Raw genomic sequence first — 57,317 nt, 5'->3', positions numbered from 1 at the left:
CCCAGGTCACCACGGCCGGGCCGGATGGTGGTGCCGGCCACGGTACGCAGCAGGCCCTGCGCCTCCTTGCGACCGGAGCGGGCCGGCAGACGGGTGAGCACTCCGGGCCCGGCCGGTTGCGGTGCGCCCCGCCAGCGTCGGGCCGGCACGGGAGCGCCGCCACCGGTGCCGATCACGGCGCCGATCCGGTTGCCACCGCGCACGGTCAGGTGGGTGATGGCAGCCGCCGCGGCGACCACCACCTCCCGCTTGAGCCACTGCCCGGTGCCGAAGTCCAGGCTGGCGGAGAGATCCAGCGCCAGCCAGGTCTCCAGCTCCCGGTCGGCCACCGTACGCCGCACGTGCGGAGTCGTGGTCCGTGCGGTGACCGGCCAGTCCATCCGGCGCACGTCGTCGCCGGGGCGGTACTCCCGGGACTCTCCCGCCTCGCTGCCCGGCCCGGGGAGCAGGCCGGCGTAGTCGCCCTGGAGCAGACCGTCGAGCTTGCGGGTGACCAGCAGTTGAAGCCGGGACAGCACGGCCTCGCTACGGTCGGCGAGGGGGGCGGGACGAGGGGTGGGTGAGGTCACGGGCGCTGCCCGGGCCAGTTGGCGCCCGGCGGCGGCGCGGTCGACGACGGGGTGGCCTGCTGCCGGGGTGCGACCGCCGGCAGGGGGATCGTCGACATCACCCGGTGCACGATGTGGTCGGCGGGCACGTCGTCGGCGAGCGCGTCGTAGCTGAGCACCAACCGGTGCCGCAGGATGTCCGGCGCGATGTCCTGCACGTCCTGCGGCAGCGCGTAGTCACGCCCCCGCAGCAGCGCCAGCGCGCGGGTGGCCCGGACCAGGCCCAGGGAGGCACGCGGGCTGGCACCGTACTGGATCAGTTGGGCGACGTCGGGCATGCCGTGCTCAGCCGGGGCGCGGGTGGCCAACACCAACCGCACCGCGTAGTCGACCAGGGCGTTGTGCACGAAGACCTGGTCCGCCTTGCGTTGCAGGGCGATCAACTCAGGGGTGTCGAAGACGGCGGTCGGCTCCGGCGGGGCCACGCCCATCCGGTAGACGATCTCCCGTTCCTCCGCGTCGGTCGGGTAACCCACCACGATCTTCATGAGGAACCGGTCGCGCTGTGCCTCCGGCAGCGGGTAGACGCCCTCCTGCTCGATCGGGTTCTGGGTGGCCATGACCAGGAACGGGTCGGGCACCCGGTGGCTCTCCCCGCCGATGGACACCTGCCGCTCGCTCATCACCTCCAGCAGCGCGGACTGCACCTTCGCCGGAGCCCGGTTGATCTCGTCGGCGAGCAGGAAGTTGACGAAGACCGGGCCCAGCTCGACGTCGAACTTCTCGCTCGACTGCCGGTAGATCCGGGTGCCCATGATGTCGGCCGGCACCAGGTCCGGAGTGAACTGCACCCGGGCGAAGGACCCGCCGACGACCTTGGCGAGGGTCTCCACCGCCAGCGTCTTGGCGACCCCCGGCACCCCTTCGAGCAGGCAGTGACCGCGGGCGAGCAGCGCGACGAACATCCGCTCCACCATCCGGTCCTGCCCGACGATCACGCGTTTGATCTCGAACAGCGCCTTCTCCAGCAGGCTGGCGTCCTGCGCGGGTGTGGTCACCGGCGCAGGCGTCTGCGGTGCCGCCCCGTTCGGCGTCGGGGCGTCGGGCATGGTCGGCTGGGCCACCGGTCCTCCACAGCATCAATCGGTCGTCGCGGCTGGTGCGGTATCAAGACTCGCATGCCTTGCTGAGTGTCGAGGTGGGGAGAAGCCGATTTTCGCCGCGCCGTCCCCTGCGGCCGAACCGCGCAACGTGGGTGTGCACGGATCGGCCTGCCGCGTGTACGATTCATCCCGTCGCCGGGCGGCTCCCCCCGTGGTCGCCCGGCGCTCAAACTTCCCGTCCCGCCGCCCTAGACTGGCCGGGATGAGCATCCCCTCCCCCGCCGACGAGGCCCTGGTCTGCTCCGCCCGGGGCTGCCGGGCCGGCGCCGTCTGGGCCCTCGAGTGGAACAACCCCCGGCTGCACGACGCCGATCGGCGCAAGACCTGGTTGGCCTGCGCCGAGCACCGGGGCAGCCTCGGCGACTTCCTGGACGCTCGTGGCTTCCTGCGTGCCGTCACTCCGGTGCCCGGATCGCCTACGCTCGACATGTGAGCGGCGACCCACCGGCTTCCACCGGCCCCACCTCCCCTTCCTGGCCGCCCACCCCGGCCTCGGCACCACCCGGCGTCGAACCGCCGCCCGGTGCGTTCCCGGCACCCGGCACGCTCGGCCCGGAGCCCGGCGCGCCCGACGTGTCGTCCCCCGCCCCGCTGCCACCGGGTGCGCTGCCGCCACCTGGTCACCGCCCGGCGCCCGCCGCCGACCAGCGCGCCCCCGACCTGCCCGCACCCGGGCTCCTGCCGCCCGACCCCGGGGCGCTGGCGACGGCCGCGCCCGGTGACCGGGGGCCACTGGAGCCCTGGCCGGACACGGTCAACTGGCAGCCGATCTCCACCGACCTGATCTGGGTGGAGCTGATCCGGCTGGCGATCGTGGTCGCCATCGGGCTGGCGGTGACCGGGGTCGGCTGGGCGCTCAGCGGCCACTGGCTGTTCGGGCTCGCCGTCGCCGTCGTCGTGCTGCTCGGCGTGTGGCGAGCCATCGCGATCGTTCGCGCCGTACGGGCCTGGGGGTACGCCGAGCGGGAGAACGACCTGCTGGTCCGGCACGGGCTCCTGGTGCGGCGGCTCTCCATCGTTCCGTATTCGCGAATGCAGTTCGTCGACGTCAGTGCCGGGCCGTTGGAGCGCGCCTTCGACCTGGCCACCGTGCAGTTGCACACGGCTGCGGCGGCGAGCGACGCGCGGGTGCCCGGGCTGCGGCCGACGGAGGCGTCGCGGCTGCGCGACCGGCTGACCGCACTCGGCGAGGACCGGGCGGAAGGGCTGTGAGCGCGAGGAGTGAGCCGGGCTTGCGAGCCCCGCAGTCGCGAACGAAGGGCGACCCGGTGAACACCCGAGCGGGCGTGCGAGGCGCCGACCCCGGATGTCGAGGGCCGGCCCGATGAGCGATGGCCCCGCCGAGCCGAGCACCGTGCCACCCGCCAGCCCGACACCGCACGAGCCGATGCCACCTGTCGCGTCCGCCGCGTGGCCGGCACCGGCGGGTGGTGGCGAGGGCGAGCCCCGACAGCGACTGCATCCGCTCAGCCCGGTCCTGCACGGCGCGAAGTCACTGGTCGTGGTGATCGCCGGGTTGTCCTGGTCGACGCTGTCCCGGGTGGGCTTCGGCTGGTTCGCCGCCATGGTGGCCGTGCTGGCGCTCGGCGCAACCGTGCTCTCGGTGGTGAGCTGGTACAACACCGGCTACCACGTGGTGGGCCGCGAGCTACGGGTGTACGAGGGGCTGCTCTGGCGGCGTACCCGGGCCATCCCGTTGGAGCGCCTGCAGGCCGTGGAGGTGGTCCGGCCGCTGCTCGCCCAGCTCACCGGCCTGGCCGAGCTGCGGCTGGAGGTGGTCGGTGGCGGCAAGACCGAGGCGCCCCTGGCGTACCTCGGGGTGGCCGACGCGTCCCGGCTGCGCGCCCGGCTGCTGGCACTGGCCGGGCGGGTGGCGCAGGTCCCCACACCGGAGCACGCGGCGTCCGCGGTGGTCCCGGGAGCGCCGGCGCCGACGGTGGCCGCGCAGGGCCGGCCACTGCACGCGGTACGCAACCAGAGCCTGCTGATCAGTCAACTGCTCACGCCGCAGGCGTTCCTGCTCCCGTTCGGTGTGGCGTTCGTCGTGATCCAGTTCCTCACGGCGGGGTCGTGGTCCTTCGTCGCGGTGGCGAGCACACTGACCGCGATGGCCGGCGTGCTGCTGCAACCGGTGCGCCGGGTGCTCGACGACTGGAACTTCCGACTGGCCCGCGACGGCGGCACGTTGCGGGTGCACAACGGCCTGCTGGAGACGCGGTCGCAGACCGTGCCGCTGGCACGGGTGCAGACCGTGCGGGCCACCTGGCCGCTGCTGTGGCGGGTCAACGGCTGGCTGCGGCTGCGCCTGGAGGTGGCCGGGTTCTCCGTCACGGAGGCGGACGACCGCAACCGGCCCGACCGGCTGCTGCCGGTCGGTGACCTGCCGACCGCGACGATGATCGTCGCCGAGGTGCTTCCGGGGGTACGCCTCGACACCCTGACGCTGAGCCCTCCGCCGGCCCGGACCCGGTGGCTGCATCCGCTGGGCCATCGCGCGTTCGGTGCGGGGCTGTTCGACGAGGTGTTCGCCACCCGCTCCGGGCGGCTCAGCCGCCAGCTGGTGATCGTGCCGTACGCCCGGATCCAGAGCGTGCGGGTGGTGCAGGGGCCGATCCAGCGCCGCCTCGGGTTGGCCTCCGTGCACGCGGACACCGCGGGCGGCTCCGGCGCCACGGCACAGGACCGCGACCTGGCCGAAGCCTGGGCCCTGGCCGCCGACCTGAATCTCCGAGCCCACAACGCCCGCCACCCCACCTGACCCCCACCCCACCCCCACCCGCGCCCCGTGCCGCCAACGCTTGTTGATCAAGAGGTTTGCGTCAGGAACCGGTGGCGCGGTGACGCAAACCTCTTGATCAACAGGGGCGAGGGGCCGGGAGCGGGGTGGGGTGGGCGGTTCTAGTGGTCGGCGGGGACCTGGGGGTGGTCGCTGGGGGTGGTCGGTGCGCGGGGTGACGGGGGCGCGCCGGTTGGTTTCTCGGGGCCGGCGAGGTGCTCGGTGGCCTGTTGCGTCCCGGCCTTCGGGTGGCGGGCCCGCCACGCGGCCCAGCCGCGCTCGGCCAGGCCGACCACCAGGAAGGTCAAGCCCACGTACGCCCACCCGACCAGCACGTCGATCACGTAGTGCTCACCCGAGTAGACCAGGGTGAAGGTCATCGCCAGCGGGTACGCGAGCAGCAGCGGCCACCAACGGCGGCGGGTGCTGGTGAGGAAGAACAGCACGACGAACAGCGCCCACGCGGTGTGCAGCGACGGCATCGCGGCGACCGGGTTGGAGGCGATCTGGCCGGCGTTGAGGACGTTGCCGGCACCGTGCATGCCGAACGCCTTCCAGCCCCGGGTGGAGATCCGGGCGACCTCGGTGAGCAGCCCGTTCTGGGCGGCCCACCAGGGCGGGGCGGCCGGGTAGACGAAGTAGGTGACCAACCCGGCGGCGCAGAGGAAGCCCCACCGCCGCATGTACGCGGCCCAGCGGTGCCGGTCGCGTAGCCAGAGCACGGCGGCGGCGGCGAGTGCCACCACGAAGTGGGAGAAGTACACCCAGCTCGCCGCGACGTCCCACCAGTGCACCTGCGGGTGGTAGAGGTGCTGCTGCAACCAGACGGTGGGCACCTCCCCGCCGGTGGCCCACCCGAACATGAACCGGTCGGCGACGATCAACTCCATCGCGTGCGGGGTGGCCCCGTTGTCGGCGAACCCGCGCGAGAGGTTGTAGATCACGAACAGCAGCACCACCGGCACCCAGTCCCGGGCGAAGCGCAGGTGACTGCGCCACGGCCGTTCGCTGTTCCAGGCGATGGTCGCCAGCCAGATCCAGACGAAGGCGTACGCCGGGTCGGTGGGCAGCCCGATGGCCAGCCACGCGGCGACGAAGGCGACCGCCCAGACGGTCATGGCGACGACGCGCCGACGACCCCCGTCCGGGGACGCGGGCGGGTCGGTCCGGGCGGGGGGCTGGGGGTCAGTCACGACGGCCATCGCCGTCAAGGTTAACGACGGGGACGGCATCGACCGACGGGGACCACCCGTTGGTGGTGGGGGTGGTCGCGCTGGGATCGTCGGGCGCGTGCTCAACGCGTCCAGCGAGCACCTAGGCTGACGACCATGCAGGAGCAGCCCGAGCCGGCCTTCGCGCCGGGTCTGACCGCCCAGGTCGAGTTGACCGTCACCGACGCGGACACCGCCCAGGCGGTGGGTTCGGGGGACGTACCGGTGCTGGGCACTCCCCGGGTGCTCGCGCTCGCCGAGGCGGCCACCGTCGCGGCGACGGCGACCGGGATGCCTCCCGGGTCGACGACCGTGGGCACCCGCATCGAGTTGGAGCACCTGGCGCCGACCGTGGTCGGCCGGACGGTTCGGGCGCAGGCACTGCTGGCGGCCGTCGACGGTCGTCGGCTGTCGTTCGAGGTCACGGTCAGCGACGGTGACCAGACGGTGGCCCGGGGTCGGGTCGACCGGATCATGGTGGATCGGCAACGCTTCGTCGACCGCGCCGGGCGCGCGTCGTGAACGTCGGTTTCGTCGAGGTCGCCGACCGGGTGCACGTGCTGCGCGAGCCGCTGCTGCGGGTCAACGTCACGCTGGTCGTGGGCGATGACGAGGCCCTGCTGGTGGACACGCTCTCGTCGGCCGCGCAGGCCGCCGACCTGGCCGCCGCGGTCCGGGCGGTCACCGACCGGCCGTTGACGCTCGTCAACACCCACCACCACTACGACCACTGCTTCGGCAACGCCGTCCTGGCCGGCGAACCACCCCGTCCGGTGTACGCGCACGAGCTGGCCGCCGCGGCCCTGCGCGACGACCCGGAGCGGCTGCGCCGGGAGGCGTACGAGGAGGTGCGGGCGGAGCACCCGGCCCTCGCCGCCGAGCTGGCCGACACTCCGCTGCTCGCCCCGACGCACACCGTGCAGACGGAGACGACGTTGGACCTGGGCGGCCGGCGGGTGCTGCTGCGGCACCCGGGTCGGGGGCACACCGACGCCGACCTGGTGGTGCACGTGCCGGACGCCGACGTGCTGGTGGCCGGGGACCTCGTGGAGCAGAGCGGCCCGCCCGCCTTCGAGGACTCGTACCCCCTGCGGTGGCCGGACGCGGTCGCGGACCTGTTGCGGCTGGCCACCGCGCGCACGGTGGTGGTGCCGGGTCACGGTGATCCGGTGGACGTCGACTTCGTCCGCGCCCAACACGCCGAGCTGGCCAGGTTGGCCTGGCTGATCCGGGCGGCGCACACCGGCAGCGCGCCGCCGGAGCGGGTGGCCGCCGAGGGGCCCTTCGGTGCGCGCGCCGCCCTGATCGCCGCCCGGCGCGGCTATCTGGAACTCGACGGCGAGGGCTGACCCTCGTCCCGCCCCGAGCGGCGGCGCGCCCCAACTCAGTCGTGCCTTCCGAAGCGACGTTGCACGTCGGCGCGCGTGGGCATGGCGGTGGCACCACCCGGGGACTCACAGACCAGGCCGGCGACCCGCAGCGCGAACGCGACCCGCTCGACCCACCCGTCCGGGGTCCCCGGCTCCCCGCCGACCAGCAGATCGGCGATCAGCGCGGCCATCACCGAGTCACCGGCGCCGGTGGCGTCGATCGCGTCGACCTTCGGGGCGGGCACCCGGACCGGGTCGCCGTCGGCGGCAGCCAGCACCGCACCGGCCGCGCCGATCGTCACCACCACCGTCGCGGCGCCCAACTCGCGCAGGTACGCCGCGACCCCCTCGACCGGTTCACCCGGATAGAGCAGTCCGGCGTCGGCGGCGCTCAGCTTGACCAGGTGCGCGCCGGCGGCGAACTCGGCCACCACCTCGCGCAGCCCTTCCAGCGCGGCCGGCCCGTTCAGCAGCCGGGGACGCACGTTCGGGTCGAAGACCCGCAGACCGGTGGCGAGCGACCAGGCGCGTCGGGCGGCGGCGAGCGTGCCGGGATGCAGCAGCACGATCGAGCCGCAGTAGAGCACGTCCGCGCCCTCGGTCAGGGCGAGATCCAGGTCGTCGGGGCCGAGCAGCCCGTAGGAGGCCGGTTCGCCGTAGAAGCGGAAGTCCGGTTCCGGGCCGTCGTACGTCACCACCGCGAGGGTGGTCGGTGCCGGTACCGTGACCGCACCGGCCACCCCGACGTCGACCGAGCTCAGGAAGGCGCGGATCCGGCCGCCCAGCACGTCGTCGCCGAGCGAGCCGACGAACTGCGCCGCGCCCCCGAGTCGGGCCACGCCGACGGCGACGTTGAGCGGCCCGCCGCCGATCGCCTGCCGGTAGACCCGCTCACCGTCGCGCTCGGTGTCGAGCAGGTCGACGAGCGCCTCGCCGAGCACCACCGCGTATCCCATGCCGGTCCTCTCGTCCTCGCCAACCACCGCCGACCGTCGTACGCCGAACCGATCGCCGTGGCACCAGGCTGGCACAGTGGGCCGCTCGGCGGGCGGCGAAGGCGCCGCATCCGCTACCCCGGCTGGTGGATCGGCCCGTCCAGCGCCGCCAGTGGACGGCCGGTGCCGCCCCAGCGGGCCGCGACGATCTGCGCGGCCACGCTCACCGCGGTCTCCTCCGGGGTACGCCCACCGAGGTCCAGCCCGATCGGGGAGGCGAGCCGGGCGAGCTGCGCCGCGCTGAGCCCCGCCTCACGCAGCAGCTTGAGCCGATCGTCGTGGGTGCGTCGCGAGCCCATCGCGCCGACGTACGCCAGCGGGTGGCGCAGCGCCAACTCCAGCAACGGCACGTCGAACCTCGGGTCGTGGGTGAGTACGCACACCACCGTCCGCTCGTCGACCCGATGGGCGTCCACCTCCGTCCGGAGGTAGCGGTGCGGCCACTGCACCACCACCTCGTCCGCCTCGGGGAAGCGTCGCGCGGTGGTGAAGACCGGCCGGGCGTCGCAGACGGTGACCCGGTAGCCGAGGAACACGCCGATCCGGGCCACGGCGGCGGCGAAGTCGATGGCCCCGAAGACGATCATCCGGGGCGGGGTGGCGTACACGGTCACGAAGAGGCTGACGCCGCAGCCGCGGCGCTGCCCGTGGTATCCGTACCGGAGCATTCCACTGTGCCCGGCGGCGAGCAGCCCGAGGGCGTCGGCGGCGGTGGCGGCGTCAAGTCGGTCGTCGCCGAGGGAGCCGGTCACCCGCTGGCCGGTCACCACGAGCCGCCGACCCAGCCGCCCGGCCGGGTCGGCCGGCACCGGGCCCGGCGGGTCAGCGGCATCCGCCGCCACGCAGGTGACCACCGCCGCCGGCTCGCCGCGTCCGCGAGCGGCGGCGACCGCGTCCAGCCCGGCCAGGGCGTGGGCGTCGACGCGCTCCACGAACACGTCGAGGATGCCGCCACAGGTCAGGCCCACGCTGTACGCGTCGTCGTCGCTGATCCCGTAGCGGGTCAGCTCGGGTACGCCGGTGTCGAGCACGCGGCGGGCCCGTTCGTAGAGGTCCGCCTCGACGCAGCCGCCGGAGACACTGCCGGTGACCGTGCCGTCGGCCGCCACCATCATCGTCGCGCCGGGTGGTTGCGGGGCGGAGTGCCAGGTGGCCACGACGGTGGCGAGGGCGACGGGCGCGCCGGCGCGACAACGGCGGTGCGCCTCGTCGAACACGTCCGGCACCGACCGCCACCTCTCGATTCCCCTGTCCCTAGGCAGGATATGGCGTTCATCGGCGGCCGGGGCGTCATTTGACGCATCGAGGAACGACTATTGCGCTCGGGTCGCGCGGCATGGTGGGATGACGCGTACCGGGCGGTGCGAGGGCTGCCGTGCCGCCGGTTGCCGGGTTCGTTTGGCGCGAGGGCACCGGTCCAGGGCTGGACCGACGATGGCGCGTGTCCACCGGCTGATTCTCCGCCGGGCACGTCGCCGTGATCGTCGCACCGCTCACCGCAGCGGGGCGATCAGGCCACATCCCACCCGATTGCGGCGAGGCGGCTCAGGCAGCGCGCCTCGCGAGTCAGGAGAACCCGTGAATCGTTCCCGTACGGCCGCGTTGCTCACCGCGGCCGTGACCCTCGCGCTGGGCGCTGTCGCCCTGGCGTCCAATCCGGAGCCGGCCGCCGCGCACGGCGCGGCGATGACGCCGGGCAGCCGCACCTACCTGTGCTGGCAGGACGGCCGCAGCCAGACCGGTGAGATCAGGCCGAACAACCCCGCGTGCTCCGCCGCCGTAGCGCAGAGCGGGGCGAACTCGCTGTACAACTGGTTCAGCGTGCTGCGCTCCGACGCGGGCGGCCGGACCACCGGCTTCATCCCGGACGGACAACTGTGCAGCGGCGGCGCAACCGGTTTCCGCGGTTACGACCTGCCCCGCACCGACTGGCCGCTGACCCACCTGACCGCCGGGGCGCGGTTGGACTTCAAGTACAGCAACTGGGCGCACCACCCGGGCACGTTCTACTTCTACGTGACGAAGAACAGCTGGAGCCCGACCCGGGCGCTGGCCTGGAGTGACCTGGAGGAGCCGTTCCTGACGGTGACCAACCCGCCGCAGCGCGGCTCGGTCGGCAGCAACGACGGGCACTACTACTTCAGTGGCAACCTGCCGTCGGGCAAGAGTGGCCGGCACATCATCTACTCCCGCTGGGTCCGCTCGGACTCGCAGGAGAACTTCTTCGGCTGCTCCGACGTGACCTTCGACGGCGGCAACGGCCAGGTCACCGGCGTGGGTCCGGGTGGCACGCCGACCGACCCGCCGACCGACCCGACCGATCCGCCGACCGACCCGACGGATCCGCCGACCGACCCGACCACCCCACCGCCGTCCGGCGGTGACTGCATGGCCGCCTACAAGGTGTCCAGCGCCTGGCAGGGCGGTTTCCAGGGCGAGGTCACGATCATGAACCACGGCAGTACGCCGTTCTCCGGTTGGACCGCGAGCTGGACCTGGCCCAACGGGCAGGCGATCAGTCAGATCTGGGGTGCCACCCAGACGTCGTCCGGCTCGTCGGTGACGGCGACAAATGTCGGCTACAACGGCACAGTCGCACCGAACGGCACCACAACGTTCGGCTTCCTGGCCAGTAGTTCAGGAACCAACGGACTCCCCACGGTCACCTGCGCCCGCCGCTGACCACCACCCTGAAATGATCAAGAGGTTTGCGTCACCGGAACCGCTCCGGATGACGCAAACCTCTTGATCAATAGGGTGAGGCAGGGTCAGCGGACCATGGAGCCGACCACCGGCTTCGTGAGCAGCGCGGACTGGTTGCGCTGGATACCCGGGTCGAGGGTCTTGGCCACGAAGATCGCGTGCCAGATGCAGAAGATCAACACCGTCCACACCTTGCGGGAGTGGTCGGCCTCCTCCCGCTTGTGCTCGTCGAGCAGCCGCAGCGCGTACGACAGGTCGAGCAGGTCACCCGCGCCCGAGGTGCTCAGCACGTGCCGGGCCCACTCGTACATCTCGCCGCGCAGCCAGACCCGGGTGGGGGTCGGGAAGCCCAGCTTCTTGCGGTTGACGATCGCCGGCGGCACGACACCCTGCAACGCCTGACGCATCGCGTACTTGGTGGCGTCGGAGCGCGGCGGCAGCTTCAGGTCGACCGGGATCTTCGCCGCGACGTCGAAGACCTCGCGGTCGAGGAACGGCACCCGCACCTCCAGCGAGTGCGACATCGAGATCCGGTCGGCCTTGACCAGGATGTCGCCGCGCAGCCAGGTGTAGAGGTCGACGTACTGCATCTTGGTGACGTCGTCCAGCTCGGTGCACTCGGCGTAGATCGGGGCGGTGACGTCGGTGTAGCGCACCGAGGGGTCGTAGCGCCGCATCAGCTGCTGCTTCTCCTCCTCGGTGAACATCCGCGCGTTGCCGTAGTAACGCTCCTCGATCGGGGTGGTGCCGCGCTCCAGGAAGCTCTTGCCCTTGACCCCCTGCGGGATCGCCTTGGAGACCGCGCGCAGCCCCTTCTGCACACCGCCGGGCAGACCGTTGACGGTGCCCAGCGACAGCGGCTCCCGGTAGATCGTGTAGCCGCCGAAGAACTCGTCCGCACCCTCACCGGAGAGCACCACCGTGACGTGCTCGGCGGCCTTCTTCGCCACGAAGTACAGCGGCACCAGCGCCGGGTCGGCCACCGGGTCGTCCAGGTGCCAGACGATCTTCGGCAACGCGTCGATCATGTCCTGCGGACCGATCTTGGTGGGGATCGTCGTGACGTCGAGGTGCCGGGCCGACTCCTGCGCGACGTCGATCTCCGAGTAACCCGGCACGTCGTAGCCGACGGTGAAGGTCAGGATGTTCGGGTTGAACTCGCGAGCGAGCGCCACCACCGCTGTGGAGTCGATGCCACTGGACAGGAACGAGCCGACCGGCACGTCGGAGCGCATGTGCATGCGCACGCTCTCCCGCAGCGTCTCCCGGATCTCGTGGTACAGCTTCTGCTCGTCGTCGACCGGCGCGGGCCGGAACACCGGCCGGTACCACCGGCGTACGTCGATCCGCCCGCCCGGGGTCCAGTTCAGGTACTCCCCCGAACCGATCCGGCTGATGCCCTTGTGCAGGGTGCCCGGCTCGGGGACGTACTGAAGGGTCAGGTAGTGGCTCAGGTTCGCCGTGTCGACACCCGCGTCGCCCTGGTAGTTGCTGTGCGCGAACGGCAGCAACGCCTTCTTCTCCGACGCCAGGTAGAGACCGTCGGCGGTCTCCAGGTAGTGCATCGGCTTGATGCCGAAGTAGTCGCGGGCACCGAAGGCGCGCCGCTCCTGCCGGTCCCAGATGACGAAGGCGAACATGCCCCGCAGCCGGGTGAGCACCTGCTCGCCCCAGAAGTGGTAGCCCGCCACGATCACCTCGCCGTCACCGGCCGTGGCGAACTGCGCGCCGAAGTTCCTGATCAACTCCTCGCGCAGCTCGATGTAGTTGTAGATCTCACCGTTGAAGGTGAGCAGGTAACGACCGTTCGCGTAGGGCAGTGGCTCGTGGCTCGACGCGACGTCGATGATGGCCAGCCGCTTGTGGGCGAACACGCCGTCCGCGTACCGGCCGGAAGCGTCGCCGACCACCTCGACCCCGGTCTCGTCGGGGCCGCGGTGGTGCAGGCATTCCAACGCTCCGGCGATGTGGTCGCGATGCGCGGCGGCGTTGCCGTTCGCGCTGAAGAAGGCCAGAAGTCCGCACATGGTGGCCATCTTTCCACGCGCGCTGTCGGCCCTTGCAGCCGTCCGTCGATCCACCCGACTCGCAGGGGGCGTTACCGCCAACCGGACGCGCGGTACCGTCGGGACCAGCAACGAAGCGGAGGGAGCGGCGCAATGACCGAGGGACAGACCGACGGTACGCCGACGGACGGTACGGAATCGCACGATCCGGACTTCCCGGAGGCGTTCCTGTCCTTCATGCGGCAGGGCTGGAGCGACACCGCGCTCCCCGTGACGCCCCGCCCGGAGACGCCCAACTACGCCAAGCGGCGGGCGGCCCTCTCGGCGGCCTTCCCCGGCGAGACGCTGGTGATCCCCACCGGCACCGAGAAGGTGCGGGCCAACGACACCGACTACCCGTTCCGGCCGGGCAGCGACTTCGCCTACCTGACCGGCGACCACGACGCGGACAGCGTGCTCGTGCTGCGCCCGAACGGCTCAGGACACGACGCGACGCTGTACATGCGGCCCCGGTCGTCCCGGGAGACCGACGAGTTCTTCCGCAGCCGCAACGGCGAGCTGTGGGTGGGCCGGCGGCACACGCTCGCCGAGAAGTCGACCGAGCTGGGCCTGCCCACCGCCGACCTGACCGGCCTGGAGGCGACGCTCGCCGACCTGGCGCCGGGGCGTACCCGGGTGCTGCGCGGTTTCGACGCCCAGGTGGACGCGGCCGTCCGCCCCTACGACGGCCCGCGCGCCGAGGGCCAGCCGGCCCGCGACCGGGAGCTGGCGATCGCCATCTCGGAGATGAAGCTGGTCAAGGACGAGTGGGAGATCAGCCAGCTCCAGGACGCGATCGACGCCACCGTCCGCGGCTTCGAGGACGTGGCCCGGATCCTTCCGGCGGACCGGGCGGTCTCGGAGCGGCTCCTGGAAGGTGTCTTCGCGCTGCGGGCCCGCCACGACGGCAACGACGTCGGGTACGGCTCGATCGTCGGCGCCGGCGAACACGCCACGATCCTGCACTGGGTGCACAACCACGGCGCCACCCGACCGGGTGACCTGCTGCTGATGGACATGGGGGTCGAGGGCCGCAACCTCTACACCGCCGACGTCACCCGGGTGCTGCCGGTGAGCGGCCGGTTCACCGCCCTGCAACGCCAGGTCCACGACATCGTGTACGCCTCGCAGCAGGCCGGCATCGAGGCCATCCGCCCCGGCGTGAAGTTCAAGGACGTCCACCTGACCTGCATGCGGGTCCTCGCCGAAGGGCTGTCTGACCTGGGTCTGCTGCCGGTGAGCGTGGACGAGGCGATGGACGAGAAGTCGACCGTCTACCGGCGGTGGACGCTGCACGGGTTCGGTCACATGCTCGGCATCGACGTGCACGACTGCTCGAATGCCCGCAAGGAGACGTACCGCGACGGTGCGCTGGGCGAGGGCTACGTGCTCACCGTCGAGCCGGGGCTGTACTTCCAGCCCGAGGACGAGCTGGTCCCCGCCGAACTGCGCGGCGTCGGCATCCGGATCGAGGACGACGTGCTGGTCACCGCGACCGGCGCGGCGAACCTCTCGGCCGGGTTGCCGCGCACCTCCGACGAGGTCGAGACCTGGCTGGCCGAGCAGCGCGAGGCGGGCCCCCGCCTGCCCGGCTAGGGCGCGTTTCACAAGGCGGTCGAGCCGAGGTGGAGTCCGGACGGCGATCCGGCAAGGCGCGGTCTCGTCCGGATACCGGTGTCGTATCCGGACGAAACCGCAACGCCGCCGTCGCCATCCGGGCCCGCCGCAGGCCGGCCCTGCCGCAGAGCCCGCCGCCGTCGCCCTGCCGCAGGCCCCGCCGCCGTCGCCCTGCCGCAGGCCCCGCCGCCGTCGCCCTCCGCAGGCCCCGCCGCCGTCGCCCTGCCGCAGGCCCCGCCGCAGGCCGGCCCTGCCGCGATGTCACAGCGTCCGACCTCGCCAATCTGTGGCCCAGCCCGGCCGACCCCCGCCATCCACGGTCCAGTGCGCTCCGGCGCAGGCACTGAGGGCTGGCGACCACGGCTCAGCCCGTGATCCACTCGGTTTCCTTGAAGTCGCGCTATCCCCGCCGCTCGGATACCGCGCTATTCAGGAAACCGAGTCGATCACGCTTGGAGGGCGAGCACCGTTCGGCATCCGAACACCCGACGGCCGCACTCGCGCACCGGCACCGGCACCGGCACCGGCACCGACACCGACACCGACACCGACACCGACGACTGCACACCACTCCCGCTCCTCCCGCCGGATCGACCCGCACACCAGCGCCGTCGACCAGACACCGAGGCACCCGACCCACACCAGCACCGTCGACCCAGACACCGACGCAGCCGACCCACACCAGCACCGTCGACCAGGCACCGGCGCAGCCGACCCACATCAGCACCGTCGACCAGACACCGGCACTGACTTCCGTACGGCGGCGGTAGTCCCCGGCCGGGTGGCGGCGACGTTTCGACTTGCCCAGCGGCGTCGTCCGTCGGTGTTTGTGCTGCTCGGGCCCTTCCTGCCGGCTCGGACCGGTTGCCCGCGCTCGCCTGGCCTGCGTCTAATGCGTGGTTATTTCGGATCCGTCCGCATCGCGAAGATGGTTCTCATACGGTGGGGATCAGAGGCTACAACCCATTTGTAGCTGGTCGTGGCGCCCCAGGCGGTGCGACCCCGTCTGGTAGCAGGAAAGGGCGGAAGGCTCTGATGTCCAACGACGTAACGAGTACCGACGGCGGGGCCTCGACAGCTCCGCCGACACGACGACGGCGGGCGCTCTGGGTCGCTGGCGTTGCCGGGCTGACCGGCGTGGTCGGGCTGGCAGCCCTCGGCGGCGTGGCCGCCCGGAACGACAAGCCCAAATCCGACCAGGTCTCGGACGCGCAGCCGTCGACCAACCGGGAGAACGTCAGCGACGCCGGCGGTGCGGACAAGGGTGGCGCGAAGACCGGCGGCCGGGACGACGAGTGGAGCGGCGACGACTGGAGCGGCTTCGACGACCGGTCCGGCAAGGACGACAAGCGCAACGAGAAGGACCGCACCAAGCAGATCCCGTGCGACACCGACAAGCTGATCCAGGCCATCACGTTCGCGAACAACGACGACGGCGGCGTACTGGAGCTGGCGAAGGGCTGCACCTACACCCTGACCCGCAACCAGGACGGCAACGGCCTACCGGTAATCACCCAGCCCATCACCCTCAAGGGTGAGCACACCACCATCGGCCGTGAGTCCACCGCGGACTACTTCCGCATCCTCAATGTCGGCCCCGGCGGGCACCTCACCCTCAAGGGCCTGAGCATCAAGGGTGGGCAGACCCTTCAGGCCGCGATGACCGCCGACCCGGCGACGGTCTGGGCACCGTACTCCGCCCTGGCCCGGTCGACGGCGGCCAGCCCGGCAGCCAAGCCAGCAGCGGAAGCGGCAGCCAAGCCAGCGGCAGCGGCAGCGGCAGCGGCAGCGGCCAAGCCAGCTGCAGCCAAGGCCACAGCAGCCAAGCCAGCGGCGACAGCCAAGGCCGCAGCAGCCAAACCGGCGACAGCGGCCAAGCCAGCGGCAGCAGCCAAGCCAGCGGCGACAGCCAAGACCGCAGCAGCCAAACCGGCGGCAGCAGCCAAGCCAACGGCGACAGCCAAGGCAGCGCCGGTAGCCGCGGCGGCCAAGCCGGCAGCGGCCGGGCCGGCGGTGACGCCGCTGGTCGAGCAGCCTGGGTTCAACGACGGTGCCGGGGTGCTGGTGCAGCCCGGTGGTCGCGCGGAGATCCTGGACAGCGAGTTGCTCTACAACCAGTCTGGCGGCAACGGCGGCGGGCTGGCCAACTTCGGCAGTACCAGGCTGAGCAAGACGACGGTGGCGCACAACACCGCCTTCTTCTTCGGCGGCGGCATCTTCAATGCCGGCGTACTCCAGGTCGACGAGTCGAAGGTGAAGGACAACACCGGGATCATCGGCGGCGGCGGCATCTCCAACGGCGCGGCCGAGATCTTCACCGAGGACGTCGACGGCGGCTCGGTCTGGGTCTACAAGAGCGAGGTCACCGACAACGAGACGCTCGGCTTCGGCGGTGGCGTCCTGGATGTCGGGGGCACCACGACCCTGCACGAGACGAAGGTCAGTGACAACACCGCGGTCATCGACGGTGGTGGCGTCGCGGTGGCCGACAGCCAGCTCACGCTCAAGCACGCGACGGTGGTCAAGAACAGCGCCGCTCGCGACGGTGGCGGCCTGGCGGTGACCTTCGACAGCGTCGCGACGGTCGAGAACAGCAGGATCAACGACAACACCGCGGGCTTCTCCGGCGCCGGCCTGTTCAACGATGACAGCGTCACCACGCTGCGCGACAGCGAGGTGGTGGGCAACCGGGCCGTCGGTCCGTTCGGCCGCGGCGGCGGCATCGTCAACACCGAGGGGAGCGAGGTCACGCTTCACCGGACGAAGGTGGCGCACAACTTCTCCACCCTCGAACCGGGAGGCATCTTCAACAGCCTCGGCGGCACCGTGACGCTGGACGACGAGTCCGCCGTCACTGCGAACCGCCCGACCAACTGCTTCAACGTCTTGGACTGCTTCGCCTGATCGGGTGGGGCCGAACCACATAGAGGGTGCGCCTCTTCGAGCCTGAACGGCTCGGAGGGGCGTACCCATTTGGGCAGGTCAGGCGCGTGCAGGCCGGCTTTGGTGGCCGCGTGCCAGTCCAGGCCCCGCTGGGGAAACATGAACCGAATGTGGGCTTATCTCGGATAAGCCCGCGAGGCGAGGAACATTCTCATACGGTGGTTTTGGGAGCTACAACCGATTTGTAGCAGGGGACGCCCGTCTGACGGCGGCGACCCTGTCTGGTACGAGGAGAGGGCAGAGAGCTCCGATGTCCAACTACCTAACGAACAACGAAGCCTCCGGGCGGGCGACGGCCAAGCGCCGCCGCAAGCTCTGGCTCGCCAGTGGCGTGGCCGGTTTGACGGGCGTGATCAGTCTCGCGGCGGTGGGCGTCGCGGGCAGCGCCGGAGCGGTCGGCCTGAACTGGAACACCGCGCAGGTCAGCAAGGATGGCGACCAGCGGGGTGACGAGGCGCGCGACTGGGACAAGAACGAGGACCGGGACAAGGACAAGGACAAGGACCGGGACAAGGACAAGGACCACGAGCGCGGGAAGGAGGTGCCCTGCGACACCGACAAGCTGATCCAGGCGATCGTCTTCGCGAACAGCAAGCACGGCGGTGTGCTGGAGCTGGCCAAGGGCTGCACCTACAACCTGACCCGCAACGACTACGAGGGCAACGGTCTGCCGGTGATCACCGAGCGGATCACGCTCAAGGGCGAGCACACCACGATCGCCCGGGACGCCACGGCGGACTACTTCCGGATCCTCAACGTCGGCAGCGGTGGGCACCTCACCATCAAGGGCCTGACCATCAAGGGTGGCCAGACCCTCGAACTGTTCAACGGTGTCGAGCCGGCGGCCGTCTGGGCGTCCTACTCGGACTCCGAGGCGATCGCGGCGCAGGTGAAGGCGGGCGTCCCGCTCGACCAGGCGCTCACCGCCCGGCAGGCCAACCCGAAGGCGGGCCTGACGGCCGCTCCGAAGGTCACGGCCAAGGCCGCGCCGACCGCCAAGGAGGGCGTCGTCACGCCGCTCGTCGAGTACCCGGAGTCCACCGACGGCGCCGGCATCCTGGTTCAGCCGGGTGGCACCGCCGAGATCCTGGAGTCCGAGGTCGTCCTGAACCAGTCGGGCGGCAACGGTGGTGGTGTGGCCAACTTCGGCACCACCAAGATCTGGCACAGCACCGTCACCCGTAACACCGCCTTCTTCTTCGGTGGCGGCGTGTTCAACGCCGGCCTGCTCAAGGTCGAGGAGTCGAAGATCAAGGACAACACGGCCATCATCGGTGGTGGCGGTATCTCGAACGGCGCCGCTCGGATCTTCGCCGACGACGTCGACGGCGGAACGGTCGAGCTCAAGAAGGCCGAGATCACCGACAACGAGACGCTGGGCTTCGGCGGTGGCTACCTCGACATCGAGGGCAACACCACGGCGTACGAGACCAAGTTCGTCTCGAACACCGCGGTTCTCGCCGGTGGTGGTATCGCCGCGGCAGACAGCCAGCTGAACCTGCACCACGTGACGGTTGAGAAGAACAGCACCGCCGGTGTCGGTGGCGGTGTGGCCATCGCCTTCGACAGCGTGGCCACGTTCGAGAAGAGCAGCATCAAGGACAACACCGCCGGCTTCTTCGGCGGCGGGCTCTTCAACGCCTTCAGCGTCACCACGCTGCGCGACAGCGAGGTCGTCGGCAACCGGGCCATCGGCCCGATCGGGGTCGGCGGCGGCATCTTCAACATCTTCGGCGAGGTCAACCTGTCGAAGACGAAGGTCGCCCACAACTTCTCCACCTTCGCTCCGGGCGGTGTCTTCAGCTTCTTCGGGGAGGTGAACGTGGACGACAAGTCCGCGATCACCGCGAACCGCCCGACGAACTGCCTGGCCATCCCGGGCGGCACCGTCGAGAACTGCTTCGCCTGACCGGTGACGTGCGGCCGGTGACGGCGGCACGATGACCGAAACGGGACCGGCCCCCTTCCGCACCACGCGGAAGGGGGCCGGTTCACGTCACTGCTTCTGGACGAACACCGCCACGCTGCGCGCCGGCACGGTGAACGTCCCGGCGGCCCGGTCGAACGAGGCCGTACGCAGCACCGGGTCGGCCGAGTCGACCAGCACCGGGTGCAGTGCCACGTCCGCCCCGCGCAGACCGGTCAGCGTCTGCGTGGCCGTCTTCGGGGTGGCGTTGAAGACGACGGTCACCGACGTCCACTGCCCGCCCAGCCCGCGAGCGTCCAGCGTCATGGTCAGCACGCCCGGCGTCTCCTGCGCCCCGGACAGCGGGAACGCCACCCGCCGCTGCACCTGCTCGGCGGTGGCCAGCCCGAACACCGGCGACGACGCCCGGATGCGCAGCAGCTCGGCGTACCGGGCGTCGGTGGTGTTGATCGCCGCGCAGTCGGGCACCAGCGCCGGGTCCGCGAGCAGCGGCTTCGCGTACGGCCACTTGTCCTCGTTGTCCTGCGCGGGCGGCAGGCCGGCGCCGAATCCGTTGCCCCGTTCGCAGCCCCACCGGATCTGGTTGAACCAGTCACCGGAGTTGTAGGAGTTGCGGTCCAGCGATTTCGACCGCAACCGTTCGGTGCCTGCGGTGACGAACCCGGTGCCCTGACCCAGCACCACTGCGCCGAGCGCCAGCACCTGCATCCGGGAGCGGTCCGCCGCCGAGGTGGCCTGCGGCAGTTTGTACGCCAGCGCGTCGTACAGGATCTCGTTGTCGTGGGCGTCGACGTAGGTGACGGCCTCCCCCGGCGCGGCGGTGTAGCCGGCCGGGGAGCCGTTGTAGTCCACCTGCTCCCCGGTGACCTGCCGTCCGGTGGTGTCGGTGAAGCGGTACCCGCGCAGGTTGCCGACCAGACCCACCTTGATCAGGTCGTGGGCGCGCAGCAGGCGCGCCTTCTGCTCGGCCGCCGATCCGTTGACCTCGTCGCCGTTCGGGTCGGTGTAGAGCCCGGACGCGAAGCCCTGGGCCCGGGGGTTGGGGTCGAACGGTCCGCCGCCGCGCACCGCGTCGCGCAGCCGGTCGTTGAAGGTGCCGATGCCGGTGCCGGCCATGTTGGCCTGGGTGGCCTGGACGAAACGGGCGTCGCCCGCGACCTCGCCGAAGTTCCAGCCCTCGCCGTAGAGCATGATCGCCTTGCCGTCGACACCGTCGCGGGCGACGGTCAGCCGGTCCAGGGCTCGGCGTACGGCCAGGATGTTCGCCTTCGGGTGGTGACCCATCAGGTCGAACCGGAAACCGTCCACCTTGTACTGCTTCGCCCAGGTGACCAGCGAGTCGACGACCAGCTTGCCCATCATGGCGTGCTCGGGCGCGGTGTTGGCGCAGCAGGTGGAGTTGGCCACCGTCCCGTCCTCCAACAACCGGTGGTAGTAGCCGGGCACCACCTGGTCGAGCACCGACCTGTCGTCGACGCCGGCAGCCGAGGTGTGGTTGTAGACCACGTCCATGACCACCCGGAGCCCGGCGTCGTTCACCCCGGCGACCATCCGCCGGAACTCGGTGGTCCGCGCCGCGCCGGCCGGGTCGACGGCGTAGCCGCCCTCGGGCACGGTGTAGTGCAGTGGGTCGTACCCCCAGTTGTAGCCGTCGGTTTCGGCGACCGCCGCCACGCACTTCTGCTGCTCCGCGGAGTCCGGCGGGAGCGCCGCCAGGTCGCAGGCGGGCTGACGCTGGTCGGCCCGCTTCTCCGGGATCGTCGCGAAGTCGAACGCCGGCAGCAGGTGCAGATGGGTGACACCGGCGTCACCGAGGGCGCGCAGGTGGGTCATCCCCGCGGTCTTCGGGTCGGTGAAGGCGAGGAACGTGCCCCGCCGCTCGGCCGGCACGGTCTCGTCGGCGATGGAGAAGTCCCGCACCGACAGTTCGGAGATCTGCGCCTTCGCCGGTGGCACCGGCGAAGGTTTGCGCAGCGTCCGCCAACCCGCCGGGGCCAGTGCCGCGTCGTTCAGGTCGACCAGCAGGCTGTGCGTGGAGTCCGCGGCGAGGGCCACCGAGTACGGGTCGGTCACCGACGCGGTGACCATCTTCTGCGCCGCCGGCTGCCACGCCCGCACCTGGTACCGGTAGTACCTGCCGGTCCAGCTGTGGTCGCCGCGCGCCGACCAGACGCCGGTGCGGTCGTCGCGGCGCATCGGCACGGCCCTCGGCGCGGCGGTCGGCGAGTCGAACAACTGCAACGTCACCGTCCGCGCGGTCGGCGCCCACACCGCGAGGCTCGGCGTCCGACCGGCGAAGGTCGGCCCGAGGGTGGCCTGGGTGGCGCGGGAGTACACGTCGTCGAGCACGCCGGGGATCTGCACGCCGGTCGCCGCGAGCAGGGCGCCCGCCGCGTCGCGCTCGGTCACCAGCACCTGCCCCCGCAGCGCCGCCGGGACCTTGGCCAGGTCGCCCCGGTCCAGCGCGAAGCTACGGTACGACCACAGGTGCGGAAACCTGTCGCGGTGGGCCTCGGTGAGCCCGTTGCGCTGCGCCCGCAACGGCAACGTGGTGTACGTCCCGGTCAGCTCCCCGTCGACCACAGCGACCCCGCCCTCCGGTGCGAGGACCAGCGCGTACGTCTTGCCGTCGGTCGGCGGGGTCTGCCACGCCACGGTGGACCTGTCGATCCAGTGCGCCTTCTGTCTGGTGATGTCGGTGTCCCCGCTGGCGCTGGTCGCCGTCGGCGGCAGCAACCGGCCCGGCGTGGCGGCGAGCAGCCACACCTCCCGGCCGACGCTTCCGAAGTCGAGCCGCTGGTCGTCGGGCAGGTCCTTGGTGTCGCCCTGGTGGATGATGTAGTTCAGCCCGGTCGCGCCGGCCGCCAGCGGCACCCGGAACACCGCGCCGAACGCGTCAGTCCTGGTGGGCTTCAGCGGCGCGGACCACTCGGTCGGGTCGGCCGCACCGTCCCACACGTGCAGGCCCCAGCCGTCGTAGTTGCCGTCGGCCCGCCGGTAGTGGATCACCGCGGTGCCCTCCTCGACCGGCGGGTCCGGTTCACCGGTGGCCGCCTGCCGACTCGGGTAGACCACCGGGTCGCCCTGCTTGAGCCAGACCTCCCCGGTGGCGGTGACGTCGATGCTGCGGTCCTGGGCGACGTCCTTGTCGCCGTTCTTGTCGACCACCACGAAACCGACGGACTTCGCGCCCGGCTTGAGCTTCACCCAGGCGAACCGGCCGTAGGAGTCCTCCCCGGCGAACGGCTGCCCCTTGGGCCACTCGGTGACGTACGCCGGGTCGATGTCCCCCCAGGCGTACAAACCCCAGTCGTCGTACCCACCGGCGGGGCGCTGGTAGTGCACCACCGCCCACTCCCGGGACTTGCCCTGCGCCGGCGTACCCACGATGGCCGTGGACCGGGCGGTCGCGGTGCGGCCCCGACCGTCGCGGACCACCGCCTTGTACTCGATCCGGGTGCCGCCGGCCAGGCCGGTCAGGTCGTGCTGCACCGTGTACGGCGCGCGGTCGGCGCTGCCCAGCAACGTCCACCGGCCGCCGGCGACCCGGGCGGCGACGGTGACGGTGGCGAGCGGGTCACCGGTCACCTGGGCGGTGACAGCGGCCCGGGTGGCGACCAGCGCGTCCGGAGCCGGGGTGGTGATGGTGATGCGCGGCGCGGCGGTCGGGCGCGCGACGGGCGTGCCGGCCCGGTGCACCACCGCCGACAGCGGCGGCACGGTGAGGGTCAGCCTGCCGTCGGCGCTGGCGGTGGCGGTCTGGCTGCCGCCGTAGATGCCGGTGAAGGTGGCGCCGGCCGACCAGGTGTCCACGGTGACAGTCTGCGCGGTGTCGGCGTTGTTCACCGCCACCACGTACTCGGTCCGATCGGCGGGAGCGATCCGGGAGGCGGCGAAGACGCCGGGGCCGTCGGCGGCGTAACGGGTGACCTGCACACCGTCGCGCAGCGCCGGGTGCGCCTGGCGCAGCCGACCCAGCTCGGCGATGGTCCGGTACAGCGGGTGACCGGTGTCGAACTGGTCGCTGGCGTGGGTGCGGTCGGTGCCGAGCAGGTCGTCGTCGAGATAGTCGGGCACCTTCGAGGCGAACATGTCCTGCCGGGCGTCCTTGTCGCCGCCGGGCCCGGTGAAGCCCTGCTCGTCACCGGAGTAGATCACCGGTTGTCCGCGGGTCAGGAACATCAACTGGTGCGCGAGTTGGTCACGGCGCAGATGACTTGCCGGGTCGGTGCCACCGCCGGCGACGAACGACCCGATCCGGCCCATGTCGTGGTTGCCGAGGAAGGTGGTCAGCCGGCCCGCGTCGGTGTTCCGGGCGGCGTAGAGGTCGTCGCGCGCGTACACGTCGGCGAGCGCCCTGGCCGAGCCCGCACCGGCGGTGTAACCGCGCGCGGCTTCCTGGAACGCGAAGTCGAGAGTCGCCGGCAAACCACCCTGCCGGACGTAGCTGGAGCTGATCTCCGGATCGGCGCTGTACACCTCGCCGAACATGAAGAAGTCCTTCTTGCCGGCCTTCTCGGCGGCCCGCTCGATGCCCTGGCTGAACTGCGGCCAGAAGTCCATGTTGACGTGCTTCACGGTGTCCAGTCGGAACCCGTCGACGCCGGTGGCGCCGATCCAGTCCCCGTACGCCTTGGTCATCCCCCGGACCACCTCGGGCCGCTCGGTCCACAGGTCGTCGAGACCGAAGAAGTCGCCGTACTCGCTGTTCTCGCCCGCGAAGGTGGAGTCGCCCCGGTTGTGGTACATGGTGACGTCGTTCAGCCAGGCCGGGACCTTGACGGTCGAGTCCGTCGGCTCCAGGAACTTCGGGGTGTACGGAAACGACTCCTCGTCGACCGGCGGGAACGCCCGGCTGCCGTCGGCGTAGTTCCGGTCCTCGAACGCCCGCCCCTGCGCGTCGGTGTACGGCGAGGCCGCCTTGTCCACGTACGCGTAGGAGCCCTCGGCGTACTTGATGACGTCGGCGGTGTGATTGACGATCACGTCGAGGTAGACCTTGATGCCGCGCTGATGGGCGAGCTTGACCAGCCTCTTCATGTCCTCCTTGGTGCCGAAGTGCGGGTCCACCTCGGTGAAGTCGGTGATCCAGTAACCGTGGTATCCGGCGGAGATGTCGCTGCCGGAACCCTGTACCGGCCGGTTCTTGAAGATCGGGGCGAGCCAGATGGCGGTGGTGCCCATCCCCTGGATGTAGTCCAACCTGTCGATGACACCCTTGAGGTCACCGCCGTGGTAGAAGCCCTTGTCGGTCGGGTCGAGCCCGGTCCGCAGCCGGTCACCGGCGAGGCCACCCCGGTCGTTGCGGGGGTCGCCGTTGGCGAACCGGTCCGGCAGGACGAAGTAGAACTGTTCGGCCCGTGCGGAGTTGCCGCCGGCCTTCAACAGCGCCTCGGCGGTGGGTTCGTTGCCCCACTGGGCGCCGCCGCCGACGGTGACCGGGGCAGCGCCGGTCGGGCGAGGGCCCGCAGCGGCAGCCGGCGGCACGGCAACCGAGGTGCCGACGAGCGTCAGGGTGAGCAGGGAGACGAGGGCCAGGGTGGTGTGCGGTATCGGCGAGGGTTTCATCGACGCCTTCCTCTGGTCGTTGATGGCCGCACGCTAACGCTCGCCGAAACATTCTGCAATGACTTGCAAACATGGTCGAAACAGAGCAGCTTCCTTGCGGAAGCGCCATCAGAAGCCGGCGCAGCGCACCCCGTCGACAGTGCACAACCTCGGCGTACTGGACGCCCACTCCATGTGGAACCGCAACGACACCGACCCGCCGGGGCGCACGTCCACCCCACTGACGTACGTGAAGCCGCTGCCGGACTGCCGGACCGTCCCCTGTGGAACGCCCTCCACCCAGGCGGTCACGAGCCGCCCACCGGAGAACTCCAACCGCACCGTCCAACCACGGCTCTGGGCCGACACGTTGACCATCGACACCTCGCCGATGAAACCCCCGTCGAAGCTCTGCACCACCCGGTACCGCCCGCTGACCGCCGGCTGCCCCTGCGGAGCACGACTCGGCGACCGCGTCGCCGCCGGCCCACCGGTCGGACTGACGGGCGGGGCGACCGACGGCGACCGCGAACCGGCCACGGCACTCGGCGGCAACCCGCTCGCGCGCCCGGACAACCCCGGCAACAACGGCGACGGCGACGCCACCGGCGCGGATCGACTCGGTGCCGCCTCCGCCGACGGCAACGGCAACGGCAACGCCGGTGGCGCCGACGCCCCGTCCGGCGCCGGACTACGTCCCCGGTACGTGCCCAGGACCATGAAGAGCAGGACCACCATCACGACGACACCAGCGCCCACCACGACCCAGGGCGACGACACGATCGCGACCGGACCGGGCGACAGTCGCGGGGCGCGACGAATGCCGGACATGAACCTCCCTCAGCGGACCGTCCGGGCAGCGTAGCGATCAGCGGCCGGACCGGAAAGCGCCGACACCGCCCAACTCCCGCTCAGCCAAGCCGACAGTCGACCCCGTTGATGGTGCATCGACGCGGCCGTTCCGCCGACTCACCCCACCCGACGCGCAACCGCACCGTCCGCGAAGCACCCGGCTCCAGCGAACGAGTCCCCCGCAACACGAACTCGCCGTTCCCGCGCCCGCGCATCGAGATTCCCGAGTCGTCGGCGAGGCGCAGGGCCCAGAGGTCGTCGTCGAACGTCAACTCCACCGACCAGTCGACCGACCGGCTCGACTCGTTCGCGATCGACAACACCGCCGCGTCCCCGTCCCAGCCGTTCGTGCCGACCTGGTACCTGGCGGTGACCGTGGCACCCGCCGACGGCGTCGACACCAGCGGGGCACCCGTCAGTGCCGGCGTCGGAGAGCCGGTCACAGTGGCCCGTGGCGACGGCGCCCGACTGCTTCGCGACGGCCGAGGCGACACCGAACGCCGCTCCACGCCGGCCGGAGTCGGCCCACCCGTCGCCGACGCGGCAGCCGGCACCGTCGGCAGGAACACCGGAGGGGCCGCCCGCGGTACGGACTCCCGCTCCCTCGTCCGGAACGACAACAGAGCGACCACCAGCAGCACCACCAGCGCACACACACCGAGCAGCACCACGATCCACGGCACCGATGCCAACATTCGAGCCGCCCGCGACCCTGCCGCACCATCCGGCCGCACCGCCATCAGGTCTCCCCTCGTCCCCACCGACGCGACAGCGTAGCCAGCACTGTCCCGCTCGGAAATCGGACGGGTACCGATCGAGCCGACCAGCCGACGCGCTACGGAAAACGGCCCGACCTGGCGGACGGTCCCGCTCGATCAGCCCGTCCGGACGACGGTGCAGATGACCGGCCCCTCGTCCGACATCCGCAGCAGGTAACGATACCGCTCCCCCGGCACCGCCTGCCCCTGGCTGTCCAGGAACTCCCACTCCACCGCGACCATCCTCAACAGCGCGGACACCGGCTGCACATCCTCGATCCGGGCGTGCGCCGCGATCAGCTCCCGGTCCTGGTAGTCCGGTGCGGCACCCACGAAGGACAACGCCACCGCCGCCGGCGACGTGAACGAGAAGCTGTAGGTGTCGGCCACCACCAAACCCGGGAGGGCGTAGCAGCCCGCGATGGCCGGCAGGTCGCCGGAGGTCAGCGCCACGCCGTACCGGTCGAAGAAGTCGGCCAGCGTGTCGAGATCCGTGGAGGCGTTCACGGCCACAGCAATTGCCGGTCACCACCCAGGTCAAACCTCAGCGCGGCGGCACCCGTACCTCGATCTCCGAGCCCAGCCGGGCATCGGCGGCCAGACCCAGGTCGTCCCCGCTCCAGAACCGCCCCGGGTCGTACCAGTTGGGACGCCGGCCCGCCGGCAGCAACCCCATCGCCTCGTAGGTCACCGCGACCACCTCGGCGCAGTACGCCGTCTCCAGCGCCCGGTCCCGCTCCCCCGCTGACCCGGCCGGGCTGGAAGGGGTGGCCGGGACTGGCCGAGGCGCTGGCCGGCCGGGCCGCGGCAGCGCCGGCACCCGACCACGCACCCAGCGCCACGCCAACTGCGCGGTCGACGGGAACGGGGTGCCGTCCAACCGCGCGATCGTCCGCAGCACCGCCTGCTCCATCTCCCCGTCGGCCGGCGGGTCGAGCTGCCGCAACCAGGCCCGCTGCCCGTACCGGTTGGCCCAGACGCAGACCGCGTCCCGCAGGTCGTGCAACTGGACGCCACGCTGGTGGGTGCCCGACCACAGATCCGGCAACGACCTGCCCAACTCCGCATGCCACATCAACGGCGGCATGTCGTCCAGCACCACCGCCATCCCCACATGGTTGACGGGGCTGTTGGTGGTGAACTGGATCGCCCGGTCCGGCACGCTGCGACCCCGGAACACCCACACGTCACCGGTGCGGGTCAACTCGACGGCCTCATCCAGGCTGATGCTCATGAGGGTCTAGCCTAGGCCGATGGCGCAACGAATGCGGTGGTGGAAGGTTCTCGGGCTGGCCGGCCTCGCCGGCGTCGCAGCCTCCGGCGTGGTCATCGCACGGGCCGAACGGCGCCGACGCGCGTACACCCCGGATGAGATTCGGCAGCGGCTGCTGGAGCGGCACGCCCAGGCCGGCGACACCGCCAAGCCGACCGACCCCGCCTGACCGACCGTCCCCTGTGCAGCGCAGGCGGGTCAGCCGGGCAGGTTGATGATCGACACGACGAGGGCATGACGACGCCTGGAGCTGCTCGCCGTCGGCTGACCCGCCCCGCCCGCCGAATACCCCTCCGCGCGCGGATGAACAGGCTTCCGTCGGTGCCGCACCAGATTGGGCATCTCTCGCACCCGACGATCGCCGTCGTACGACGATCGTCAGAGAGCCGATCGACGGTGGGGGTAAAGAGGTGGGCAGCAGACGTCGGGGTGCCCGACCGGCGGAGAGTGCGCTGCACGAGGGCCGGGAGGCCTACGAACGGCTTCGCACCTACCTCATCCTCGCGGTGCAGGCGGGTGTGGCCGCCGGGTTGGCCTGGTTCGTCGCCAGCGACGTGCTGCACAATCCGCAGCCGCTGTTCGCACCCGCCGCCGCGGTCGGCACGATCGCGGCGGCCGTCGGCAATCGGGCCCGTCGCACTCTGGAACTTCTCGCCGGGGTGATCCTGGGGGTTCTGGTCGGAAACGGGCTCATACGGTTCATCGGGTCGGGACCGATACAGACCGGCGTGGTCGTGGCACTGGCCATTTCGGCGGCAGCCGTCTTTCGAGGCACCGGAGCCGTCATGGTCCAGGCGGGGAGCACCGCCGTCCTGCTCGGCACCGTGTCTCCGGAACGGCCGGATCTGGCCGTGCCGCGGACGGCGAACGCGCTGGTAGGGGTGCTGGTGGCCATCGTGGTGGCCTTGCTGATCCTGCCGCTCAACCCGGTGCGGATCGTGCACCGCGCCGCTGGCCCGGCAGTCGATGCCATCGCCCGGGAGATGACCGCCACCGCCAACGCGCTGGCTCATTGCGACGTGCGGCAGGCCGAGGAGGCCCTACAGCGACTGCGTGCGGCAGAGGCGGCCCGACGCAACATGGGCGACGTGGTCGCCGCAGCATGTGAAGTCGCGATCCTCTCACCGTGGCGGAGGAGACGGCTGGGCATCATGCGTCGGTACGCGCGGGCGGCCGAGCACCTTGAACTCGCCTACACCAGCAGCCGCGAGATGGTGCAGTGGGCGGTGTCGGCTCTGCACGCCCGGGAGACGCTGCCGGCCGGCCTTTCCACAGCGATCGAGCACTTCGGCCAGGCGTTCAGGCTGCTGCATCGTGACTTCCTGGCCGGACGGGAGCCGGACCGTGCGCGGGAGCGAGCGCTACAGGTGATCACCGACATCGACGAGGCATGCGCCGCGGGTGTCGGGTCGTCCGGGTCCGTCGTCGTCTCGCAACTGCGCGTTGTCGTCAGTCAACTGCTCCAGATCTCCGGGCTCCCCCAGACAGAGGCGAACAGGCAGGCCGGTTTGCACGCCGACGTGTGAGCGTTCAGGGCCGCGGGCCGTCGGTTTCCGAAGTCAGGCTGAGGCGATCCCGGATCAGCGTGATCACCGTGTCGGTGGTCCGGTCGAGGTGGCTGCGGCCATCGGGCAAGCGGGCCTCCGGGGCGATGTAGCTGCGGGTACCGATGTGCGTGGCCGGGTCGAGCCGGTGCACGGTGATCTTCCCTTCGCGGTCGGCCCGGTTCCATCCGCTCCAGCGGAACAGCCGCCACCGCTGCGGAAAGATCCAGGTGCCGACCCGCTCGATCCAGTCGCCGGCACTGGTGAGCTGGTAGAGGTGCTGGGCATGGGTGATGTCGTTGGCACCGTTGTGGAACCCGCCGAGAGTGATCAGCCAGAGCGGGGCGCGCAGCTCGGACCACAGTTCGTTCACCGCACCGCTGGCGACCTGGGCGCCACCGCTGTAGCTGAGCAACACCACGGGTATACCGCTGTCCGGCCGGTAACCGGCGACCCGAAGCTCGGTGGCGATCTGCGCGCCGACGGCCCGGTTGTACAGGGGGCGGTAGCGGCGGTCGGCGGCGACGAAGATCTGCATCACGTTGTGCAGGAACAACAGCAGCCCGATGCGGCGGCGCACCCAGTTCCAGACCGGCCGGTCGGCGAGCGGCACGGCCAGCGGGGAGTAGGGCTGCACCTGGCCCAGCACCCTGAGCTCCGGTGCTCGGTTGATCAGGGCCTTGACCAGTCGGCCGCCATCGCGGGTGTCGTGGAAACGCCGTTTCCCGATGCCGTCCAGATAGACCAGGTACGCGTCCGGAGGGCGGTCCGGATCAGCCCCACGGGCGTAGGACATGCCCTCGGGGCGGGAGATGGTGGGTGTGCGCCAGCCCGCGGCGTAGACCAGCACCTCGTAGCGGGCGAGCAGGGCCTCGGCGATCAGCACCAGCCCGAGCCCCCCGAGCAGCAGCAGGAGCGCCAGTCCGATCACGCGACCGGCTCCGGTGCTCGTCTGGTGTTGAGCTTCACGACGAGGCGGCGGACGGCCTCGACGGAGACGCCGAGCCCGACACCCGCGACCGCTACGCAGCCGGCGGCCTCCCACCAGCCGACTCCGGCCGTGGTGGCGAGCGCACCGGCGAGGCCGGCCCCCACTCCCACCATGAGCAACAGGTGCAACAGTGGCCCGAGCAGTGGGAATGCGAGAACCCCAGCAAGCACCAGCGGTGCGGCCAGCCCCGGTGTCCAGACCAGTGCGGCATCGTCGGACGCCGCCGTGGGCAGCACCAGACCGGCAACCGCCCACGCGGACAGCGGCCAGAGCGCGAACACCGCGCCGTCGACGATCGCGCCCGCCAGCAACAGGCTGACCACTCTCACGTGCGACACGCCGGACAGGCGTGCCACCACCGGCAGGAGACGCCCGGCGGCCTCGGACAGCCCGGCGACCAGCAGCAGGATGGCGACGACGGCAGACATCGATCAGCCCTGCGGTGGCAGGTTGGCGGAGCCCGGCTGCGTGACCGAGCCGGTCTGCTGCACGAAGCGCTCCAGTACGTCGGCAGCACGCGCATAGCCGCCCGCCTGACGCTGGGCGACCTGCAGGGTGCTCGCGGCGGCCCGGAATCGAGGCTCGTCGAGCAGGCGCTGAGCGAGAGCCCGCACGGCCTCCACCGTGACGTCCTCGGTGCGGATCGACAGACCGGCATCGAGCTCGACGATGCGGGAAGCCACCAACACTTGGTCGGCGCCCTGCGGCACCACCAGCATCGGGGTGCCGGCGTACAGGGCCTCGTTGACGCTGTTCACCCCGCCGTGGGTGATGAACAGCGCTGCGCGGGCCAGCACCTCCAACTGCGGCACGGAACGGTGGGCGAGCACGTTGCCCGGTAGCGGGCCGAGCGCGGCGGGCTCGGTGTGTCCGGTGGAGATGATCACGGTGCCAGCCAGCGGGGCGAGCGCGTCGGCGAAGGTGCGCAGCAGCTGCGGGGCGTCGAACACCGTGCCCATCGAGGCGTACACCACCGGGTCCCGCAGTCGATCGATTGGGAACGACGAGTCTGCGGGGCGGGCACCGATGCTCGGCCCGACGAACTGGTAGGACTGGTCGAAACTGTCCGCCTCGGGGTGGAACGCGCGCGAGGTGTAGACCAGGTTGAGCGGCTGACGGATGTTGGCCAGGTCGATCAGGGGCAACCTGCGGGTGTCGTACCGGCGGCGCAGTTCCCAGCGGGACCTCAGGTACCCCGCGGTGGGACGAGGAAGGGCCGCCGCGGCGCTGAGCAGCTTCCAGGAGCCGCGGGTCGGGCTGGGCACCTGCCGGTTGAAGGCGAACGTGGTGAACGACGATGCCGGCGGCACGCCGAGTTCCCGGGCGGTCACCGGCCCCCACGGGCAGAGGGAGTCGTGCACGATCAGATCGGGTCGGGTGCCCCGCAGGTCGGTGAGGACGGCGGGCAGCACGCGCACGGCGGTACGGGCAAGCTGCTCCATCACCGTGACGGGCGTCGGCGGCCCGGAGAGCGGTAGGTCGTCCCCGGGGTAGAGGAGCACTCGCGCCCCGGTGGCCGCGATCTGCTCGGCGTAGGCCGGCGACGTGTGGTAGGTGACGGAGTGGCCACGACGAACAAGCTCGCCCACGACAGGCAATGTCGGGTTGATGTGCCCGTGCATGGCGATGTTCAGGAATGCCACTGCGCTCATCGGTCGACCCCGGGCGAGGAAGGAGCCAGAGCCCGGCAAAATGCAGCGTCCATGATCCACCCTTCTCGGTCAGAGCCTAGATGTTGCCTGGGGGCATCGCGCCGGGGACCAGGTACTCGACCCGTAAGCGGCCGACTCGTACCGTCTGGCACCTGATCAGCCTCCCCATGCCGTCAGTGCCGAATGTCCGGTTTCGGCCCGGCCGGACTGCGTCGTTCGGCCGGTCATGGGGCCGCTGTCGGGTGGTCGGGGCCACCCTCAGCGTGGAATCGGGGGCCGGGCGGGGTCGTTATACCTGGCATGCCACCGCGACTCTCCGGGTCGTGGGGTACGGCAGCCGGCGGGAACATCCGCCAGGCCGCCCCGGTTACATCCCCCGCGACGCCCGAGCAGGTCCCCCGGATCGCCGGCGTTGCCGCGAACCTCCCCGCACCACCACGCACCCCTGAGGTGGTGTGGGCACCCCCGAAATGCAGAGGAGCACGCCATCATGCGTACCGATCTGATCCGTAAGACCGCCCTGACCGCCGCCGGGCTCGCCTTCACCGGCGGCGCCATCGCCGGCCCCGTCACCGCCGCCTACGCCGCCTCCGACGCCAAGCCCACGTCGCAGACCCAGACCGACCGCAAGGGTCACGGTGAGCGTGAGCTCGGTGTGCGCTACGAAGCCCAGCCGAACTTCTACTACTGCGGTCCTGCCGCGACTCGTAACGCCCTGAGTGTGCAGGGCAAGAACATCAACGTCGACGACATGGCCAAGGAGATGGGTACCACCGAGGCCGGCACGAACTCGATCAACGACATCACCCCGGTGTTGAACAAGGAGACCGGTAAGAACGACGCCTACCGGTCCGTGGAGATCAGCACCCCCGACGCCGACGGCAAGCAGACCGACACCCTGCGCGCCGACATCGTCCGCACCGTCGACGACGGCCGCGCCGTGGTCGCCAACATCGCCGGTACCAGCACCGACACCGACGGCGCCACCCACTCCTACGAGGGCGGGCACTACATCAGCGTCGTCGGCTACCGCGACAACGGCGACACCGTGAAGATCGCCGACTCCGCCGACCCGAACACCGCCTCCTACTGGATCAGCACCGAGCACCTCGCGGACTGGATCGCCACCCGCGGCTACGCCACCAGCTGACCCACCCACCGAACGAACCGAAGGGCCGGACCCCACCACGGGGCCCGGCCCTTCGGCATGTCCAGGGGTCAGTGCTCGTTGCCCGCGCGGACCGGTTCGACGTCGGGGGCCACCGCAGCCGACTGACCGCCGGAGGCCGACTCCATGCCAGCGACCTCGGCCGACTCGACGCGGTGCGCGCGGCGGCGCAGCCACCAGGTGCTGCCGAGCCCGGCGAGCACCGCGAGGACCAACCCGGCCCAGGAGATGTCCTTCAGCCAGTGTTCGGCCGCCCGGCCGACCGAGTAGAGCAGGTACGTCGTGCCGAAGGCCCAGACCAACCCACCGGCCGCGTTGGCCAGCAGGAATCGGCGGTACGGCACGTGCAGCGCCCCGGCGAGCGGCCCGGCCAGGATCCTCAGCAGTGCCACGAACCGACCGAAGAAGACCGCCCAGACGCCGTGGCGCGCGAAGCTCTGCTCGGCACGGGCGAGTTGCGCCGGGCCCAGGTGCTTGGGGAACCGTCTGCCCAGCCGGGCGAGCAGTGGGCGACCGCCGCGTCGGCCGATGGCGTACCCGACGGAGTCGCCGACGATGGCGCCGAACGCCGCCGCGCTGGCCACCCACTCCGGCTCCACCACCCCGGTGGCGGCGAGCAGGGCGGAGCTGACCAGGACGATCTCGCCGGGCAGCGGGACGCCCATGCTCTCCACGCCGATCACCCCGGCGACGAGCAGGTAGACCGTGATCGGTGGCAACGACACGAGCCAGTGCTGGACATCGAACACGGTTGACCCCTTCCCCGGCCGGCCCCGAACCCTACCCGGGCGAGTTGTCCGGCAGGTGCGACCGCAGCGCGGGCCCGGCTCCGGCGGCCGGCCCACCGGCAGCGCACACGCCGTACCCGTCCTAGGAGGCTAGGGATAATCGTGGGGCACGGGGCGGGCAGGCCAGGTTGCGTAACTAGCAAGACGGACGTACGGTTTTGTTGAGCGCGGAATCGGCGGTAAGTGTCACCTAACCTCGGCGGCACCCCGACCGGTGCGACAGACTGCTCAGGACTACTCACGGTCGCTGGTGTGAAGGAGTACGACGTGGCGAGCCTCGACACCTTCGGTGCGAAGACCCAGCTACGCGTCGGAGACGCGAGCTACGAGATTTTCAAGATCGACAAGGTGGACGGCCACGCTCGGCTGCCGTACAGCCTGAAGATCCTGCTGGAAAACCTGCTGCGGACCGAGGACGGCGCGAACATCACCGCCGACCACATCCGCCAGCTCGGCGGGTGGGACTCCACCGCCGCCCCGAGCGTGGAGATCCAGTTCACCCCGGCGCGGGTCCTGATGCAGGACTTCACCGGCGTGCCCTGCGTGGTCGACCTGGCCACCATGCGTGAGGCCGTACGCGACCTGGGCGGCGACGCCAGCAAGGTCAACCCCCTCGCCCCGGCCGAGCTGGTCATCGACCACTCGGTCATCGCCGACCTGTTCGGCCGCGAGGACGCGTTCGCCCGCAACGTCGAGCTGGAGTACGAGCGCAACAAGGAGCGCTACCAGTTCCTGCGCTGGGGTCAGACCGCGTTCAACGAGTTCAAGGTCGTCCCGCCGGGCACCGGCATCGTGCACCAGGTCAACATCGAGTACCTGGCCCGCACCATCATGGAGCGGGGCGGTCAGGCGTACCCGGACACCGTGGTCGGCACCGACTCGCACACCACGATGGTCAACGGCCTGGGCGTGCTGGGCTGGGGCGTCGGCGGCATCGAGGCCGAGGCCGCGATGCTCGGCCAGCCGGTCAGCATGCTGATCCCCCGCGTGGTGGGCTTCAAGCTCTCCGGCGAGATGCCGGCCGGCACCACCGCCACCGACCTGGTGCTGACCATCACCGAGATGCTGCGCAAGCACGGTGTGGTCGGCAAGTTCGTCGAGTTCTACGGCCCTGGCGTGAGCGCCGTACCGCTGGCCAACCGGGCCACCATCGGCAACATGTCCCCGGAGTACGGCTCCACAGTGGCGATCTTCCCGATCGACGCGGAGACGATTCGCTACCTGGAGCTGACCGGCCGCGACGCCGCGCAGGTCGCGCTCGTCGAGGCGTACGCCAAGGAGCAGGGTCTCTGGCACGACCCGAACCACGAGCCGGAGTACTCGGAGCGCCTGGAGCTGGACCTCGGCACCATCGAGCCGTCGCTCGCCGGCCCGAAGCGCCCGCAGGACCGGGTGCCGCTGGGCAGCGCCAAGACGCTGTTCCGCTCCGCGCTGACCGACTACGTCGCCGACGACTCGGTCGGCGAGCGCGACCTCAAGCCCAGCGTGGCCCGGGAGGAGCTGCCGCGCGGCGCGAACGGCCCTGCCGACGAGGCCAGCGCGGAGTCCTTCCCGGCCAGCGACCCGCCGGCCAACGAGTTCAGCGACCCGGCCGACGAGCCGCGCGACCTGGAGACGGCGGCGGCCGGCTCCGGCGGTCGGGCCAGCAACCCGGTCCGGGTCACCGGCACCGACGGCGTCGAGTACGAGCTGGACCACGGCGCCGTGGTGATCGCCGCGATCACCTCCTGCACCAACACGTCCAACCCGCAGGTGATGATCGGTGCCGCGCTGCTGGCCCGGAACGCCGTCGACAAGGGCCTGACCCGCAAGCCGTGGGTGAAGACCACCCTGGCACCGGGCTCGAAGGTCGTCATGGACTACTACGAGCGGGCCGGCCTCACGCCGTACCTGGACAAGCTCGGTTTCAACCTGGTCGGCTACGGCTGCACCACCTGCATCGGCAACTCGGGTCCGCTGCCCGAGGAGGTGTCCGCCGCGGTCAACGAGCACGACCTGTCGGTCGTGTCGGTGCTGTCGGGCAACCGGAACTTCGAAGGCCGGATCAACCCGGACGTCAAGATGAACTACCTGGCGTCCCCGCCGCTGGTGGTCGCCTACGCCCTGGCCGGCACGATGGACATCGACCTGGCCAACGAGCCGATCGGTGAGGACACCGAGGGCAACCCGGTCTACCTGCGCGAGATCTGGCCGAACAGCGCCGAGATCCAGGACGTCATCGCGCAGGCGATCGGCGCCACCGGGTTCAGCGCCGCGTACGCCGACGTCTTCGCCGGCGACGAGCGGTGGCAGTCGCTGCCCACCCCGACCGGTGACACCTTCGCCTGGGAGAACGACTCCACCTACGTGCGGAAGCCCCCGTACTTCGAGGGCATGCAGCAGGAGCCGAGCCCGGTCGTGGACATCGCGGGCGCGCGGGTGCTGGCCAAGCTGGGTGACTCGGTGACCACCGACCACATCTCGCCGGCCGGCGCGATCAAGGCCGACTCACCGGCCGGCACGTACCTGGCCGAGCACGGCGTGCCGCGCCACGAGTTCAACTCGTACGGCTCCCGGCGGGGTAACCACGAGGTGATGATCCGGGGCACCTTCGCCAACATCCGGCTGCGCAACCAGCTGGTGCCCGGGGTGGAGGGTGGCTTCACCGTCAACCACCTCACCGGCGAGCAGACCTCGATCTACGACGCCTCGGTGGCCTACCAGGAGGCCGGCATCCCGCTGGTCGTGCTGGCCGGCAAGGAGTACGGCTCGGGCTCGTCGCGGGACTGGGCGGCCAAGGGCACGATGCTGCTGGGTGTGCGGGCGGTCATCGCCGAGTCGTACGAGCGGATCCACCGCTCCAACCTGATCGGCATGGGGGTGCTGCCGTTGCAGTTCCCGGTGGACGTCACCGCCGAGTCGCTCGGTCTCACCGGCACGGAGACGTTCACCATCACCGGGGTGACCGCGCTCAACGACGGGGACACCCCGCGCACCGTGCAGGTCAGCACCGACACCGGTGTGGAGTTCGACGCGGTGGTGCGGATCGACACCCCGGGTGAGGCGGACTACTACCGGCACGGCGGCATCCTGCAGTACGTGCTGCGCCGCATGATCGCCAACTGATCGCGTACGGCTGGTCGAGGGCCGCTCCCGCTCCGGCGGGGGCGGCCTTCGCCGTCCGGCACGGGTGGGGTGTCAGCTGGTCACGCCTGTCCGCTCCGGGTGTCCGGGAGCGCGAGGGCAGCCAGCCGTTGGTCTATCGCCGCATCCACCTGCCGCATCTCGTAGCCACGTAACCGCCGTTGCAGGCTGGCCGCCCGCAGCGCGTCTCGCGCGGCAGCCCGTGACGCAGCGCTGTCAGTAGCCAGAGCCCCGTCGACCTCGGCAAAGAGGCGTTCGACCTGACGCATGTCATAACCGCGCAGAGCAAGTTCGAACGGCAATTTCATGCGGCCACCATATCGGTCGCCGGCAACGCCGACCGGGGTGCGCGACAGCGGTGAACGCTCAGCGCAGCCGCAATGCGACCGCGCGGGCCTCCTCGTCGGTGAGCGGTAGGAACCAGAGGAAGCGGCGAACGATGGCGACCGGGTCGGGTCCGCCCGGCTGGCCGCGCAGGTCCCGGATCGCCCGGCGGGTGATCCGGGAGAACTCGGGGATCAGGGTTGCCCGGCGGGCGAAGTCCGTCGGGGTCCCTCGCATCGTCGGGCAGGGCCAGTCCCGACCACAGGCGTCGCATGTCCACAGCGGGCCGTCGGCGGTGTGCGCGGCCGGCGGGCCGCACCGGGACGGCCAGCGTGCTTCGGGTACGACGTTCGCCGCGCGACCCGGGCCACGGTACGGAGGGTGCCGTGGCCCGGTCGGGCCGACGACGTTCGCACGGGGCGAGGCCGCCTGGCCCGGTCGGTTGCCCGGCCGATGTGGGCGGTTGCAGGACCTGTCCTCGGGCATCCGGTACTCCCTCGTCGATGCTGTCTACACAGCACCCTGCCGAGGGTTGCCAAGCGATCACACCGCGTAGAAGTATTTCCTTCCGACGTCTGGAACGTTCTGGAGGGGCTGGAGATGAATCGAGCTGTACAGGCGGCGATGGTCGAGAGGGGCCACACAGCTGACAGTCTCGCTGCTCAGATCGGCGTCGATCCGAAGACGGCGGCGAAGTGGGCGAGCACGGGACGAATTCCCCAGACGCGTCATCGCGCGCGCGTGGCCGAGCTGCTCGGTCGGAACGTTGACGAGCTGTGGCCCGACGCGCTGAAGCGCCGGACGCCTGCCTGGTTCCGCCCCTGGGCCGAGATCGAGCGCGAGGCGCTGTCGCTACGGTGGTTCGAGCTCACGTGGATACCTGGTCTATTTCAGACCAAGGCGTACGCGCTGGCGACGCTGGTCGGCGAGGCGCTGACGCCGGCCGAGGCCGACAACCTCGCCGAGGCGCGACTGAGTCGACAGGCCATCCTGCGCCGGGAACGCCCGCCGCTGCTCGTCGCGGTCCTCGACGAGGGAATCCTGCGGCGCACCCTCGACGGCGACCGGGCCATGATGCGGGAGCAGTGCGAGCGGCTGGCCGAGCAGGCCGCCCTGCCGAACGTGTCGCTCTTCGTCGTGCCCGCCGACGTCGGCATGTATCCGGGCCTCGGTGGACCGTTCACCATCGCCGAGATGCCGGACGGCGCGCGGGTCGCGCACGTCGACAGCCAGGCGCAAGCGCAGCTCATCGACAAGGTTGCCGACGTTGCTACGCTCGACCGACGGTGGGAACGCATTCGCGACGGCGCCCTGTCGCGGGCGCAGTCCCTCAATCTCCTCAGAGAAGCGGCAGCCTCATGGACCTGACCGGCGCTCGGTGGCGCAAGAGCACCAAGAGTGGCAACAACGGCGGAAACTGCGTCGAGGTCGCCGACAACCTCGCGGGCGTCATCGGCGTACGCGACTCCAAGGACCCGGCCGGTCCGGCGCTCGCCTTCGACCCGGCGGCCTGGACCCGGTTCCTGGTGTTGGCCAAGCACGGCTGACCCCTCCCAGCGGTCGAGCATGCGGCCCTACGGTGCAAGTCAGCACCGTTGCTGTGGCCGACGGGTCAACCCGTGCTGAATAACGGGACTCCTGGTAGATCAGCGTGTGTCGAGCGAGAAGATCGCGCCGATCTTGCAGTTTCGGTCGTCGACATGGGCGGGATGCCCCTTGTGTCGGGACAGAAAATGCAAGATCGCGGAGTGGGGACAGACCCGGCCCGTCGACCATGGAGTTGTGGTGCCTGGTTTGGCAGTTCACGGGGGCTTCGTTGCCCACCACAACTCCATGATCGGCGAGGCGGTGCCGGTCCAGATGACCGACGTACCGCTCCTGATGGCGTGCGGCCGCTCCGCTAGCGGGCGAGTTCGGCGGCCCGGTCGAGCAGCGCGCGCCGCTCGACGGTCGAGCCGACCGCTGCCGCCGCTTCCCGGAACAGCGCGGCGGCCCGACGTCGGTCACCCTGGCGGGCCACCAGGTCGGCCTGCACCGCCAGTGCGAGCGGATAGCCGTCCAACCCGCCCCCGGCACGCGCCGCGTCGAGCAGGGCCAACCCGACGGCCGGCCCGTACGCATACCCGTGCGCGACTGCGCGGTTGAGCGCGACCACCGGGGAGGGCCGGATGTCGGCCAGCGCGTCGTAGGCCCGCGCGATCGTCGGCCAGTCGGTACCGTCGGCCGAGGCGGCGGTGGCGTGGCAGGCGGCGATCCGGGCCTGCCAGGCGTACGGGCCGTCGTGGCGTACCCGAGAAAGGGCGTCCAGGCCCTCGGCGATGGCCGCACGGTCCCACCGCGAGCGATCCTGCCGCTCCAGGGTGAGCAGGCTGCCGGCGGCGTCGCGGCGGGCGTCCCGACGGGAGTGTTGGAACAGGACCAGCGCCAGCAGCGCGGCGACCTCGGACTGCTCGGGCATCAGCCGGTCGAGCAGCCGGGCCAGCCGGACCGCCTCGTCGGCGAAGGCCGGCTCGCCGTCGGCGACGTAGCCCCGGGTGAACAGCAGGTACAGCACGGCGAGGACGCCGGGCAGCCGCTCGGTCAGCGCCGGCCCGCTCGGCACCCGGTAGGGGATGCCGGCCTGCGCGATACGGGTGCGCGCCCGGGTCAGCCGCCGGGTCATCGTCGACTCGCTGACCAGCAGGAGGCGGGCGATGTCAGCGGTAGGCACGCCACAGACCGTGCGCAGCGTCAACGCCACCCGGGCCTCGAGCGCGAGCGCCGGATGGCAGCAGGTGAAGACGAGCCGCAGCCGGTCGTCCACCACGTCCTGGCCCACCTCCGGCTCGGGCGCCGCGTCGTCCGGCGTGAGCAACGCCAGATCGTGCAGCTTGCGCCGCTCCACGGTGGCCCGGCGCAGCACGTCGATCGCCCGGTTGCGCGCCACCGTCGTCAGCCAACCGCCCGGGTTGGCCGGCACACCGTCGGTGGGCCAACGCTCCAGCGCGACGGCCAGGGCCTCCTGGGCGCAGTCCTCGGCCAATGCCCAGTCGCCGGTCACCCGGATCAGGGTCGCGACGATCCGGGGGTACGCCTCGACGCTGGCGGCCGCGACGGCCTCCGCCGCCACCGCGCCGGCCGGTGCCGGGGTGCGCACCGGCCGGCGCTGCGAGGTGGACAACTCCGTCAGTCGGGCAGGTTCGCGAACGGACGCAGTTCCAGTCGCCCTTCGCGGGCCATCGGGTGAGTGCGGGCCACCTCGATCGCCTCGTCCAGATCGGTGCACTCGATCAGGTCGAAGCCCACGATCACCTCGGAGGTCTCCGCGAACGGCCCCTCGGAGACGAGCAGCTCACCGTCACGAACGCGGACGGTGGTGGCCGCGCTGGTCGGCGCCAGCGCGTCGCCGGTCAGGCGGCGGCCACGAGAGTCGTTCTCCGCCACCCACTTGTGGATGTCGGGTAGTTCGGTGGGGTCGGTGTCCGGCTCGCTGTCGCTGCAAACGAACATCATGTACTTCATCTGGGCGCTCCCTGGTCTCTCGGGGTTTCGCCAGCATGACGATCGGCCGACAGTATTCCGGACACCCTCCCCCGAAAAACTTTGGTCAGTCTCCGCTGGCGGCGCGGCGGCGGGCCTCGCGGGTCTTCATGGCGTGCTCCATCAGCGTGACGAGCACCTCCTTGCTGGACTCGCGCTGCCGGGCGTCGCAGAGCAGCACCGGCACCCCCGGGTCCAGGTTCAGCGCGGCCTGCACCTCGTCGAGCCGGTACTGCCGGGCGTCGGCGAAGCAGTTCACCGCGACCACGAACGGGGTGCCCCGGCCCTCGAAGTAGTCGATCGACGGGAAACAGTCGGCGAGCCGACGGGTGTCGGCCAGCACCACCGCACCTATCGCACCCAACGCCAACTCGTCCCAGACGAACCAGAACCGGTCCTGGCCGGGCGTGCCGAACAGGTACAACACCAGGTCGTCGCTGATGGTGATCCGGCCGAAGTCCATGGCCACGGTGGTCGTGGACTTGCCCTCCACACCGGACAGGTCGTCGATGCCGACACCGGACTCGGTCAGCACCTCCTCGGTGCGCAGGGGCCGGGTCTCGCTGACCGCACCGACCATGGTCGTCTTGCCCACACCGAAGCCGCCGGCGACCAGGATCTTTATCGCGGTGGGCAGAGGCGTCGCTCCCGCCGGCCGGTCAGAGTGCCCGTAGTCCATTGATTACCGCCTCGAAGATGCTGTTGTCGGGAAGACCGGCCGTGGTCTGCGGCTCGCGGACCCGCACCAGGCTGCGGGCCGCCAGGTCACCGAGGAGCACCCGGATGGTGCCCACCGGCAGGTCGAGATGGGCGGCGATCTCGGCGACGGACTGTATGCGCTGGCACAGCCCGACGATCGCCACGTGCTCCGGACCGAGACCGACCTCCGGCGTGACCTCGGCTTGGGTCGCGGTGACCAGGGAGATCAGGTCGAAGGTGCCGGTGACCGGGCGGGCTCGCCCGCGCGTCACCGCGTACGGGCGCACGACCGGACCCGCGTGGTCATCCACCCACTGATGGTCTGCGGACTCCCCCTGCACCGTCATCGCCGCTACCTCTCGTCGACCGACTGCTCAGTGGCACGGGACGGAGACGCGACGTACTTGCCGACGCGGGTGACCAGCATCGCCATCTCGTAGGCGATCAGGCCCACATCGGCGTCCTCACTGGCCAGGACTGCCAGGCAGGCGTTGCGTCCGGCCGCGGTGACGAACAGGAACGACGACTGCATCTCGATGATGGTCTGCTGCACCTGCCCGCCACCGAAGCGCTTCCCCGCACCTCGGGCCAGGCTCTGGATGCCGGCCGCCATCGCCGCCAGGTGCTCGCCGTCGTCCCGGCTCAACCCCTGGGAGGAGGCCATCAACAGCCCGTCGCTGGAGAGCGCGACCGCATGCTCGGCCTGCTTCACCCGGCCCACCAGATCATCCAGCAACCACGTCAGGTCGGCACTCGAAGCCGTCTTCTGCGCCACTTCGTCGTCCTCTTCTCGCCCGGCTGTTGCGCCGTGTTCGTCTAGGGCTGACCGTCACGCCGTGCGGGGATTCCCGCACTTCGACGGTCGGTCAGGGGGCTTGCGGGTCCTCGTCGCTCGACTCGGGCGTCGCCGCCGGCGAGGCGCCGGACGCACCACCGAGCAGCCGCGCCGCGTCGGTTCGGCCGCGACGGGTGCCGGTCTGGTAGGAGCTCATCATCCGGCGTACCTGCTCCGGTGGACGCACCACATCCTCGTCGTCACTCTCCGACTCCGCGGGGTCGTCCCGTAGCTCGGGAACGATGTTCGCCTGTCGAACCCGGACGGGCAGACCCGAGTCGGTGTGTGCCGGCTCGGCCTGGCCGGGCGTCGGGCCACTGTCGCCGGTCGCGACCGCAGGGGCGTCGTCGGCCACGATCGCAGCGTCGACCCGGTCCGCCCCTCGGGTGCGGTCGACCGCAGGCAGGCCGGTGGGCACCGTGGGGGCCTCCAGCGCCGGCTGGCTCGGGCCACGCCGGGCCCGGGTGGGCAATTCGGGCGCACCGGTGGCCGGGGTCGTCCGCTGCCGGGTGGGCAGGGCGGTGTCGGCCTCGCCGGCCGACGTCGTCGGGTCGGTGCCGTCCGACGTGGGCGCTGCCGGGACAACCGTTTCCGGTACGTCCGAGGCGGTTGCCGTCGTTGCGGCCAGCGCGACCGGTGCGAGGGTGGTCGAACGGCCGGTGTCGCCGGTACCCACCGACGGCGTCGGGGTGGCCGAGCCGGTCCGCATCGCGCCGGAGTCGTCCGGGCCGGGACCATCCTCGGTGACCAGGTCGAGCGGGATCAGCACGACCGCGGTGGTGCCGCCGTACGCCGACTCCTTCAACCGCACCCGCACGCCGTGCCGCTCGGTCAGCCGGCTCACCACGTAGAGACCGAGGCGGGCGGCGTTGGCGAGGTTCAGCTCGGACTGGTCGACGATCCGGTGGTTCGCCGCGGCCAGGTCCTCCTCGCTCATGCCGAGACCCCGGTCCTCGATCTCGATGGCGAACCCGTTGGCCACCAACTGCCCACGTACCTCGACGGTGGTGTGCGGCGGAGAGAAGGACAGGCCGTTCTCGATGAGCTCGGCGAGCAGGTGGATCACGTCGCCGACCGCGCGCCCGGCGAGGGAGACCTGGCCGAGCGGCAGCACGTTGACGCGGGTGTAGTCCTCCACCTCGGCCACGGCGCCGCGCACCACGTCGACCATCGGGACGTTGCGCCGCCAGGCCCGACCGGGGGTGGAGCCGGAGAGAACGATCAGGTTTTCCGCGTTGCGCCGCATCCGGGTGGCCAGGTGGTCGACCCGGAACAGGTCCTCCAGCTCCTCGGCGTCGTGTTCCCGGCGCTCCATCGCGTCCAGCAGGGTGAGCTGGCGATGTACGAGTGCCTGGGTGCGGCGGGCCAGGCTGAGGAAGACCTCGCGGACGTTGCGACGCAGGTCGGCCTGCTCGACAGCGGTACGCAGGGCGGTTTCCTGGACGGCGTTGAACGCCTTACCGACCTGGCCGATCTCGTCGGTGCCGAATTCCAGCGGCGGCGCCTCGGTGGCCACGTCGACCTCCTCGCCGCGGCCGAGCCGATCCACCACGCGCGGCAGCCGCTCGTCGGCGAGCTGCCAGGCGGCCTCTCGCAGCCGGCCCAGCTGGCGCAGCAGGGCGCGAGCAGTGGTGATCGAGACGACGACGGAGGCGATGACGGCGAGCAGACCCAGACCGGCGGCGAGCACCAGCCGGATGACCACCCAGACCGCCACCGGGGTGGCGCGCTTCACCAGAGCGTCACCACCGGCCAGGACGACGGCTTCCTGCTCCTGCAGGGCGGGATCGATCGCGGCCTGCCAGGCGTCGGCCTCGACCGGCGGCGGCGCGTTGGGGCGACCGCCGGTGACCATCCGATCTTCGAGGGCGCGGAGGCGGGTGAAGGCCTGCCCCTCGGTCATCTGGACGTAGCGCTCACGGTCGGCGTCCGGCAGCTCGGCCAACGCCTCGGCGACCAGGAACCGCTGCGCGCCGACCAGATGGGCGAACTGGGTGTACTCCGGGGTGCTGACCCGACCGGCGGCGGCCATGCCGGCGAAGAGGGCGTCCTCTTGCGACATCAGCTCCCGCACCCGGACGAGCCGGGTGAGGTTGACGGTGTCCTGGGCGATCTGCTCGTCGTCGAGTTGGCCCATGGCCGCGTACACCCGGAACAACGAGTCGAGGACCCCGGTGTACGCCGCGGCCGCGCCGGACCGGTCCACGGAGCCGGAGACCACGGCCTCACGCATCTCGCCGAGTCCGTCCAGTCGGGCGACCATCTCGTCGATCCGCCCGATCAGTTCGTCACTCGACGCGAACCGGGCCCGCCAGCTGCGGGCCGACTCGGCGAAGGCGGTCGCCCTCTCCTCGCTGCGCTCGTGCTGCACCTGCAACTGCTGTGCCAGGCCCTGGTCGCGGCGGCCGAGGTAGGCCACCGACATCCGACGCTCCCGTTGGAGCTCGGTGAGCAGCGACTCACTTGGTTGCGCGACCTGCGCGTCGAGCGTCTGCGCACCGAGCACGTTGAAACCGTCGCGCAGGGTCACCCAGGCCGCGAACGCCCAGAGCGCGGCGAGCGAGACCAGCAGGGCCACAATCTTGGTGCGCAAACTTGCACTGCGGGAAGCCATCCCACCCGTCCCTCGACCGTTTCGATTGGCTGAATGAGCCCAGCCCCCGGCCCGGCGCACGCTAGCAGTGTCCGGAATTTCCCTCAAGCGGTGCAGACCAACGGCTATCTGGGATATGGGCGGAACCGCTGAGCCGCGCCGCAGCCGACGCTCGGGCGGCCGCCACCGCCGCTCGGACTATCACCGCCGGATGATAGAGATCCTTGTCGTGCCACAGTGGAGTGTCGGTGGCCTCGTCCTGCATTGTGGACAGGCGGTGAGCTGCGGCGACCCCTGCGGCCTGGATCGTGGGTGATGGCGGCGCTGCCAGCAACACGAGTAGTCCGTAGGCGGTCTCCTCCGGCGTGCCACGCCACCGCCCCCAGGAACCGTCGGCCCGCTGGCTGTCGAGCACCCAGGTGACGGCCCGCTGCACCGCCGGGTGGGCCGACGGGCCGCCGTACTCCCGAAGCGCCAGCACGACGCAGTAGGTGGCGTAGTACGGCGAGGCGTGCCACCGGTCCGACCATCGACCGTCGAGTTGTTGCCGGTCGAGCAGCCAGCCGGTGAGCCGGCGCAGCACCGGGGCCGCGGCGGGGTCGTCACCGCCGAGGCACCGACCGAACGCCTCCAACACGTGCGCGTTCGTGGTCACCGACGAGCCATCCTCGCCCTGCCAGGTGCCGAAGTGCTCCCCGGTGTCGAAGCGGCTCAGGCACGTCGGATCGGTGGCGTGGCCCAGGAGGGCCAGCGTGTACAGCGTCACCGCCGTCGTGTCGGCGTCGGTGGGCAGCCCCGGCCCGGTGGCCGCCCCGTCCGGTCCCAGCGCCTCGCGCAGCGCGGCGGCCAGCTCCGGTGGCACCGCCGGGAGCACACCGGCGCGCGCCAGGGTACTCAGCGCCCACCCGCGTTCGAACACGGTGATCGGAGTGGCACAGGGAACCGCTCCATCGTGCTCACCGAGCACCCGAATCAGGTAGTCCAGCGGGGCGGATTGAGTACCGTCGGGGTTACCGAGCCAGGCTGCGGTGGCGGCCGGCGAGGCGCCGACCGGGCCGGCGGCGGTGGCGGTGACACCTTCCGCTCTCCGGGCGGCCGGTCCGAGGATCTCCAACGCGTGCAGCAGCTTGGGCGGAATCGGCCGGCCGGATCCGACCAGCAGGCGAACCCGGTTCAGCCGCTGCCGGTCCAGCCCGGCGGGCATCGGCGGCGCGCCGACGCCCCGCCACTGCGCCAACCGGGTCGGCGGGTCGTCGAGTTGGTCGGCGATCCGGTCGACGAGTGCCGGGACGATCAGGTCCACGGCCGGCAGGTCCGGCACGGGGCAGGTAGCCGGGCCTGCGGCCCGGTCGAACAGCAGCCGCAACCCACGGTCGACGGCATCGTGCACCGCCTCGGTGGACCAGCCCACCGGCTCGTCGCGCAGCAACGCCGCGATCAGCCCCTCCACCGCGCTCAGGGTGGGCACCAGGGCGTACCCGTCCGGCCCGCCCCAGCCGCCGTCGGGGCGCTGCCCGGCGAGCAGGTACTGGATCCGGTCGGCGTGTCGGGGCAGCCAGGGCGCCAGGGAGACCAGCCGGGCGGTCTCGTACGGCGACGCGGAGGTACGGCCGGACGGGTGCCGGCCCAGCTCGGCGATCACCTCGTCGACGTCGCCCGCCAGCCCGGGACCTTTCGCCGCGCCGGTGTCCTGGACCAGCGCCCCGGTGCTCACGACACTCCCCAGAAGTCGGTACTCCGGTAGAAGCCGGTGGTGTAGCCGAGTTGCCGGGTCAGGTACTCCGCCTCCCTCGGGCAGTCGTCCCGCAACTCCTCCAGCAGCTCGGTCGCCTCCGCGACCAGGCGCTTCAGCTCCTGCTCGACCACCGACCGGTCGTCCACCAGCATGATCGCGTTCAGGTCGCCCCAGCGGAGGTCCCGCTCGTAGGTGCTCAGGTCGTTGACCAGCCGGAGGGCGCGTTGCACCGCGTCACTCACGACGACCAGCCGGTCGAGTTGAGCCTCGGCCTCGGCCGCGCCGGTCCGGATCCACTGCACGACGTTCACGAGGGTGCTGGCCAGGTTGTCCGCGTTGTCCAGATACTCGGCGAGGGTGGGCCGCGGTGGGATGCCGTCGCCCATCGCCGTCTTCCACTGCCACTCCCGCCGCATGGCCAGCAGGCTTCGACGCGCCGCCGCCCGCCATGCCCCGCCGAGCCTGTCGAAGGCGGGCGCGGCAGCGAGATCGGCGTGCAGAACGGCGAGAAACCGGCCCAGCGGATCGTCGGCCAGCGGCGGTGCGCCGTCCGCCACCCGAAGCTGCCCCTGCACCAGCCGGTCGAGCGCGGCGGCGGACGTGGCCAGCCGGTCCACCTGCCAGTCCAGCGCGAAGACCCAGAGCACGGCCCGATTGGTCAGTCGCAGCTCGGCGGCCGAACACCGGGGCGCGCTGAACGCGGTGACCATCGCGATGGTGCTGGTCAGCGCGCCATCGAAGGGTCCTTCCGCGAAAAGGTCCGGATGGGCGGTCAGACACCGTTGCAGGTCACGTTGCCCCTGGGCGGCGAGGGCGCAGACGCGCCCGTGCTCGGCGGCCTGCCGTAGTTCGTCGCTGATCACGTGAGATCGTGCCACCAATCAGGCCAGCGCCGGCTGTCGATGGGGGGTGAGCAGCAGCGGCACTCGTTCCCTTGGTCGCAGCGACGCGGCCAGCTTCGCCGACGGCATCCCGGGCGTGCAGAGCCGGTATCGGAATCGGCTGAGCAGGGTCGCCACGATCAGTGGCGCCTCGAGCTGGAAGAGGTACTGGCCGATGCACTGGTGGGCGCCGCCACCGAACGGGTAGTAGGCGTACCGGTGGGCGCGCCGGGGAGCGTCGGGCGCGAAGCGTTCCGGGTCGAAGACCTCCGGCCGGTCCCAGAAGCGGGCCAACCGCTGGGTCACGTACGGGCTGAGGATGATCGTGCTGCCGGCCTTGACCCGGGTGCCGTCGATGACGTCGTCGGCGACCGCGGTGCGGGGCACCAACCAGCCGGACGGGTAGGCGCGGAGGAGTTCGTCGAGCACCATCCGGGTGTAGCGCAGTTCGTCGAGCTGCTTCTTGTCGATCACGTCGCCGGGGCCGACCACGCGATCGATCTCCTCGTAGAGCCGCGCGGCCACGTCGGGCTGTTGCTCCAGCAGCGGGAAGAGCCAGGTGAGCACGACGTACGTGGTCTCGGTCGTGGTGGCGAACGTCGACACCAGGTCGTCGCGTACCCGCTGCTCGTCGAGCTTGCGACCGTGTGCGTCCCGGGCCCGGGCCAGCGACGCGACGATGTCGTCGCCGCCGTCGTCCTGGTTCTGCGCGGCACTGACCAGCGGCAGCAGGATGTCGTCGATGTTCCGGACCGCCTGCCGGAAGGCGCGGTCGCCGGGCATCGGCACGGCGTCCGGCATGAACGGGGTGAGCAGACGGAAACGCAGTGCGTTGGCAACGGTGTCCTGCTCCGCGACGACCCGCACGGCGTCGGCGACGCTGATCCGGTTGCCGAAGAAGACCCGGACGACGGCCTGGCAGATGATCCTGGAGATCTCGCTGGCCGCGTCGACCGGTTCGCCGTCGCGCGCCGGAACGATCAGCTCGTCGACCGCATCGCTGATCGCCCCGCTCAGGTCGCCCACCGCGGCGTCGAGCCGTTTCGGGGTGAAGTGGACCTGGAGCCGCCGGCGGCTCGCCTCCCACTTCGGGCCCTCGGAGAGGATGCCGTCACCGCCGAGCTTCTTGACCGACTGCCACAACATGCTGTCGCCGGCCCGGGTGTAGTTGGCGGCGTTGTCGCGGAGCACGTACTGGACGTGTGCGGGCTCGGTGACCAGGTACGGCCGGATCGTGCCGAGGTTCAGCTGGACGACCTGCCCGGGCGACGCGTCGGCCAGGCCGACCAGCGTGCCCAGTGGATCACGGAGCAACCCGGGTAACGTGCGGCGGAGGGTGGCCACGTGTGGACCACGCCGTCTCGGGGTGGTCGGCTCAGTCATCATTCACCTGCACGGGTCCGTCCTCTCCGGTGGCACCGCACTGCGGGTTGCGCTTCGTGCTGCCTCGGGGCGATGGCGCGTGACCATCAGGCAGAGCATCGCATTCACGAATCCGCTTCACCAGGACGCCGATCGGGAAGACTTTTCGCGTTGGCCGAGCGATTTGCGCCTTTGATCCGGACCGGCGCGGCCCATCCGCGAGAATCCCGCAGGTGACGCCCCATGATGAGCAGGGCGTGAAACAATCCGAACTGAGCGTGAAAAACGGCACATTGACGCGCCGTTGTCGGTGTGGTCCAGCCGACGACCGCCGCGCGACAGGGGTACGAATCCAGGCGCTTCCGGGGTCGCTGTGCCAGGCTCAGGAGCATGGACGACAAGACCATCCTGAACCGGATCTCCGAGCTGGTAGACGAGGAACACAAGCTACGTGCGGAGGCCCAGGCCCACGAGTCGGGCACCGAGGGCGAGACCAGTGAGCGACTGCGCGCTCTGGAGGAGTCCCTCGACCAGTGCTGGGACCTGCTGCGCCGCCGCCGGGCCGCCCGGGACACCCACGGCGACCCGGACGCGCAGGGCGAACGCCCCAAGCCCGAGGTGGAGCGCTACCTGCAGTGACGGTGAGGCGGGTCGGGCGGTCCGACCGCCCGACCCGCTCCGATCAACGGACCCCCGCCTCGCGCAGCAACTCCCCGGTCAGAGTGCCGGGATCGACCTGCTCGGTGGGCAGACCCCGGGCCGCGAACCAGGCGCCGACCACCCGCACGTCCCGGGCCAGGAACTCCGGACCCTGCGGGTTGGCCACCACGTCGACCACCTGCGGAAGGTCGATCACGACCAGCCGCCCCTGGTGCACGAGCAGGTTGTACGGCGACAGGTCGCCGTGTGCGTAGCCGGCCCGGGCCAGCACCCGCAGCGCCTCCACCAGCTGGGCCCACAGGTCGCGCAGCTCGGCCGGGCCGGGTCGCAACTGGGCCAGCCGGGGAGCGGCCTGCCCCGACTCGGCGTCGCCGACGAACTCCAGCATCAGCTCGGTGCCCCGTAGCTGCACCGGGTACGGCACGGCGATCCGGTCGTGCCCGGCACCGATCTCCCAGAGCCGGGCCAGCGCGGCGAACTCTGCCGCCGCCCACTGCCCGGCGATCATCTGCCGGCCGAACGCGGTGCGGCCGGCCATCGCCCGGTTCTCCCGGGATCGGCGCACGCGACGTCCCTCCAGGTAACCGGCGTCGCGGTGGAACAACCGGTGCTCGGGGTCGCGGTAGCGTTTGACCGCCAGCAGACAGGACCGGTCGGTGTCGGGCACCGCCCGACGGACCAGGTGGACGTCCGCTTCCTTGCCGGTCTTCAGCACGCCCAGTTCGGTGTCCCGGGCGGCCAACTCGGTGACCAGCCAGGCCGGGTGGGGCTCTGGCCCGTGCACGGCGTCGTCCCAGGACGACCAGCGGTCGCCGGTGTCCGGGTCAGGTTCGCCGTCCGGGTCTGCGGGCGGCTCGGTGGGCCGCCCGCGCTTCAGGAATTGTGGTTCGTCGTCGTCGAAGCGGCTCTTGCCGCGGCTCCGGCGCTCAAGCGCCGGAAGGTCGTGATCGCGCACTGTGGTGAGGTTCCCTTGGTCGAGGCTGAGATAGGCGGCTGGAAGCGACCTGCGAAGACGGCCATGACCGACCCCCTCTCCTCGACCGGGCCCACGCCCGGGATGCACGATGCGCCGACAATGCTCGCGGCCATGCGGCAGCCGGTCAACCGAATTACCGCGCCGCCGGTACGCGCTGTCGCCCCACGACCCACGCAACATCCCTGATGGTGCTGCCTCATGGCGCTCGGAGGCAGCACCATCAGGGAAACTGTGCGGATTCTGGGGCAGCGCAAGGCGACGCAAGGCGACGCAAGGCGACGCGGACGGCGAGTCGCGGGCGTCAGCGGGCCAGGACGGTGGCGACCGCGGCGATCAGCCCGTCCACGGTGTGGCTCGGCGCGAACCGAACGTCCGACCAGGTGCGCCCACGGTGCAGCCAGACACTGGGCAGCCCGACGGCAGCGGCGCCGCCGATGTCCGCCTCCGGGCTGTCGCCGACCACCCAGGCGCCGCGCAGCGGCATCCGGACCCGCTGGGCGGCGAGCGCGAAGATCCGCGGGTTGGGCTTGCTGACCCCGGCCTCCTCGGAGATCACCCAGTCCGCGACGTACCGGTCCAGGCCGGTCTGACGAATCTTGGCGTCCTCGACGCGTACCGTGCCGTTGCAGACCACCACCGGCACCCAACCGGCGTCGTCGGCGATCCGCAGCGCGCAGGCGGTCAGCGGGTCGAGGCGGGTCTGCGCCACCACCCCGTCGTGCAGCTCCTCCACCAGGTCGATGGAGGGGATGCGCAGCTCGTAGCGGTCCCGAATGGCATCGGCGAGATCCCAACGGTCGGTCAGACCGTCGGCGTCGATCGAGACCAGCCAGTCGATGTCGGTGTGGGGCGCGCCGATGCCGTCCAGGAAGCGCTCACCCCAGCGGCGGAACGGCCCGGCCCGATCCAGCAGGGTGTTGTCCAGGTCCAGCAGGAGCAGTGGCACTCGGGCACCCTACGGGACCGACGTGTCCGCCAACAGAGCCGGCGGGTTTCGACCTCACGACGTGCTCAGCCGGACATCGACACCCGGGCGCCGCCCTGGTCCGGCAGTCGATCGGCGAGCATCGAATGGGCCGCCCGGGTGGCCGCGAGCACGGTGGGATCCAGCGTCGCCACGAGCACCGCCGTGCCCTCGTCGGCGCCCCGGGCCAGCACCCGTCCCTGCGGGTCGTAGATCGCGGCGCCACCGTTGAACCGCCACGGGTCGACGCCGCCGACCGCGTTGGCGAAGACCACGAACATCGTGTTGTCCAGGGCCCGCGCGGCGTAGTAGAGGTCCCGGCGGTGCTCGGAGCCGGCCAGGTATCCGCTGGGGCACAGGTAGGCGTGAGCGCCGTCCAACGCGGCGGCTCGCCCGTGCTCGGGGAAACAGCCGTCGTAGCAGATGCCGAGCCCGAGCCGCCAGCCGTCGACGAGCAGCGTGGCACCTCGACCGCCGGCGCTGAACAGCTCACGTTCGTCGCCCCACAGTTGCTGCTTGTCGTACCCGACCCGCACCTGGCCGGCCCGGTCCACCACGAGCGCGGCGATGGTCCGCCGGCCGTCCGGGTGCCGGGCGGCGGCGCCGACCAGCGCGGTGACACCGGCCTCGCGCGTCGCGACCCGCAGCGGGTCGAGCCGGGGATCCGCGACCAGCCCGGCCGGATCGGCCGCGACGTCCGTGCCGGCCGGATCGGCGGCAAGGGTCGGCGGGTGGTACGCGCAGAGGAACAGCTCAGGAAGGACGGCCACCCGGGCCCCCCGCTCGCCTGCCCGGCGGACCAGGTCGGCCGCGGCGGCCGCGTTGCCGGCGACGTCACCCGGCGTCGGCGTGGCCTGGACGCTGGCCACGGTCAGCGGGGCGGTGGGGACGGTGTGCGGCGAGGTCACCGGGCGATGGTAGTCGGCAAGCTCCCAAGCCGTACGTACGGTTTGCGTGACCCGGGGTGACCTGCAACGATCGACGCGTGCCCAGAGTAAGTCAGGACCAGCTCGACGCGCGCCGGCAGGAGATCCTCGCCGCCGCCCGGGCGTGTTTCGCCCGGCTCGGCTATGAGGGGGCGACCGTTCGCCGCCTCGAGGAGGCCACCGGCCTGTCCCGTGGCGCGATCTTCCACCACTTCCGCGACAAGGACTCGCTCTTCCTGGCCGTCGCCGAGGACGACGCCGCGGCCATGGTCGAGACGGTGGCCCGCAACGGTCTGGTGCAGGTGATGCGCGACCTGCTCGCCCGCGCCGTCTCCCCGGACACCACCGGCTGGTTGGGCAGCCAACTGGAGGTCTCCCGCCGCCTGCGCACCGACCCGGCGTTCGCCAAGCGCTGGGCGGAGCGGTCCGCCGCGATCGCCGAGGCGACCCGCGACCGGCTGGCCCGCCAGCGCGACGCCGGGGTGCTGCGCGAGGACGTCCCGATCGACGTGCTGGCCCAGTTCCTGGAGCTGGCCTACGACGGCCTGGTGCTGCACCTGGCCATGGGGCGGCCGGCCGGTGACCTGGGCCCGGTGCTCGACCTGGTCGAGGAGGCGGTCCGCCGCCACTGACCGGCGGACACCGGTCGGTCGACCGTGGCGAGGCTGCTCCACAATGGGGCCGCCGATCCCTCCGGTGACAGGAGCAGCCGATGATCGTCCACGCCGCGTCCGGCGACACCTGGGGCATCTCCGGCCCGACATTCCTCCGGTTCTACCTGCTGGCGACAGCCGTGGTGGTGGCCGTCGCGGTGTACCACCGGGTCCGTCTGGCGGCCGGGTCGAACGCGGCCGTGACCGCCGGTCCACTCGGGCCGCAGCAGGTCGCGTACCTCAACGGTGGACCCCGACTCGCCGTGCACGCCGCACTCGGCGGACTGCGCGGCAGCGGCGCGATCGGCGTGCGGCCGGACCGCAGGCTGACCACCGTCGGGGCCGCGCCGACCGGGCTCACCCCACTGGACCAGGCCATCCACTGGGCCGCGCATCAGCACGCCCGGGTCGGGGACCTGCCGCAGGACGAGCGCGTACGCGCCGCGCTGGATCAGATCCGCAACGGCCTGGAGCAGCAGGGCCTGCTGACCGACGACACGCAACGCGCGCGTGCCCGCTTCTGGACCACGCTCCTGATCGCCCTGCTGGGCCTCGGCGTGCTCCGGTTGGTCTCCGGTCTGTTCAGCGGTCACCCGGTCGGTTATCTGCTGCTGGCCCTGGCCGCGCTCCTGATCGTCACGCTGCTGCTGCGCCGGCCGCCCGTGCTCACCCGGGCCGGTCGGTCGGCGCTGCGCGGTGTACGCCGCGAGCACACCCACCTCGCGCCGGCCTCCGCGCCGGCCTACGCCACCTACGGAGCGGCCGGCGCGGCGATGGGCGTGGCCCTGTACGGCACCGCCTCGCTCTGGGCGCTCGACCCCGGCTTCGCCGAGCAGGCCGAGATCCAGCGCCAGGCCGCCTCCGGCAGCGGCTGGACGGGAGGCTCCGACGGATCCTCGGGTGGGGGCGACAGCTCCGGCTCGGACGGCGGCAGCTCCTGCGGCGGTGGAGGCGGCGGATGCGGCGGCGGTGGGTGCGGCGGATGACCGGCCCGTCCGGGATCGGCATCGGCTGGCGTCCGGAGATTGCCGGCTTCGTGGCCGACCTGCCCGGCCTTCGCTTCGTCGAGGTGGTGGCCGAGGCGGTGCCCTCCTCCGGGCCGCTCCCGCCGGGCCTGGCGCAGCTGCGGGAACGCGCCGTGACTGTCGTACCCCATGGGGTGCGGCTCTCCCTCGGCGGCACCGAGCCGGTCGACCCGGCCCGGGTCGCCCACCTGGCCGCGGTGGCACAGCGGGTCGGCGCCCCGCTGGTCAGCGAGCACATCGCGTTCGTCCGCGCCGGCGGCCTGGAGGCCGGGCACCTGCTGCCGCTGCCGCGCAGCCGGGAGGCGGTCGACGCGGTCTGCGCCAACGTGGCACGAGCCCAGGCCGAGCTGCCGGTGCCGATCGCGCTGGAACCGATCGCCGCGTTGGTCGACTGGCCCGACGACGAGTTGGACGAGGCGGACTTCCTCACCGAGATCCTCGACCGGACCGGGGCACTGTTGCTGCTGGACGTCGCCAACGTGCACGCCAACGCCCGCAACCGGGGCGGCGACCCGCTCGCGTTGCTGGATCGTCTGCCGCTGGAGCGGATCGCGTACGCCCACGTGGCCGGCGGCGCGGAGCACGGCGGTTTCTACCACGACACCCACACCGACCCGGTGCCTCCGGCGGTGCTGGAGCTGGTGGGCGCGCTCTGCGCCCGGCGGCGGCCACCGGCGCTGCTGCTGGAACGGGACGGCCACTACCCGCCGGCGGCCGAGCTGCGCTCCGAACTGGACGCCCTGGCCGCCACCGCCGGTTTCCCGGCCGTGACATGACCGACGTCGGCGACGGCAGCTCCACGCCCCGGGCAGGGCTGGCCGAACGGCAGGCCGAACTGGTCGCGGCGCTGGTCGCGGGAGGTCCGCCGCCGGCGGGGTTCGCCCCGGGACCGCTGGCCGCCACCCGGGCCGCGCTGCTACGCAAACGGGCCGGCGACGTGGCCCGGCACTGGCCGCTCCTCGCCGCCGGCCTCGGCGCCGCATGGTCGACGACCTTCGCCGGCTGGGCCGCCCGGCGACCCACCGCCGGGTCGTTGCGCGACGGTTGGGACCTGGCCCGCGCGCTGCGCCACCAGCACACGCTCCCCCCGTCGGCCGCCGAGGAGCTGGCCGTCCGGGAGGCGCGCCTGCGCTACGACGGGCGGCGAGCGCCACGTCCGCGCCGGATGCCGGCAATGGGCCGCGCCGGCGGGGCCGTGGCGGTGCAGATCGCCGGCCGGGTACGCCTGCTGCGCCCCGCCCCACGGGTGTCCACACCTGCTGGCGACGGTGTACCGGATGCGGCAGGATCGGAGTTATGGATCTCGGACTGACCGACCACGTGTACGTCCTCACCGGCGCCTCTCGCGGCCTGGGCTTCGCGACCGCGCAGTGCCTGGTCGCCGACGGGGCACGGGTGGTCCTCTCGGCACGGGACCCGGACGCGGTGGCCGCCGCCGCGCAGCAGCTCGGCGGCCCCGAGCATGCCGTCGGGCTGACCGCCGACCTGGCCGACCCGGAGACCCCGGAGCAACTCGTCGCGGCAGCCCGGGAGCACTTCGGTCGGCTCGACGGCGCGTTGATCTCGGTCGGCGGCCCGCCGGCCGGCAACGCCGCGGCGATCACCGACGAGCAGTGGCGGCTCTCCTTCGAGACCGTCTTCCTGGGCACCATCCGGGCGGTCCGCACGATCGCCGTCGCGCTTCCCGAGGGCGGCGCGATCGGACTGGTGCTCTCCACCTCGGCCCGCGGCCCGGTGCCCGGCCTCGGCATCTCCAACGGTCTGCGGCCCGGTCTGGTCGGTGCGGCCAAGGACATCGCCGACGACTACGGCCCGCGCGGAGTCCGCGTGGTCGGCCTGCTGCCCGGCCGGATCCTGACCGACCGCAACCGGGAGCTGTTCGGCGCCACCGGCGACCCGGAGCGCGCCCGCGCCGAAGCCGAGGCCAGCATCCCGCTGCGCCGCCTCGGCGACCCGGCCGAGTTCGGTCGGGTGGCCGCGTTCGTGCTCTCCCCCGCCGCGAGCTACCTCACCGGGATCACCCTCCCGGTCGACGGCGGCGCGCTGCGCGGGCTGTGACCCCCGACGGGAGCCGACCTGGCCGTGCGGCGATGCCGCCCGAGCGGGCCCAGCCCGACCACCCGGCCGTTGATCGACTCGGCCTTCAGGAAACCGGGCGGTCGACGCGGTCAGGACACCCCGACTTCCAGGAACCCGAGTCGATCAGCGCACGGCACACCGGCCGGCCGGGACCCGGGGACCGGGCCGATCGTCACCCGACGGCGACGCCCGACCCGGCCCGGACGACCCGGGCAGAGCTGACGACGCCCGGCACGGCCCGGACGACCCGGGCAGAGCTGACGACGCCCGGCACGGCCCGGACGACCCAGGCGGAACTGGCGGCGGCCTGGACGACCCGTCCGACCCGGGCGGAGCTGGCGGCGGCTCGTCCGACCCGCGCGGAGCTGGCGGCGACCCGTCCGACCCGGGCGGAGCTGGCGGCGGCCGCTGACCGGACCATCCCCGACGTCCTCGCGCCGGGGTTGGCGGTGCTCTTCGTCGGCATCAACCCCGGCCTCTGGTCGGCGGCCACGGGCTGGCACTTCGCCCGGCCCGGTAACCGGTTCTGGCCGGCGCTGCACCGAGGCGGGTTCACCCCCCGGCTGCTGCACCCCAGCGAACAGGACGAGTTGCCCGCACTCGGGCTCGGCATCACCAACATGGCCGCCCGGGCCAGCGCCCGCGCGGACGAGCTGAGCAGCGGGGAACTCCTCGAGGGTGCCGCGATCCTGACCGACAAGGTGGGCCGCCACCGGCCGCGCTGGGTGGCGGTGGTGGGGGTGACCGCGTACCGGATCGGTTTCCAGCGGCCGAAGGCCACCTTCGGGCCGCAACCGGAGTCGCTGGCCGGCGCCCGGCTGTGGGTGCTGCCCAACCCCAGCGGCCTGAACGCGCACTTCACCCCGGTCACGCTGGGCCTGGCGTTCGCCGAGTTGCGGGCGGCGACCGGCCTGCCGGAACGGCGTTGATCGACTCGGCTTCAAGGAAGTCGGGCTGTCGACGCGACTTGGGCTCAAGTGGTTGTTGCAACGGGGTGGATTCTCGTCAGGATGAGGGGTCATGCCGGGGCAGAGGTTGTCGTCCGCGGAGCGGGCGCAGATTGAGGTGTTGTTCGGTCAGGGATTGACGTTC

General features: G+C 71.6%; 52 protein-coding genes (1 of these 52 running past the window's edge). 23 read left to right on the top strand and 29 right to left on the bottom strand.

What is annotated here, in order from left to right:
• Positions 1-587, bottom strand: the 5' portion of a protein-coding gene (locus tag ABGB10_RS31570) for a DUF58 domain-containing protein (protein ID WP_347664645.1). Its footprint begins 415 nt before the window's first position; only the first 587 of its 1,002 coding nucleotides appear in the window; the start codon lies at positions 585-587; the stop codon falls past the left edge of the window.
• On the bottom strand, positions 566-1,672 hold the full coding sequence (locus ABGB10_RS31565) for a MoxR family ATPase (protein WP_347664629.1): 1,107 nt from the start codon (positions 1,670-1,672) through the stop codon (positions 566-568). Before ABGB10_RS31565 ends, ABGB10_RS31570 begins: the two co-directional genes overlap by 22 nt.
• Before the next feature lie 241 nt (positions 1,673-1,913).
• On the opposite strand from ABGB10_RS31565, the gene ABGB10_RS31560 reads away from it, so the two are divergent.
• From ABGB10_RS31560 to ABGB10_RS31550, 3 genes are all read left to right on the top strand, one after another.
• On the top strand, positions 1,914-2,144 hold the full coding sequence (locus ABGB10_RS31560) for a hypothetical protein (protein WP_347664628.1): 231 nt from the start codon (positions 1,914-1,916) through the stop codon (positions 2,142-2,144).
• A gap of 245 nt (positions 2,145-2,389) precedes the next feature.
• Positions 2,390-2,923 (top strand): PH domain-containing protein, encoded by a 534-nt coding sequence (locus ABGB10_RS31555; protein ID WP_347664644.1) that lies wholly within the window; start codon positions 2,390-2,392, stop codon positions 2,921-2,923.
• A 175-nt stretch (positions 2,924-3,098) separates the two neighbouring features.
• Positions 3,099-4,469: a PH domain-containing protein gene (locus tag ABGB10_RS31550; protein ID WP_347664643.1), complete on the top strand. Its 1,371-nt coding sequence runs from the start codon at positions 3,099-3,101 to the stop codon at positions 4,467-4,469.
• Between the two features lie 140 nt (positions 4,470-4,609).
• On the opposite strand, the gene ABGB10_RS31545 is transcribed toward ABGB10_RS31550, so the two are convergent.
• Entirely contained in the window at positions 4,610-5,689 is a 1,080-nt protein-coding gene (locus ABGB10_RS31545; RefSeq protein WP_347664627.1) for a phosphatase PAP2 family protein, read from the bottom strand.
• A 126-nt stretch (positions 5,690-5,815) separates the two neighbouring features.
• Between ABGB10_RS31545 and ABGB10_RS31540 the strand changes: the two genes are divergently transcribed.
• The gene (locus ABGB10_RS31540) at positions 5,816-6,220 is read left to right on the top strand and encodes a hotdog domain-containing protein (RefSeq protein ID WP_347664626.1); all 405 of its coding nucleotides are present in this window, start codon (positions 5,816-5,818) and stop codon (positions 6,218-6,220) included.
• A complete protein-coding gene (locus ABGB10_RS31535) occupies positions 6,217-7,047 on the top strand; it encodes an MBL fold metallo-hydrolase (RefSeq protein WP_347664625.1) in 831 nt (276 codons plus the stop codon). Before ABGB10_RS31540 ends, ABGB10_RS31535 begins: the two co-directional genes overlap by 4 nt.
• A 35-nt stretch (positions 7,048-7,082) precedes the next feature.
• Here ABGB10_RS31535 and ABGB10_RS31530 read toward each other — a convergent pair whose 3' ends face one another.
• Positions 7,083-8,024 (bottom strand): PfkB family carbohydrate kinase, encoded by a 942-nt coding sequence (locus tag ABGB10_RS31530; protein WP_347664624.1) that lies wholly within the window; start codon positions 8,022-8,024, stop codon positions 7,083-7,085.
• Between the two features lie 113 nt (positions 8,025-8,137).
• Positions 8,138-9,289: an XdhC/CoxI family protein gene (locus ABGB10_RS31525; RefSeq protein WP_347664623.1), complete on the bottom strand. Its 1,152-nt coding sequence runs from the start codon at positions 9,287-9,289 to the stop codon at positions 8,138-8,140.
• A gap of 352 nt (positions 9,290-9,641) precedes the next feature.
• Between ABGB10_RS31525 and ABGB10_RS31520 the strand changes: the two genes are divergently transcribed.
• Positions 9,642-10,745, top strand: coding sequence for a lytic polysaccharide monooxygenase (locus ABGB10_RS31520; protein WP_347664622.1), 1,104 nt, complete (start codon positions 9,642-9,644; stop codon positions 10,743-10,745).
• 86 nt (positions 10,746-10,831) lie between these two features.
• Here the strand turns inward: ABGB10_RS31520 and asnB are convergent, their stop codons facing one another.
• Positions 10,832-12,793 carry an asparagine synthase (glutamine-hydrolyzing) gene (gene asnB, locus ABGB10_RS31515; protein ID WP_347664621.1) on the bottom strand — a complete coding sequence of 654 codons (1,962 nt, stop codon included), beginning with the start codon at positions 12,791-12,793 and terminating at the stop codon, positions 10,832-10,834.
• Positions 12,794-12,925: 132 nt separating this feature from the next.
• On the opposite strand from asnB, the gene ABGB10_RS31510 reads away from it, so the two are divergent.
• From ABGB10_RS31510 to ABGB10_RS31500, 3 genes are all read left to right on the top strand, one after another.
• Positions 12,926-14,407 carry an aminopeptidase P family protein gene (locus ABGB10_RS31510; protein WP_347664620.1) on the top strand — a complete coding sequence of 494 codons (1,482 nt, stop codon included), beginning with the start codon at positions 12,926-12,928 and terminating at the stop codon, positions 14,405-14,407.
• Positions 14,408-15,463: 1,056 nt separating this feature from the next.
• Entirely contained in the window at positions 15,464-17,332 is a 1,869-nt protein-coding gene (locus ABGB10_RS31505) for a hypothetical protein (RefSeq protein ID WP_347664619.1), read from the top strand.
• A 289-nt stretch (positions 17,333-17,621) separates the two neighbouring features.
• The gene (locus ABGB10_RS31500) at positions 17,622-19,280 is read left to right on the top strand and encodes a hypothetical protein (protein ID WP_347664618.1); all 1,659 of its coding nucleotides are present in this window, start codon (positions 17,622-17,624) and stop codon (positions 19,278-19,280) included.
• Positions 19,281-19,367: 87 nt separating this feature from the next.
• Here the strand turns inward: ABGB10_RS31500 and pulA are convergent, their stop codons facing one another.
• A complete protein-coding gene (gene pulA, locus ABGB10_RS31495) occupies positions 19,368-24,866 on the bottom strand; it encodes a pullulanase-type alpha-1,6-glucosidase (RefSeq protein WP_347664617.1) in 5,499 nt (1,832 codons plus the stop codon).
• A gap of 108 nt (positions 24,867-24,974) precedes the next feature.
• Positions 24,975-25,223, bottom strand: a complete 249-nt coding sequence (locus tag ABGB10_RS31490) for a hypothetical protein (RefSeq protein WP_347664642.1) — start codon at positions 25,221-25,223, stop codon at positions 24,975-24,977.
• Positions 25,224-25,236: 13 nt separating this feature from the next.
• On the opposite strand from ABGB10_RS31490, the gene ABGB10_RS31485 reads away from it, so the two are divergent.
• Complete coding sequence (locus tag ABGB10_RS31485) at positions 25,237-25,710, top strand: hypothetical protein (protein WP_347664616.1); 474 nt, start codon at positions 25,237-25,239, stop codon at positions 25,708-25,710.
• A 46-nt stretch (positions 25,711-25,756) separates the two neighbouring features.
• On the opposite strand, the gene ABGB10_RS31480 is transcribed toward ABGB10_RS31485, so the two are convergent.
• From ABGB10_RS31480 to ABGB10_RS31470, 3 genes are all read right to left on the bottom strand, one after another.
• Positions 25,757-26,380: a hypothetical protein gene (locus ABGB10_RS31480; protein WP_347664615.1), complete on the bottom strand. Its 624-nt coding sequence runs from the start codon at positions 26,378-26,380 to the stop codon at positions 25,757-25,759.
• A gap of 192 nt (positions 26,381-26,572) precedes the next feature.
• Positions 26,573-26,962, bottom strand: coding sequence for a hypothetical protein (locus ABGB10_RS31475; protein ID WP_347664614.1), 390 nt, complete (start codon positions 26,960-26,962; stop codon positions 26,573-26,575).
• A 37-nt stretch (positions 26,963-26,999) separates the two neighbouring features.
• Complete coding sequence (locus ABGB10_RS31470; RefSeq protein WP_347664613.1) at positions 27,000-27,689, bottom strand: hypothetical protein; 690 nt, start codon at positions 27,687-27,689, stop codon at positions 27,000-27,002.
• A 19-nt stretch (positions 27,690-27,708) separates the two neighbouring features.
• Between ABGB10_RS31470 and ABGB10_RS31465 the strand changes: the two genes are divergently transcribed.
• The gene (locus ABGB10_RS31465; protein WP_347664646.1) at positions 27,709-27,897 is read left to right on the top strand and encodes a hypothetical protein; all 189 of its coding nucleotides are present in this window, start codon (positions 27,709-27,711) and stop codon (positions 27,895-27,897) included.
• 241 nt (positions 27,898-28,138) lie between these two features.
• A complete protein-coding gene (locus tag ABGB10_RS31460) occupies positions 28,139-29,254 on the top strand; it encodes an FUSC family protein (RefSeq protein WP_347664612.1) in 1,116 nt (371 codons plus the stop codon).
• A 4-nt stretch (positions 29,255-29,258) separates the two neighbouring features.
• On the opposite strand, the gene ABGB10_RS31455 is transcribed toward ABGB10_RS31460, so the two are convergent.
• The 3 genes from ABGB10_RS31455 to ABGB10_RS31445 are packed head-to-tail and all read right to left on the bottom strand — an operon-like array spanning position 29,259 to position 31,915.
• Positions 29,259-30,203 (bottom strand): hypothetical protein, encoded by a 945-nt coding sequence (locus tag ABGB10_RS31455; RefSeq protein WP_347664611.1) that lies wholly within the window; start codon positions 30,201-30,203, stop codon positions 29,259-29,261.
• Complete coding sequence (locus ABGB10_RS31450; RefSeq protein WP_347664610.1) at positions 30,200-30,691, bottom strand: hypothetical protein; 492 nt, start codon at positions 30,689-30,691, stop codon at positions 30,200-30,202. Before ABGB10_RS31450 ends, ABGB10_RS31455 begins: the two co-directional genes overlap by 4 nt.
• Before the next feature lie 3 nt (positions 30,692-30,694).
• Positions 30,695-31,915 carry a macrolide family glycosyltransferase gene (locus tag ABGB10_RS31445; protein ID WP_347664609.1) on the bottom strand — a complete coding sequence of 407 codons (1,221 nt, stop codon included), beginning with the start codon at positions 31,913-31,915 and terminating at the stop codon, positions 30,695-30,697.
• 490 nt (positions 31,916-32,405) lie between these two features.
• Between ABGB10_RS31445 and ABGB10_RS31440 the strand changes: the two genes are divergently transcribed.
• Positions 32,406-33,065 (top strand): C39 family peptidase, encoded by a 660-nt coding sequence (locus tag ABGB10_RS31440; protein ID WP_347659599.1) that lies wholly within the window; start codon positions 32,406-32,408, stop codon positions 33,063-33,065.
• Positions 33,066-33,133: 68 nt separating this feature from the next.
• Here ABGB10_RS31440 and ABGB10_RS31435 read toward each other — a convergent pair whose 3' ends face one another.
• On the bottom strand, positions 33,134-33,832 hold the full coding sequence (locus ABGB10_RS31435) for a DedA family protein (protein ID WP_347664608.1): 699 nt from the start codon (positions 33,830-33,832) through the stop codon (positions 33,134-33,136).
• Positions 33,833-34,123: 291 nt separating this feature from the next.
• Here ABGB10_RS31435 and ABGB10_RS31430 point away from each other — a divergent pair, with 291 nt between their 5' ends.
• Positions 34,124-36,976 carry an aconitate hydratase gene (locus ABGB10_RS31430; RefSeq protein WP_347664607.1) on the top strand — a complete coding sequence of 951 codons (2,853 nt, stop codon included), beginning with the start codon at positions 34,124-34,126 and terminating at the stop codon, positions 36,974-36,976.
• An 80-nt stretch (positions 36,977-37,056) separates the two neighbouring features.
• Here ABGB10_RS31430 and ABGB10_RS31425 read toward each other — a convergent pair whose 3' ends face one another.
• Complete coding sequence (locus ABGB10_RS31425; protein WP_347664606.1) at positions 37,057-37,302, bottom strand: hypothetical protein; 246 nt, start codon at positions 37,300-37,302, stop codon at positions 37,057-37,059.
• 58 nt (positions 37,303-37,360) lie between these two features.
• A complete protein-coding gene (locus ABGB10_RS31420) occupies positions 37,361-37,555 on the bottom strand; it encodes a hypothetical protein (protein WP_347664605.1) in 195 nt (64 codons plus the stop codon).
• Between the two features lie 363 nt (positions 37,556-37,918).
• On the opposite strand from ABGB10_RS31420, the gene ABGB10_RS31415 reads away from it, so the two are divergent.
• Together ABGB10_RS31415 and ABGB10_RS31410 are read left to right on the top strand one after the other, a co-directional pair.
• Positions 37,919-38,686 carry a DUF5753 domain-containing protein gene (locus tag ABGB10_RS31415; protein WP_347664604.1) on the top strand — a complete coding sequence of 256 codons (768 nt, stop codon included), beginning with the start codon at positions 37,919-37,921 and terminating at the stop codon, positions 38,684-38,686.
• Positions 38,677-38,865 carry a DUF397 domain-containing protein gene (locus ABGB10_RS31410; RefSeq protein ID WP_347664603.1) on the top strand — a complete coding sequence of 63 codons (189 nt, stop codon included), beginning with the start codon at positions 38,677-38,679 and terminating at the stop codon, positions 38,863-38,865. Before ABGB10_RS31415 ends, ABGB10_RS31410 begins: the two co-directional genes overlap by 10 nt.
• Before the next feature lie 353 nt (positions 38,866-39,218).
• Here the strand turns inward: ABGB10_RS31410 and ABGB10_RS31405 are convergent, their stop codons facing one another.
• The 9 genes from ABGB10_RS31405 to ABGB10_RS31365 all read right to left on the bottom strand — a co-directional run bounded on the left by ABGB10_RS31405 (position 39,219) and on the right by ABGB10_RS31365 (position 48,963).
• Positions 39,219-40,478: a sigma-70 family RNA polymerase sigma factor gene (locus ABGB10_RS31405; protein WP_347664602.1), complete on the bottom strand. Its 1,260-nt coding sequence runs from the start codon at positions 40,476-40,478 to the stop codon at positions 39,219-39,221.
• 5 nt (positions 40,479-40,483) lie between these two features.
• Positions 40,484-40,810 carry a YciI family protein gene (locus tag ABGB10_RS31400; protein ID WP_347664641.1) on the bottom strand — a complete coding sequence of 109 codons (327 nt, stop codon included), beginning with the start codon at positions 40,808-40,810 and terminating at the stop codon, positions 40,484-40,486.
• Positions 40,811-40,904: 94 nt separating this feature from the next.
• On the bottom strand, positions 40,905-41,516 hold the full coding sequence (locus ABGB10_RS31395; RefSeq protein ID WP_347664601.1) for an ATP/GTP-binding protein: 612 nt from the start codon (positions 41,514-41,516) through the stop codon (positions 40,905-40,907).
• Positions 41,497-41,883: a DUF742 domain-containing protein gene (locus tag ABGB10_RS31390; RefSeq protein WP_088988581.1), complete on the bottom strand. Its 387-nt coding sequence runs from the start codon at positions 41,881-41,883 to the stop codon at positions 41,497-41,499. The genes ABGB10_RS31395 and ABGB10_RS31390 overlap by 20 nt, the downstream gene beginning before the upstream one ends.
• A 5-nt stretch (positions 41,884-41,888) precedes the next feature.
• The gene (locus ABGB10_RS31385) at positions 41,889-42,311 is read right to left on the bottom strand and encodes a roadblock/LC7 domain-containing protein (protein ID WP_282257857.1); all 423 of its coding nucleotides are present in this window, start codon (positions 42,309-42,311) and stop codon (positions 41,889-41,891) included.
• A 91-nt stretch (positions 42,312-42,402) separates the two neighbouring features.
• Positions 42,403-44,985 carry a nitrate- and nitrite sensing domain-containing protein gene (locus ABGB10_RS31380; protein WP_347664600.1) on the bottom strand — a complete coding sequence of 861 codons (2,583 nt, stop codon included), beginning with the start codon at positions 44,983-44,985 and terminating at the stop codon, positions 42,403-42,405.
• A 61-nt stretch (positions 44,986-45,046) separates the two neighbouring features.
• The gene (locus ABGB10_RS31375; protein ID WP_347664599.1) at positions 45,047-46,678 is read right to left on the bottom strand and encodes a prenyltransferase/squalene oxidase repeat-containing protein; all 1,632 of its coding nucleotides are present in this window, start codon (positions 46,676-46,678) and stop codon (positions 45,047-45,049) included.
• Positions 46,675-47,562 (bottom strand): terpene synthase, encoded by an 888-nt coding sequence (locus ABGB10_RS31370; protein ID WP_347664598.1) that lies wholly within the window; start codon positions 47,560-47,562, stop codon positions 46,675-46,677. Before ABGB10_RS31370 ends, ABGB10_RS31375 begins: the two co-directional genes overlap by 4 nt.
• An 18-nt stretch (positions 47,563-47,580) precedes the next feature.
• Complete coding sequence (locus tag ABGB10_RS31365; RefSeq protein WP_347664597.1) at positions 47,581-48,963, bottom strand: cytochrome P450; 1,383 nt, start codon at positions 48,961-48,963, stop codon at positions 47,581-47,583.
• 369 nt (positions 48,964-49,332) lie between these two features.
• Between ABGB10_RS31365 and ABGB10_RS31360 the strand changes: the two genes are divergently transcribed.
• On the top strand, positions 49,333-49,581 hold the full coding sequence (locus ABGB10_RS31360) for a DUF2630 family protein (protein WP_347664596.1): 249 nt from the start codon (positions 49,333-49,335) through the stop codon (positions 49,579-49,581).
• A gap of 43 nt (positions 49,582-49,624) precedes the next feature.
• Here ABGB10_RS31360 and ABGB10_RS31355 read toward each other — a convergent pair whose 3' ends face one another.
• The 3 genes from ABGB10_RS31355 to ABGB10_RS31345 form a co-directional block, all read right to left on the bottom strand.
• Positions 49,625-50,557, bottom strand: coding sequence for an RIO1 family regulatory kinase/ATPase (locus ABGB10_RS31355; protein ID WP_347664595.1), 933 nt, complete (start codon positions 50,555-50,557; stop codon positions 49,625-49,627).
• 322 nt (positions 50,558-50,879) lie between these two features.
• On the bottom strand, positions 50,880-51,524 hold the full coding sequence (locus ABGB10_RS31350) for an HAD family hydrolase (RefSeq protein ID WP_145779886.1): 645 nt from the start codon (positions 51,522-51,524) through the stop codon (positions 50,880-50,882).
• 65 nt (positions 51,525-51,589) lie between these two features.
• Positions 51,590-52,450: a carbon-nitrogen hydrolase family protein gene (locus tag ABGB10_RS31345; protein WP_347664594.1), complete on the bottom strand. Its 861-nt coding sequence runs from the start codon at positions 52,448-52,450 to the stop codon at positions 51,590-51,592.
• Between the two features lie 77 nt (positions 52,451-52,527).
• Here ABGB10_RS31345 and ABGB10_RS31340 point away from each other — a divergent pair, with 77 nt between their 5' ends.
• The 6 genes from ABGB10_RS31340 to mug all read left to right on the top strand — a co-directional run bounded on the left by ABGB10_RS31340 (position 52,528) and on the right by mug (position 57,154).
• A complete protein-coding gene (locus ABGB10_RS31340) occupies positions 52,528-53,100 on the top strand; it encodes a TetR/AcrR family transcriptional regulator (RefSeq protein ID WP_030337284.1) in 573 nt (190 codons plus the stop codon).
• An 80-nt stretch (positions 53,101-53,180) separates the two neighbouring features.
• Positions 53,181-54,107, top strand: coding sequence for a TIGR04222 domain-containing membrane protein (locus tag ABGB10_RS31335; protein WP_347664593.1), 927 nt, complete (start codon positions 53,181-53,183; stop codon positions 54,105-54,107).
• A complete protein-coding gene (locus ABGB10_RS31330; RefSeq protein ID WP_347664592.1) occupies positions 54,104-54,922 on the top strand; it encodes a DUF692 domain-containing protein in 819 nt (272 codons plus the stop codon). The genes ABGB10_RS31335 and ABGB10_RS31330 overlap by 4 nt, the downstream gene beginning before the upstream one ends.
• Positions 54,919-55,458 carry a hypothetical protein gene (locus tag ABGB10_RS31325; RefSeq protein WP_347664591.1) on the top strand — a complete coding sequence of 180 codons (540 nt, stop codon included), beginning with the start codon at positions 54,919-54,921 and terminating at the stop codon, positions 55,456-55,458. Before ABGB10_RS31330 ends, ABGB10_RS31325 begins: the two co-directional genes overlap by 4 nt.
• On the top strand, positions 55,443-56,204 hold the full coding sequence (locus ABGB10_RS31320; protein WP_347664590.1) for an SDR family oxidoreductase: 762 nt from the start codon (positions 55,443-55,445) through the stop codon (positions 56,202-56,204). Before ABGB10_RS31325 ends, ABGB10_RS31320 begins: the two co-directional genes overlap by 16 nt.
• Before the next feature lie 386 nt (positions 56,205-56,590).
• Positions 56,591-57,154 (top strand): G/U mismatch-specific DNA glycosylase, encoded by a 564-nt coding sequence (gene mug / locus ABGB10_RS31315; RefSeq protein WP_347664640.1) that lies wholly within the window; start codon positions 56,591-56,593, stop codon positions 57,152-57,154.
• The last annotated feature ends 163 nt before the right edge of the window (positions 57,155-57,317 follow it).

The organism is Micromonospora sp. B9E7, assembly GCF_039871815.1.
Classification (GTDB): Bacteria; Actinomycetota; Actinomycetes; order Mycobacteriales; family Micromonosporaceae; genus Micromonospora.
The sequence above is the reverse complement of the archived record's forward strand: the minus strand, read 5'-3'. Positions and strand labels throughout refer to the sequence as shown.

Bases quoted from the DNA above. Each gene is read 5' to 3' on its own strand.
- ABGB10_RS31320 (WP_347664590.1), top strand. From the start codon at position 55,443: ATGGATCTCGGACTGACCGACCACGTGTACGTCCTCACCGGCGCCTCT.
- ABGB10_RS31380 (WP_347664600.1), bottom strand. From the start codon at position 44,985: ATGGCTTCCCGCAGTGCAAGTTTGCGCACCAAGATTGTGGCCCTGCTG.
- ABGB10_RS31500 (WP_347664618.1), top strand. From the start codon at position 17,622: ATGTCCAACTACCTAACGAACAACGAAGCCTCCGGGCGGGCGACGGCC.
- ABGB10_RS31410 (WP_347664603.1), top strand. From the start codon at position 38,677: ATGGACCTGACCGGCGCTCGGTGGCGCAAGAGCACCAAGAGTGGCAAC.
- ABGB10_RS31550 (WP_347664643.1), top strand. From the start codon at position 3,099: ATGCCACCTGTCGCGTCCGCCGCGTGGCCGGCACCGGCGGGTGGTGGC.
- ABGB10_RS31485 (WP_347664616.1), top strand. From the start codon at position 25,237: ATGAAACCCCCGTCGAAGCTCTGCACCACCCGGTACCGCCCGCTGACC.
- ABGB10_RS31445 (WP_347664609.1), bottom strand. From the start codon at position 31,915: ATGAGCGCAGTGGCATTCCTGAACATCGCCATGCACGGGCACATCAAC.
- ABGB10_RS31470 (WP_347664613.1), bottom strand. From the start codon at position 27,689: ATGAGCATCAGCCTGGATGAGGCCGTCGAGTTGACCCGCACCGGTGAC.
- ABGB10_RS31465 (WP_347664646.1), top strand. From the start codon at position 27,709: ATGGCGCAACGAATGCGGTGGTGGAAGGTTCTCGGGCTGGCCGGCCTC.
- ABGB10_RS31450 (WP_347664610.1), bottom strand. From the start codon at position 30,691: ATGTCTGCCGTCGTCGCCATCCTGCTGCTGGTCGCCGGGCTGTCCGAG.
- ABGB10_RS31560 (WP_347664628.1), top strand. From the start codon at position 1,914: ATGAGCATCCCCTCCCCCGCCGACGAGGCCCTGGTCTGCTCCGCCCGG.
- ABGB10_RS31365 (WP_347664597.1), bottom strand. From the start codon at position 48,963: ATGACTGAGCCGACCACCCCGAGACGGCGTGGTCCACACGTGGCCACC.
- ABGB10_RS31530 (WP_347664624.1), bottom strand. From the start codon at position 8,024: ATGGGATACGCGGTGGTGCTCGGCGAGGCGCTCGTCGACCTGCTCGAC.
- ABGB10_RS31505 (WP_347664619.1), top strand. From the start codon at position 15,464: ATGTCCAACGACGTAACGAGTACCGACGGCGGGGCCTCGACAGCTCCG.
- ABGB10_RS31545 (WP_347664627.1), bottom strand. From the start codon at position 5,689: ATGGCCGTCGTGACTGACCCCCAGCCCCCCGCCCGGACCGACCCGCCC.
- ABGB10_RS31400 (WP_347664641.1), bottom strand. From the start codon at position 40,810: ATGATGTTCGTTTGCAGCGACAGCGAGCCGGACACCGACCCCACCGAA.
- ABGB10_RS31395 (WP_347664601.1), bottom strand. From the start codon at position 41,516: ATGGACTACGGGCACTCTGACCGGCCGGCGGGAGCGACGCCTCTGCCC.
- ABGB10_RS31490 (WP_347664642.1), bottom strand. From the start codon at position 25,223: ATGGTCAACGTGTCGGCCCAGAGCCGTGGTTGGACGGTGCGGTTGGAG.
- ABGB10_RS31330 (WP_347664592.1), top strand. From the start codon at position 54,104: ATGACCGGCCCGTCCGGGATCGGCATCGGCTGGCGTCCGGAGATTGCC.
- ABGB10_RS31425 (WP_347664606.1), bottom strand. From the start codon at position 37,302: ATGAAATTGCCGTTCGAACTTGCTCTGCGCGGTTATGACATGCGTCAG.
- ABGB10_RS31415 (WP_347664604.1), top strand. From the start codon at position 37,919: ATGAATCGAGCTGTACAGGCGGCGATGGTCGAGAGGGGCCACACAGCT.
- ABGB10_RS31510 (WP_347664620.1), top strand. From the start codon at position 12,926: ATGACCGAGGGACAGACCGACGGTACGCCGACGGACGGTACGGAATCG.
- ABGB10_RS31390 (WP_088988581.1), bottom strand. From the start codon at position 41,883: ATGACGGTGCAGGGGGAGTCCGCAGACCATCAGTGGGTGGATGACCAC.
- pulA (WP_347664617.1), bottom strand. From the start codon at position 24,866: ATGAAACCCTCGCCGATACCGCACACCACCCTGGCCCTCGTCTCCCTG.
- ABGB10_RS31335 (WP_347664593.1), top strand. From the start codon at position 53,181: ATGATCGTCCACGCCGCGTCCGGCGACACCTGGGGCATCTCCGGCCCG.
- ABGB10_RS31440 (WP_347659599.1), top strand. From the start codon at position 32,406: ATGCGTACCGATCTGATCCGTAAGACCGCCCTGACCGCCGCCGGGCTC.
- ABGB10_RS31360 (WP_347664596.1), top strand. From the start codon at position 49,333: ATGGACGACAAGACCATCCTGAACCGGATCTCCGAGCTGGTAGACGAG.
- ABGB10_RS31540 (WP_347664626.1), top strand. From the start codon at position 5,816: ATGCAGGAGCAGCCCGAGCCGGCCTTCGCGCCGGGTCTGACCGCCCAG.
- ABGB10_RS31420 (WP_347664605.1), bottom strand. From the start codon at position 37,555: ATGCGAGGGACCCCGACGGACTTCGCCCGCCGGGCAACCCTGATCCCC.
- asnB (WP_347664621.1), bottom strand. From the start codon at position 12,793: ATGTGCGGACTTCTGGCCTTCTTCAGCGCGAACGGCAACGCCGCCGCG.
- ABGB10_RS31325 (WP_347664591.1), top strand. From the start codon at position 54,919: ATGACCGACGTCGGCGACGGCAGCTCCACGCCCCGGGCAGGGCTGGCC.